Source organism: Shewanella scandinavica (assembly GCF_031932065.1).
Taxonomy (GTDB): domain Bacteria; phylum Pseudomonadota; class Gammaproteobacteria; order Enterobacterales; family Shewanellaceae; genus Shewanella; species Shewanella baltica.
This window is the reverse complement of sequence record NZ_JAUOES010000014.1, coordinates 1-57,671: the sequence shown is the minus strand read 5'-3', so window position 1 is coordinate 57,671 and position 57,671 is coordinate 1. Positions and strand designations below refer to the sequence as shown.

Genomic DNA, 57,671 nt, shown 5'->3' with positions numbered 1-57,671 from the left:
TCAAAGGTAAGTTAAAGGTCTTTTTGATTTCTTCAAAAATCTTCAAACCTTCTTCCATACCTGGGCCACGGTAAGAGTTGATTGAAGAGCGATTCGCCTTATCAAAGGACGCCTTAAACACATAAGGAATACCCAGTTTTTGGGTCACTTCGGCGTAGGTTTCAGCAATCGACATAGCAAGATCGCGAGACTCAAGCACGTTCATGCCACCAAACAACACGAAAGGTTTATCGTTAGCAATCTCGATTGAACCTAGGTTTATGATTTTATTACTCATCGCAACTTCTCTCTAAAATGCTGGAACCTTTCCCAGCGATGAACTGAATATAGGGCTAAGGCCGTTATGCCGCAACTGCTTGTAAAAGCTGGCCACAGAGCCACGCCATGTAAGTCCCTAACGCATAACCAAATACGGCTAACAGCACGCCAACAGGCGCTAAAGCGGGGTGGAATGCCGCAGCAACGACAGGGGCAGATGCTGCACCGCCGACGTTCGCTTGGCTACCCACGGCCATGTAAAACAGCGGAGCTTTGATCAACTTAGCCACCAATAACATAAAGCCGGCGTGCACTAACATCCAAATAATGCCCACTAAAAAGTACAGAGGCGTGTCGAGCACTTTACTCACATCCATGTGCAGACCAATCGTCGCCACTAAGATGTAAAGGAAGGCCGACGCCACTTTCGATGCCCCCGCCGCCTCTAAATGGCGCACTGGGCTGAAGGACATAGCCAAACCAATGGTTGTGACTATCACCACTAACCAGAAAAACTTAGAGGTTAAGCTGTAATCTTCGGTCCAAGGGTAGTTCGCTTCAAAAAATGGCCCAAGGAAATCGGCGGCCATATGGGCGATACCTGTGATACCAAAGCCAACGGCGACAATCAGCATAAGATCGCGCAGATTAGGAATGCGTGCATTTTCAGCGTGATACTTTTCAACTTTATCTTTTAACGCTTCAATTGCTGAGGTATCGGCACCCGTTCTCGCATCAATCTCTTTCGCCTTTGAGGCCATAAATAACAATACGGCCATCCAGATATTGGCGACAATCACATCGACTGTCACCATCACAGAGAAAATATTGCCACCTACCGCATAGATTTCTTTCATCGCCGCTTGGTTTGCGCCGCCGCCAATCCAGCTTCCGGCTAAGGTCGTCATGCCGCGCCAAACCGCATCAGGACCATCAACTCCAATTAAAGAGGGCTCGATGATCGACACTAACAGCAAGGCAATCGGGCCACCGATAACAATACCGACAGTGCCGGTTAAAAACATGATTAAGGCTTTCGGCCCTAAACTTAAAATAGCTTTTAAATCAACGCTTAAAATTAATAAGACTAAACACGCTGGCAGTAAATAACGTGACGCCACAAAATACAGTTGTGAAGTATTACCGTCGATCACCCCAAAGGTATTCAATAAAGAGGGCAAGAAATAACACAATAAAAGGGCGGGAATGAAACGATAAAACTTCTGCCAAAAAGGATGACTACTGCTACTGGTATAAAATACAAAACCTAGAATTGTCGCGAGTATCCCTAACGCCGTGGCATCGTTCGTCACTAAAGCCGTGCTTGTCATGCTAATTTCTCCCTGTTAATACAGTTATTATTTTATTTTTATTAGAGACTTAACCTTTAAGTCCCTGGGTCAAACTTCCATCTGCCCAGTGTTATTATTTTTGCTGATTGGATTGAACCGTTGATAAATAAGAAGAGCCCCGAAAGGCTCTGCTTTAATGGTAAATCTCGGCATGCTCGTTTAATTCTTTGAGCTGCATCTTCACGATTTCGATCACGGGATCGTGGGGGCTGTTATCGACAAAATGCTGCAAATCAGCAGCTGCCACATTGATACAACCCAGCTGCTGCGCGATAAAAGCTCGCTCTCGATTGAGGTGCACATCATCGCTATGCCATTGCAACAGCAGACTGCAACATTCCATCGCCGCCTCAAATTGATGCGACACAATACAACCGGCTTTTAGCTCATGCAGCATACGCGTCAGCAGTTTTTTCACCGTTGCAGGTTTTAAATAACTCGCCTTAAGCTCGGCCGCATTGCCTAACTCGCCGCGCACTAACACATGCAACTGGTGACGGCTGAGCTCCTTGCCCGTCAAAGGGTCCAGATAACTCACTTCGCCGGCAATCTTGCAACGCAGCACAGTATTACCAGGTAGTAATATCGGTTCAAGCTCAAGATCTAACTGCTTCGCCAGTAACATCAAGACAGTTGCCAGCGTAGTGCTATTGCCTTGGCGGCTAATTAAGCAAGTGCCTAAATCCGCCGCCTCAGTACTGAAGTAATTATCGCGGACACAAAAGCCTAAATCATCGTAAAACCAATGCAACAGCGCATTAAAACGCTGTTGTTGGTCAACCAAGTAATGACTTAATACGGCTCCCGCCATTTCAAACCAAGCCCATTTAGCAGCTTCTAGTTTAGAAAATCCAAGGTGCGCACCTACATCCAATGCCGACTCGGGCAATGAAATGCCATCTTGCAGAGTGTAGTTACCCATTAACCCAATAATACCGCTTGTTTAAAATGAGCCAATTTAGCAGCATAAACCAACCAGCCTATCGCCCCTAAGTAAGCAAACACTTTGAACAACTTGTTTCTGTTCGCCTTTATGGCAATGGCGCCTAGGACAATGTAAGCAACTACAGCACCGATTTTTTCGGTCATCCAAGGATCGACAAAAGGAAATTGCTGGATCATAAAACACAGGGTTAAGCCCGACAGCAGTAAGAAAGTGTCGATAACATGGGGCGCTATCTTGAGCAGTTTCTTCTCCATCAAAGCCGATTGGCGCAGATGCAGAACAAAGCGCACGGTAAGCAGCAACACGCTTAACGCGATAAAGGTAAAATGCAGATGTTTAACCGCAGGATATAGACTGTAAAAAGTTTCCATTACGATACTTATGGCCAGTGACAAAGGCGCTAGTTTACCCTAATCCGTGACGGCATACCAATGCCTATCAGCCTGATAGTCAGAGCTAACAACATAAAAAATCAAACGAGAATAGACGATGAATTTAAGCTTAATTAACGATGAATCAACCGAGTTCGCCGATGCCATAAAACAAAAAATCATCGAGTTTAACCAAGCCCAATGGCAAGGGCTTAGCCGTAAAAATCTCGGCCTCAAATTACAAGATACCGAAGGTAAACTGTTAGCGGGGATAAGCGGCAAAACCTTCGGCAATTGGTTGTTAATTGAGTATCTGTGGGTCGATGGTACCCTAAGACACCAAAAAATCGGCACGCGCTTGCTATTAGAAGCAGAAAGCCAAGCAAAAGCGCGCGGCTGCCAATTTGCCCTGCTCGATACCTTAGATTTTCAAGCTAAGCCCTTCTATGAGCGCCACGGCTATCGCGTACAATGGATACAACAAGCCTACCCAGAAACCGGCAGTAAATTCTTTATGGTAAAAGCGTTGTGATGTTTGAGGTTGGCGATTTTAACCTTACATCTGCTTAAACTGACTCTTTAGAAAACAAAAACGCCATTGGCAATAACCAATGGCGTTCGATAAATCGGTATAACAGGGTAAATACCTTCACTTAAAGCAACGCGTTATTCTGCCCATTTACCCATAGTGCATCTGTCATTGCTGCCAAAGTCTCGCACTGTGGCGACATTTTCATAGCCCAGTTCAATAAGTTTAGCCCTGAGTTTTACCGCCTGTTCAAAACCATGTTCCAGCAGAATATAGCCATTAGGCTTTAAGTAATCTCGGGCAGTGTTGGCAATATAGTAAAGATCGGCAAAGCCTTCCTCGGCGGCGGTTAACGCACTTTGGGGCTCGAAACGCACATCACCTTGGTGCAAATGTTCGTCTGCTTCATCAATATAAGGTGGGTTTGAGACGATTAAATCAAAGTCACGCGACTTTACCGCGCTAAACCAATCGCTTTGAAGAATGTCGACCTGCGGCAGCTTTAAATTCTCACGGTTCGCGATAGCCAAAGCCACGGCATCATCGACTTTATCGACCGCCGTGATTTGCCATGACTCACGCTCAGACGCTAACGCCAACGCAATAGCCCCAGTGCCAGTACCTAAGTCGAGCACTTTGGCATAGGTTGAAAGCGGCAGGTTCAAAGCGGTTTCGACCAGAATTTCCGTGTCAGGACGCGGGATCAAAGTCGTGTCGTTAACGATAAAAGGCAGCGACCAAAATTCACGCTCACCAACAATATGTGCCACAGGCACGCCCTTTTGACGTTTCTGTACCATTTGCTGGAAACGTTTCCACTGCTCAACCGTCAGGGATTTTTCAGGCCAAGTATACAAATAGCTGCGGCTTTTATTGAGGCAATATAACAGCAAAACCTCTGCATCCAGATGAGCGGATTCAGAGGTTGATGCTAACTGCACATAAGCCCATTGCAGGGCTTCGGCTATGCTAGATTGATCTGACAAAACTACCCCTGCTCGTCAGCCAGTGCGGCTAACTGGTCAGCTTGATGCTCTTGCATCAGAGGCAATAAAATAGCATCGAGATCGCCTTCCATCACTTCGTTCAAGCGATATAAAGTCAAGTTGATGCGGTGTTCGCTCACGCGGCCTTGCGGGAAGTTGTAAGTACGTACACGTTCGGAGCGATCACCACTGGCAACCAGACTACGACGGGTCGATTCTTCGGCGCTACGGCGTTTTTCGTCTTCAACAGCTTGAATACGTGCGGCCAGAACACTCATGGCTTGGGCACGGTTCTTATGTTGCGAACGTTGATCTTGGCATTCCACCACTATCCCTGTTGGAATGTGGGTAATACGAATGGCAGAATCAGTTTTGTTAACGTGCTGACCACCCGCACCCGATGAACGGAAAGTATCAACTTTCAGATCGGCAGGATTGATTGAAATCGCTTCCGCTTCAGGCACTTCATGCAGTACAACCACAGTCACCGCTGAAGTATGCACACGACCTTGGGATTCGGTTTCTGGCACACGTTGTACGCGGTGACCGCCGGATTCAAACTTAAGTTTGCCGTATACGCCTTCACCGCTCACCTTCATGATCACTTCTTTAAAGCCACCATGTTCGCCTTCGTTACAGCTCATGATTTCGATCTGCCAGCGATTCGCTTCAGCATAACGGCTGTACATACGGAACAAATCGCCCGCGAAAATCGCGGCTTCATCACCGCCTGCACCTGCGCGGATCTCAACGAAGGCGTTTTTATCGTCGTCGGGATCTTTTGGCAGTAAAAGAATTTGCAGTTCATCTTCAAGATGCTCGAGTTTGGCCTTAGCGGCTTTCATCTCTTCCTGCGCCATTTCGCGCATTTCTGCATCGTCTTCTTCCAGCATTTCTTTGGCAGAATCGAGATCAGCCTGCGCTTGCTGATAGGCTTTAAAGCCAGCAACAACGTCTTCTAACTGGGCATATTCTTTCGATAACGCACGAAACCTGTCTTGATCAGAAATGACGCTAGCATCACCCAGCAAAGCCATGACTTCTTCATTGCGCTCGAGCAAGCCTTCCAGCTTGCGGATAACGGATTCCTTCATTTAACTCGCTAACCTTAGTTTTTATCTAATCCAAGCGCTGATCTTAACTGACCGAGAGTATTCAAATCGCCCTGACGACTCGCTGCCGTGAGGGCCTGTGTCGGTGCGTGGATAAGTTTATTAGTCAGGCGATTGGCTAGTTCAATCAATACCTGCTCAGTGTCTGAGCCCTGGGCTAATTTATTCAGGGCGCGTTCCACTAACTCATCTTTTACCGCCATGCTCTGGCTGCGATACTCGCGAATACTGTCGACCGACTCTAAAGAACGGATCCAATCCATAAATAGGAAAGATTGTTCTTCAGTAATTACTTCAGCTTGCTCGGCGGCTTCTTTTCGAGAAGCCATATTCTGTTCAATAATGCTATGCAGGTCGTCCACTGTATACAGAAACGCGTCATCCAAATCGGCGACTTCCGGCTCAATATCCCGGGGAACTGCTATATCAACCAATAACATAGGTTGATGGCGACGCTGCTTTAGCGCTTTTTCGACCATGCCTTTACCTAAGATAGGCAGAGGGCTGGCGGTAGAGGATATCACGATATCGGCTTTTGGGAGATAATCTGGTATCTGTGCCAGTGTAATTGCTGTTGCGCCAAACTCCTCGCACATGCCTTGAGCACGTTCTAACGTCCGGTTTGCCACCACCATTGAAGCCACGCCGTTGTCTTTAAGATGCTTCGCAACCAGCTCTATGGTTTCACCTGCGCCAATCAATAGCACTTTCGTGGTCGATATGGATGAGAAAATATGTTTCGCCATGCTAACAGCCGCAAATGCCACAGAAACTGCGGCAGCGCCAATTTCAGTGTCGGTGCGAACTTTCTTGGCAACTGAAAAAGTATTCTGAAAGAGTCTATCTATGGTTAGCGCAACCGTTCCAGCCTCTTTGGCCTTAACAAACGCTTGCTTAACTTGACCGAGAATTTGCGGCTCACCCAAGATCAACGAATCGAGCCCAGAAGCCACACGCATCAAATGCCTGACGGCATCTTGACCATGATAATTATAGAGACAAGGGGCGACGTCCTTATGATCAAGGCCGTGATATTCTTCAAGCCACGCAATAATGTCGGCCTCATCGCCGTTGTTGCAATACAACTCAGTGCGATTACAGGTCGAGACAATAACGGCTTCACCTGAGCGTGTACGACTGGCCAGACTCTTCATAGCGTCATGAATTTTGTCCGGAGAGAAGGCAACTTTCTCACGCAGGTCTACCGTGGCTGTTTTATGGTTAATACCGATTGCTACAAGGCTCATCTGACTCTTTCTAGATTCTTGGCGACTCTCTTAATAAGGGCATTCTACTGAATTGGCCCAACTAAAAACAGAATACGCTTAACAAAACCGAATAAAGGTCTAACTTCTTACCTAAATTTTCTATCAATAATAGGTAAGGCAAAATTTGTCCCAAGGGAGCAAATCTAAGTGACCGCCGATGGAAATTTTACGTTTGGCATTGGTATTCTTTCCAAGCCCTCGTATCATAAGGACTTTGGTATATCAGTCATAGATGAATAATTTGAAGCGCCTCACAAAAACCATTTTCTCTTGTTTTACCTTAAGCGCCCTACTCTTGCTGGCGGGGTGTGAAACCTTGCCGCCGATGACTGACCTAAGCCCAATCACAGTCACCGATGCGCGCCAAGCAACAGCTTGGGAATTGCAGGGTAAACTGGCGATAAAAACCCCTGACGATAAGCTCAGCGCGAATATCTACTGGCGCCACAGTGAAGATCGCGATGAGCTGACACTCACCACTATGCTGGGTACGACTGTGTTGACGCTTAACTCAACCCCGAACTCGGCCCATTTGCATATCGATGGCAAAGACTTTCGCGATGATAACGCCCAGCGTTTACTCGAGCGCGTCAGCGGTTGGTCCATCCCCTTGGCCGATTTACCTTTGTGGATCACAGGCCAAATTGGCCCCAACGATGAGATCGTCGAACGCGATAGCCAAGGTAAACCTAAACAGCTCACCAATACTCAAACCCCGCCACCTTGGCAGGTCGCATTTTTAAGTTGGCAATCCCAGAGCGGCGCCAACGTGCCCCATCAATTAAAGCTTGAACGTGGCGATTTACAACTCAAACTACAGCTGAATCAATGGCAAGCTCTTGGCAAGCCCGCGATCTTAGTCGGAGAACAACCTTAACATGCCCGCTGCAATTTCCCGCAATTGGCCTGCGCCAGCCAAGCTCAACTTGTTTTTACACATTAATGGCCGCCGCGCCGACGGTTACCACGAACTGCAAACCTTGTTTCAGTTTATCGATTGCTGCGACATGCTCGATTTTAAGGTCACTGAAACCCCTGAACTGATTTTGCACTCCAATATGTCGGGCGTTGTCGCTGACAGCGATAACTTAATTCTGCGAGCCGCAAAATCATTACAGCAAACCACGGGCTTTAACGGTGGCGCTGAGATCTGGCTGGATAAACGGCTGCCCATGGGCGGCGGTTTAGGCGGCGGCTCGTCCGATGCTGCGACCACATTAGTGGCATTGAACAAGTTATGGCATACCCAATTATCGACCGAAGAATTGGCTAAAATCGGCCTTAAATTGGGTGCCGATATTCCTGTTTTTATTCATGGTTTCGCCGCTTTTGCCGAAGGTGTGGGTGAACGCTTGCAAGCAGTAAATCCGAGTGAGCCTTGGTACTTAGTCATAGCACCCGATGCCCATGTTTCCACCGCCGACGTATTCCAAGATCCACTTTTACCGCGTGATACCCCGAAACTGGCCATAGATACCTTAATGAGCCAACCTTGGGCAAATGATTGTCAAAAACTAGTCGTTTCTAAATACCCTCAAGTTGCCAAGGCATTAGGCTGGCTGCTAGAATATGCGCCGTCGAGAATGACAGGAACAGGCGCATGCGTGTTCGGGGAATTCACACAACAGCAACAAGCTCTCGCAGCCTTGGCGAAATTACCGTCTGAAATGCAAGGATTTGTTGCACAAGGGATGAATCTTTCGCCGCTCATCACGCGACTCAGTCACCCTTAAACTACTTTCTTCTAGGGTAACCACTTAACGATAACGCCTCGGGTTCCTCCCGTCCCTATATCGTCGTTACTCTAGCCACTAAAATATAAAGCAAACGCCTGAGGTTCATACAGTGCCCGACATCAAGCTCTTTGCTGGGAACGCCACCCCCAGTCTCGCTAAAAAGATAGCCGATCGTCTATTTTGCAAACTCGGAGACGCAGTGGTTGGTCGTTTCAGCGATGGTGAAATCAGTGTCCAAATTAACGAAAATGTACGTGGGGCCGATGTGTTCATCATCCAATCCACTTGCGCGCCGACAAACGACAACCTGATGGAACTCATCGTGATGGTTGACGCGCTGCGCCGTGCATCTGCTGGCCGTATAACAGCCGTTATTCCTTACTTTGGTTATGCTCGTCAAGACCGTCGCGTTCGTAGCGCCCGTGTACCTATTACTGCAAAAGTCGTTGCCGATTTCCTGTCTAGCGTGGGTGTTGACCGCGTTCTGACCTGTGACCTGCACGCTGAGCAAATCCAAGGTTTCTTCGACGTTCCTGTTGATAACGTATTCGGTAGCCCAGTGCTGCTAGAAGATATGTTAGCGAAGAACTTAGATAATCCAGTCGTTGTTTCTCCAGACATCGGTGGTGTTGTTCGCGCTCGCGCAGTAGCAAAACTGTTGGATGATTCTGATTTAGCGATCATTGATAAACGTCGCCCACAAGCAAACGTTGCTCAAGTTATGCACATCATTGGTGATGTTCAAGGTCGTGACTGCATTATCGTTGACGATATGATCGACACAGGCGGCACTCTGTGTAAAGCGGCTGAAGCCTTAAAAGAACATGGTGCGAACCGCGTATTTGCTTACGCAACTCACCCAGTGTTCTCTGGCAAAGCGGCTGAAAATATCGCTAACTCAGTGATTGATGAAGTGATTGTGACTGACACTGTTCCTTTAAGCCCAGAAATGTTGAAAGTGGCTAAAGTGACTCAGTTAACTATGTCTGCGGTACTGGCTGAGGCAATTCGTCGCGTAAGCAACGAAGAGTCTATTTCTGCCATGTTCCGTCACTAATAGTTACGTCGCTAATAGTTCAGTCACTAACAGTTCCGTTACTGAACGTTCTGACTAATCTGAGTGGTTCCTATGTACAGTGTGCTGTTTTAACGAATCACTAAGCTTGCAGAGCTAATCACTCAGACATAAAAACGCACTCCTCGGAGTGCGTTTTTGTTAGTGTATTTTCTAAGCTAGCTTCTGCTCATTAGATTAGAGTTGGCTTTTAAATATTAAATTTTAAAATTACTGACCGCACGGAATAAGAATTCAGCCTGCGCTTTCAGCTCATCCGATGCCGACGCATTGGCATCTGCCGCATGGGAGGATTCTTCGGCGATATCGCGGATCACCACCACGTTCTTATTCACTTCGGCCGCCACCATGCTTTGTTCTTCAATCGCCGCAGCAATTTGAGTACTCATATCCATGATATTACGCACATCTGTATTGATAAGCTTAAGTAAGGCACCAGCACTTGCCGCTTGCTCCGCGCTCTCAACACCTTGTTTTTGGCTCGATTCCATCAATTGTACAATCGAGCGAGTCCGCGTCTGTAAGGTCTGAATAATGTTCGCAATCTCTTGGGTTGACGATTGTGTCCGCATCGCTAAGTTACGCACTTCATCGGCAACCACTGCAAAACCACGGCCCTGTTCACCTGCACGTGCAGCTTCAATCGCGGCATTCAAGGCTAAAAGGTTAGTTTGCTCAGCAATGCCGCGGATCACATCTAACACGCTACCGATAGTCTCACTGTCACGCTCCAATTCACCGATGACCGCAGCAGAGCTATTGAGCTGCTCAGCAAGCGACTGAATTTTATGAATAGTTTGCTCAACTTCTAATTGACCGCTTTGCGCATTATCATGCGTCTTACCCGCTTTTAACGCCGCTAACTCAGTAGTTTTAGCAATTTCGTCAATGGTTGCGCCCATTTCTGTTATCGCCGTTGCAACCATATCGGTCTCATTGAGCTGTTGGCCCACGCCTTCAGAGGCAAGCATGGCATTTTCAGATACGCGCTTACAGGAAGTGTTAATCGTCGCGACCGACTCTATCACTTGCTCAATCAATTGCTGGAAGCTAGTCACCATACTATTGAAATGCTGCGCAATTTCGCCAAGTTCGTCTTGCGTTGATGCATCGCATCTCAAGGTCAGATCTTTACTCACTTCGATACGAGAAATGATCTGCGTGATACGCTCAACCGGTGCAATAATACTGCGGATAATCAAATAGGTAATGATAGATAACAGCAATGCGATAAAGATAAACACCGCAATACCGACATTAACGCTGCTGCTCTCAGCATCATCAATTGCCTTAAGCGCTAAGTTATGTAGGTCATTCGCGCTACTTTCAATTCGTAGGTTAGCAGCGACAAGACGCGCCATAGTGCCATCTTTTTCGGTCAAACCGAGTTGCTGCTCTTTACTGGTTAAGCTGTTGAAATCCTTTTGATATTGAGAAATGAGTTCTTCAATTTTCCTTTGAGTATCAAGATCCAAACTCGAAGCTCGCAGCTTTTCCTTAAACTTACCAATATTGGCATCAAAGGTTTCAACATAACTTAACTCACGACGCAGCATAAAATCCTTTTCGTTACGTCTTAGTTGTAGCATAGCCACTTCGAGTTCAAGTTGATCATATTCCTTCAGCAGCGTTTCAACATTATGCACCGCCGTGCGCAATGTGCCGTACAAACCTGTTTTAGGCGTTAAGCCAATTTCCTGCTGTAGTTGCACCACTTCAGAAAAAGCAGCTTGATACTGATTTAAATTACTGTCAAAACTTTCAAGCGATGCCGTCGACACACCGTAATCTTTAAACACTTTCTCTAAATCGGGGACAATACCGTCGATGGCCATGTGGCTTTGTTTATGTAATTCAACATATTTTAAATCCTTGCGAGCGAAGAAATCCTTTTCGTTTTTACGCAGCATCAATACATCGCGCTCTAACTCAAGCACACTTTGAGCGGCATGCGAGAGCTCCGACTTAACCGAATTTGAATGGAGTTGTAATCCAAACATGGCAACTAATGCCGAAATAGACACAGCTGCGCTGAGTAACAACTTTGAGCGGATTAGCATAGAAAGTCCCCGAATAAATAACCTATCTTAAAAAGATAGCTGCAAATTAAGCCTTTAACAGCGCCAGTGTAGCAATACATGAAAAGTTCATATCAAATACTCTGATAGCTTGTTGATTAAAAGCTCACATATCGAAAGCACCTCATTATTTCTAGCTTAGTTCATCAAGATACTGTCGGCATATTTTACAAAGTAATGCGTGTTAACCTTGGTAACGATACCGTTTAAACGCCGATAAAAACATTACAATACCAATTGGTATAAAATGAATAACTTCATAAACTTAACTGTAAATTTCGCGCGAATTCTACTACAGATTACAAAAATGTTACGCTGAATAATGAATCTTAATAAAATATATTTTTTACGACTCCAAACCTTTTGCGGCATTCAGTGCGTCAAAACTACAACACTTAATAATTATGGCAGGGAATGACAGTGACAGCAGGGATACTCCCACTCAATAGCGCGATGTCTGACTTTGAACTGGCCACCTTAGCCAGCCAAGGAAACAGAACCGCCTTTAAACTGCTGTATCAAAGCCATCACCAACGTATCTATGCCCTATCACTGCGCCTTTGTGGTCATAAAACCATGGCGGAAGAAATTACCCAAGAGTGTTTTATTTTAGTGTGGCAGAAGTTGCCGCAATTTCGAGGTGAGAGTCAGTTTTCCACTTGGTTACACAGTATTTGTGTCAATCAAGCCTTGAGCAGTATGCGTAAACAACAATCATTTTGGGCACGATTTATCCCGCTGGAAAATGAAACTGAACCTATGAGTTCAGATGAAAGTTATAGCGGATTAGACAAGTTGATTTTCAAACTGCCGCAGCGGGCTCGCATAGTCTTCGTACTCTGCGCCATCGAAGGTTATCAACACGATGAAATCGCTGACTTACTTGGCATTGCGGTCGGTACTAGCAAGACCCAATACCATAGAGCTAAGCAACTACTACAGGAGATGCTGTAATGACGTTAACGCCGCTTTCCCGTGAACAACAGCTTGAGCAACTGATCAATAGCGCCCCCAAAGAAATGTCGCCCAGCCATGATCTGTGGCAGGGCATTGAAAAGCGCATGGACAAACCGCTTATGTCGCAAACGCGCCAATCCCAGCACGGCAGACTGTGGGCAATAGCCGCCTCCTTTATCCTTCTGGTGGCATTGGGGTATACCCAGTTACCCTCTTTCAATCCATTAACCACGCAGCAGACAGAGCTTGCTCAGCACTCAGCTATGCCAGCGCAACCAGGGGATGCGGCCTTACAATTATTACTCACTCAAATTGCAGCATCGCACCAAGTGCAAGTGGATAACCTAGAGCAAACAACGAATGCACTAGCTTGGCAGACCAGCAGCTTTAGCGCGCCCGTTGAGCAAGGTTTGGCTGAACTAAGACGGGCGGCAACTCAGATTTACCAAGCTTTACAAGCAAATCCAACCGATAAACAACTTTGGCAACTCTGGCTTTGGGTGCAGCAGCGTGAGCTCGACCTATTACAACAGGGCCAAAAATTACCCATTAAAAACTCGACACAAGGAAACACCCTATGAGTAACCTCAATCTCACTAAAACCAGTCTATTAGTTTCGACACTCTATTTAGGTTTAATGGGCAATGTGTTCGCAGCGCAAAGCGTTGATAAACAGCTCAGTATTGGCAGCGACACCCAATTGCAGATCAAAGTCCAGCGCGGCGATGTGACGATTCAAACCTGGGATAAGAGTGAAGTCAGTGTCACAGGCACACTCGATGAATTGAGTGAAGGTTTTGTGTTCGAGCAACAGGGAAACAGTCTGAATATCGAAGACAAGATGCCTCGCCACTATAATGGCAATAATGACAAGGGCTCGCAGCTCACCATTAAAGTACCAAAAACAGTAAAACTCAATGCAGACACTATTTCAGCGAATCTGCAAGTTGCCGAAGCCCAAGGTGAACTCGATTTAAATACCGTCAGTGGCGATATCAAAGCTAACAACCTCAGTGGTAAACCTGAGTTAAATACCGTCTCTGGCGATATCACAACCAAAGCACTTGATGGGAAAATCAAATTAGAAACCGTATCCGGCACGATTCAAGACACTGACAGCAAAGGGGAAATGAACTATCGCCTCGTTAGTGGCGACTTAAATAGCCAAACTCAGGCAGAAAAAGTCACGGTGGAACAAGTTTCTGGCGAAGTGAATGCTAACTTTAGCCTCGCAAAGGAAATCGTACTCAGAACCGTCAGCGGTGACTCAAAAGTATCACTGGCGAAAAACTTCAACAGAGCCAATTTAGAAAGTGTGAGCGGCGATATCATAGTGACGTTTGCCGATATGCCAGATGCCAGCTTTGACTTAGACGGCGGACCAGGTGGCAAGATCAAAAACACCTTAACCCAAGATGAGCCTAAAAAGCAGAAATACGTGCCACGCGCCGAGTTGTCATTTCAAACAGGCTCTGGCGCAGCAAACGTGAAGATGAATACCATCAGCGGTAATCTGATTTTAAAGAAACAGTAATAATAAAAGCTAGTTAGCACAAATAAAAAATGCCGCCACAAATCAAACTCGGGCGGCATTTTTTATATTAAACTCGTTAGACTGAAGCTATCTCTTCAGCCGTCAAATATCGCCATTCACCCAGCGCTAAGGCGGGATCTAATTCAATTTGGCCTACACTTTCACGGTGCAATCCTTGCACGTGGTTGCCCACCGCAGCAAACATACGCTTCACTTGATGGTACTTACCTTCAGTGATGGTGAGTCGCACTAATTGCGGCTCAATAATCTCCAGCAATGCAGGCTTAGTTAAGCCATCTTCACCGCGCAATTCAACACCAGCGGCAAACACTGCAATCAAGCCAGCATCCACAGGTTCGGCGAGTTGCACTAAATAGCGTTTACCGCATTCTTTCTTCGGTGAGGTGATTTTATGCGACCACTGGCCGTCGGTCGTGATCAGCACTAGCCCTGTGGTATCGGCATCTAAACGACCAGCAATGTGCAAGGTTTCAGGCTTGGGCACATCCACTAAGCTCAATACCGATGGATAGGTTTCATCAATCGTTGAACAAATCGTATCGACCGGTTTGTTGAGCATTAAATAACGTACACCCACTAAGGCGATAGGCTCGCCCTCGAGACAAACACGCATACCTTCAGCCACTTTAAAGCCCGAGTCTTTGACGACTATGCCATCGCAAGTGATATCACCGCGATGCAGGGCTTTTTTCGCTAATGAGCGAGTCAGTGGGGTACTCTCACAGATAAATTTGTCTAAACGCACGTTAATACTCAACTTCAATAAAGAAAACTGCCATATTATGAGGCCGACCACTTCAAAGGGCAAAGAATTGCTGCTCAGCACGCGATGTGTTTCTATCTAAGCCCTTACGTATTGACAACAGTCACCCTAGGGAAAGATAACATGATTGAATTCCAAAAGATGATCACAGGCCAAGAATATGACTGCCTTGCCAGCGAACTATTAAGTTTACGCGCTCAGCAGCAACGGCTAAATCGACAATTAAATCAAATAATTGACCAAGAAAATACAGAATATAGCCAACTCTGTCAGCAGCTCATTCCCCATAAATCTCCAGCCGCAACAATATCTACGCCGATTTTTATCAGTTATGGCGTCAATCTATCCATTGCCGATAAAGTGTTTATCAATGTGAATGTCACCTTGCAGGATAATGCACCTATTTCTATTGGCGAGCAGACTATGGTCGGCCCCAATGCACAATTTTATACCTCGAGTCACCCACTCGATGCCGAGCTGCGTTGCTCAGGTTTAGAAACCGCTAAAGCAATTAAGGTCGGTAAACGGGTATGGATTGGTGGCGGCGCTATCATAATGCCAGGCGTCACTATTGGTGATGACGCCATCATAGGCGCAGGTGCTGTAGTCACAAAAAATGTGGCCGCCAAAACTGTGGTCGCTGGTAACCCCGCGAAGCCGATCAGGCAGCTAATTTGATTGTGTGTAAAAAATGCGAAAGCTAAGTACTCGCTTACCTGAAAAGGCTTGCATACGGTAACTTCGCCGCTAATGGGCTTAAGACTGTAACTGGTAACCTTTAGTTACATATGACTCAAGATAAAACCGCGATAAAAACTGTAATGACCTTGTTTAGATTCCTAGTAAGGCATTAACATAGTTCATTGCGCCTGAAGCAATCCCATTTTGCAAAAAAATAACAGCCCCAATAATGGGCACAATAATAAACTCGAAGGAAACGACATGAGAAAAGTACTCATTGGGGGACTGTGTGCCTCACTTATCGCAGGCCTGACTGCCTGTAATGACAAGCCAGCCGAAGTTAAAGCACCTGAAACCGCTAAAACAGCCACCGCAGTTGCTGTGACTCAGGTACTGGGCTCTGGTATTGAATTCGCTAATTTTGATAAAGCGGTTCGCCCACAGGACGATTTCTACAAATATGTTAACGGCACTTGGCTGAAAAGCACTGAGATCCCAGCCGATCGTACTAGCATTGGCGCTTTCTACGATTTACGTGAAAAATCACGTGACGATGTAAAAGCCATTATCGAAGAAGTGGCAGCAACGCCAAATCTCGCCGTTGGTACAGACGAGCAAAAAGTGGCCGATTTATATCGATCATTTATGGATACTGACACACTCAACAAACTGGGCGTGACACCAATCCAAGGTGAGTTCGATGCCATTAACGCCTTAAAAGATAAGAATGAATTAGTGAAGTACTTCGCCCACAGCCAAATCGCTGGCGCGGGTACGCCTATGGCATTTTATATCGATATCGATGCGAAAAACTCTAGCCGTTACGCGACTCATCTCTATCAATATGGCCTAAGCCTGCCAGAAAAAGACTACTATTTTAACGAGTCAGAACGCTTCGTTAATATCCGTAAAGCGTATGTCGCTCACATCGAAAAGATGTTTACTCTTGCGGGTCTTGCTAATCCTAAAGCCAGCGCTGAGTCTATCCTTGCCCTAGAAACAGCGATAGCATCTAAGCATTGGGATGTGGTTGAAAACCGCGACAGCACGAAAACCTACAATCTGTATCAAGTGAAAGATCTGCCAACACTGGCACCGGATATCGATTGGACTGTCTACTTAACGGCGCTTGGCGCGGACAAGCAAACCGACATCATTATTAACCAGCCTAGCTATATCCAAGGTCTGAACGAGGTGTTAAAAACGACCGATTTAGCTACTTGGAAAACCTACATGCAATGGCAAGTGCTGACGCATGCGGCGAACTATTTGAGTGAAGCGCTGGACAACGAAAACTTCGATTTCTTCTCTAAAACCTTAAACGGTCAAGAAGAGCAAGAACCACGTTGGAAACGCGGCGTAGCCTCTGTTAACGGTATGCTGGGTGAAGTTGTCGGCAAAGTGTACGTTAAACGTCACTTTACGCCTGAAGCCAAAGACCGCATGCAAGCACTGGTGGAAAATCTCCGTGGCGCTTACGGCGACAGCATCAAAGATTTAACCTGGATGAGCGACAGCACTAAAGTGGCTGCGGCGGATAAGTTAGCAAAATTCAACCCGAAAATCGGTTATCCGAACAAGTGGGAAGATTACAGCAAGCTAAGCATCAAGGCGGACGACTTAATCGGTAACGCTATTCGTGCCAGCGAAGTTGAACATGCTAAGTCATTAGCCAAACTGGGCGCGCCAATCGACAAAGACGAATGGCACATGACCCCACAAACGGTTAATGCTTACTACAACCCAACCATGAATGAAATCGTCTTCCCTGCAGCAATTCTGCAACCACCATTCTTCAATTTGGCGGCTGATGATGCAGTCAACTACGGTGGTATTGGTGCCGTTATCGGTCACGAAATGGGCCATGGTTTCGACGACCAAGGTGCTAAGTTCGATGGCGAAGGCAACATGCGTGACTGGTGGACTGAGCAAGACTTGAAAGAGTTCTCTGCCCGCGGCCAAGCGCTGATTGCACAATACGACGGTTACTTTGTGTTTGACGATTTGCACGTCAACGGTGGTTTAACGCTAGGTGAGAACATTGGTGACTTATCAGGTGTGACTATCGCATACCGCGCCTATAAGAAATCACTCAATGGTCAAGAAGCACCGGTCATCGATGGCTTAACGGGCGATCAACGTTTCTTCATCGGTTTCACTCAAATTTGGCGCGCGAAGGCCAAAGAAGAAGCCATGCGTAACCGCGTAGCGACCGATCCACACTCACCTGCGGAATTCCGCGCTCTGGGTGCCCTGTCTAACATGCCTGAGTTCTACACCACATATGATGTGAAACCCGGTGATGCTATGTATATCGCACCAGAAAAACGTGTAAAAATTTGGTAAGCAAGATTTAAATCGCCGCTCGGCTGCATAAGCTGAGCAACAACAATGGCGCTCACTGTCACAGGTGGCGCCATTTTTTTTGGGCTAAACTCCTCAATCCTGAGTGATGAATGTGAACCCATGCGCAAGATGAACAAGTCTTAATGATTGATTCAGCTTTAATTAAGCAAAAGAAGCCTATGGTGGATGGGTGACCTGTACAACTCACCCATAAGGAAGTAGGCCGCATGACTAAGTTATTTCGTACCTTTTTTATTTTTCTACTCTTATTATCGAGCCGCGCTGGTGTAGCAAATTCTCTCGACGTCAGTGACACCAAAACAGAACGTGGTAATTACAGTGCAAGACAGGCACAAAGCCACGATCTACAAGGTCTATACGCACTCAGCAGTCAGACCTTTGATGCGCCTCGTCAAACCTCGAATGACTTATCCGTTCTACATAACCAAGCCTATGATGCTCAGGCTGAACTGGCTCAGTTGCTTACCCGAATTGCCCATCATTCACAGACGCAAGTGATTATTCCTCCGGTGAAGAGTTATCAAAGAGCTGCAGATAAAGTGGCGACAAAATTTAACGGTGATGCCAGTCAAATCACCGACCTTGCAAGGGCAAGTATCGTGACCAACAGCATTCAAGATCTGATGAAGGCTTATCAAACTTTGAACGAACAGACCCAAGTGGTAAAACAAAAGAACCGCTTTGCTGAACCTAAAGCCTCAGGCTATCGCGATCTCAACTTGCTGGTACGTTTACCCCAATCTGGCATGATTGCCGAGGTGCAATTACACTTGCAGGATATCGCCGATATCAAAAGTGGCCCAGAGCACAAGGTATATGAAAAAGTGCAAAGGATTGAGGCCAATGCCCGTAAACAGCAAAGATCACTCAGTGAGTTTGAGCTGGCACAGATTGCCCAATTACGCCAAGAATCACACAAGCTGTACCACAAAGCATGGCTTAACTATAAGCGAGTCGATGAAGCCAGTTTATTAAGAGTCTCAGTCGCTTAACCCACAACCGCTTCCACTCTTGCGCTGGTCTCCTGCAAAGGTGCCAGCGCTTTTTTTTTATATTTTACAGCGCCTGAAAAACCATATTAAAAATCAGCTGAAAAAAGCACTCTCTCGCATCGAACGTCTTTTTAAGTATATAATCCCGCGCCATAGCCCTATCAGCAGGAAACGCCATGCACGACATCATTGAGCAACTCCAAGAACGCAGTGAAACTGTTCCTGTACCACTCGAATTACCCACATTTGAGCAGCTCGTCGAAGTCGAAGAGCAAATCCTGATTTCATTACCACGGGAGCTAAAAGAATACCTGCTGTATGCCAGTGATGTGATTTACGGCACGATAGAGCCAGTAACCGCATCGGATCCTTACTCACACACTTATCTGCCTGAAGTCACTTGTTATGCTTGGTCTATCGGCATGCCAAGGGACATGATTGCCATTTGTCAGCAGGGCGATGCTTTTTACTGTATCGACCAAGATGGCCAAGTGCATTTCTGGAAAAACGGCGGCTTTACCGATATCTATTGGGAGTCGTTCTGGGAATGGGTTGAAGAAATCTGGCTAAAGATTAAATACTAATTTTACTTTTATTGCATTGAGAACACGATTATGTCTAAAAACATTGGCTTGAATGCCATCGAAATTAGCTACTTACGCCAATCATTGAGCTTAAGTGCGGCTCAAGTTGGCACGCTAACTAACCATAGCGAAGCCGATGTATTAGCCTGGGAAAGTGGCGAACAAGCAGCACCTGAGCTGGCGCAAAAGAAACTGCTTGATATTGATGACATCATTGAGATGCAAGTGCTCAACACCTGCGATGGTATCGAAGAACTATTTAAAAAAGAACCTAAGCGTCATTTAGCTTTTGTGGTGTACCCCACTCAAGCCATTTACACTCAATACAACCCCGAATTTTTAAGTTCATTGCCTTTTACTGAGCTGTACAACACGGCAGCTTGGCGCATCAAGAAAGAGTGCAAACTGGTCCTAGAAGTCGACGTCAGCTTAGTCGCACTGGACGTGGAAGCCTATAAAGCCTTCCGTGAACCGACCAAAATGAGCGAAAGCCGTGAAAGCCGTGCTAAATGGGCCGCAACTCAACTATAAGCATGCAAATCCAGAAGCTTAGTACTCGCATTAACAGTAAGGGCAGATATCACTATCTGCCCTTTTCATATTCTCATAATGATTTTCAGATAATCAGTGACTTAGAATGATTATCCCTTAGCGGCCACCACAGCATCCATCTTCTGTAAAGCCGATTGACGCGACGGCAGCGCAGACAACCTATCGCGATAAGCGGCGAGTTTAGGTGGAATGGCTTGTTCAAACAATGTGCCCCACATTAAGGTATGGGCCAATAAAATATCCGCCACCGAAACGTCATCACCGAGCAAAAAATCACTTTCAGGCAACATGGCTTCGGCCAATGCAGCCGCCTTATCAAACTCCCATACCGCACAAGGCATGATCTGCGGATGACGCTGCTCCTCCGGTAAAGCAAACTTATGCTTACCCAAAGTCCAAAGCGGCTGCTCAAGCTCAGTAATGATGAAGCTCACCCATTGATGGTGCAAACCCGATGCGTTACTCCCCGCGGCTGGCAACAACTGACCCTCGCCATACTTTTCTGCTAGATAAAGGCAAATCGCCGCTGATTCAGATAACACTAACTCAGCATCCGTTAGCACAGGCACTTTACCGCAGGGGTTTATCGCTAAAAATGCCGCGCTGCGATGCGCACCCTTAGTCATATCCACAAAGGAAAAATCCCAATCAACGCCCAACTCTTCCAACACCCAAGCAACTCGTAATGCGCGACTGCGCGGTGTGCCATATAAAGTGATCATTGCAACGTCCTTTTAGTCCGGTTAATTCGTGTCCTAACGAAGATACACTGAGTTTGAGTTAGTGCAAATCTGCCCATAAAAAACGGCGCTTAATGCGCCGTTTCGATTTCACTACACTTTGATATAAAGTACTTAGCTATAAAGCACGTAGGCTTAATATTAGAAGTTCATAGTGAGTTTAGTGTAGATGTAGCGACCCATAGGGTTATGTACTGAGGTCACGTAACCGTAGAGGTCGGTATCGCTATCACCGATAGCAAATGATGGCTCTTCGTCAAATACGTTGTTCACGCCTAGTGTCAGCTTGAACATCTCATTGAAGCGATAAGTACCTGACATGTCGACTAATATTTGAGCATCAATTGTACGAGTTTTGTCAAAATCCTCAAATTCACCGATATAACTCAAGTTTATATTGGCGGCAAAGTTATCCATAGTCCAGTTGGTTGTCGCTAACCAACGGTTCTTCGGATACTTATACTCTCCGGTATAATCGACCACTTGATGAGTATCATCTTTTTCAAAGTTATGCAGATAACTCCATTCAAGACCGAACTTAAGGTCGCCATAACTATCGAGTTCGAGGCCATAATGGGTCGATACATCCATACCCTGAACTTCTTGCGAACCTAAGTTAACAAAGCTTGAATGGAGCACATCAATAGTACCGAATGTTTGACCGGGTTGGGGGGCTAAGCGCACACACACTGTACTGTTCTGATCGTTACAATGAGCATCATAAATATCCTGCAGTAACAACTTATCGATTTTATTATCTTGAGTGATGCTGTAGATATCGAAACCAATATCGAACTTCTGGCTTGGTGCCCAGATCATGCCGACGTTCCAAGTCTCAGACTCTTCCGCTTTTAGATTAGGATTACCTGCAAATTCAGTAGTAAAATCTGATTTAACACAATCAAGGCCATCCGCATCACAACGATACTTATCTTTTAAAAAACTACTCTCATCTGATGGGCCTAAACCAATTTGTGCCAATGAAGGCGCACGGAACCCTGTTGACCATGAAGCACGCGCCGTTATCTCATCACTAATACCCCATTGGAAAGCAATCTTAGGATTAGTGGTTGAACCAAAATCACTGTAATGATCATATCGACCCGCAAGTTGCAGCTCGAAGTTATCCGTTACTGGGATAGAAAATTCAGTATACGCCGCCCATTGATCGCGATCGCCCTTCGCAGACACAGCTTCGGTACCAAAAATCAATCCACGTTGAAATTGCTCATCAGGCTCGTCGCTAATAGCTTCTTCACGGTATTCAACTCCAGCCGCCATCATGATATCGCGATCAGCAAGGGTAAATGCTTGACCTGAGATATTCGCGGCATAGGCGGTCATTGTGGACAGACCTTGGCGCACTAGACTGGTGGTAATATCATCAATGACATCTTGGGAGTTCATGGTGCCACCGAAAGGATTGTAGCGACCTGCATCGATTTCACGTTGCAAGTAATCGGTTCTGACCCAACCTTGGCTGCGATCACCCGTTTGAGTGGACTCACTGCGACCTTTTTGCACCGAAGCTTCCCAATCCCAATCTTTAACTACGCCACGCAAACCTGCGACTAAACGTAAAGTATCGGATTCAATATCCCAACGACGCGCACCCGCATCAACGGTGCGGAAACGACCGATTTCAATATCTTTCCCCCACGGGTTATTTGGATGACTACCTGGTACAGTTAAGCCTGCTTTCTCATCAAGTGGCGTCGGCGCACCGCCCGCTTCCGATGTGTTGTGCTGGGCAGCTAACTCTAGGAAGGCGGTTAAATCATCATTAAAGTGATATTCGAATTGACCAATAGCCCCCACACGTTCAGCGGCAGGCACAACAAGGTTATACGGTCCATAATCAAAGACACAAACTTCACCGTCTATATTGCGATCTGCAGGGCAAGCTGGGTCAACTGTCTGCACCCCATCAACATAAAAATACCCCGGAAAACCTCGGGAAGAACGCAAATCCTGGCCACCATAAGGTGTCTGATCTGCAGTTCCAAAACGGCCTAAATCCGTTGCAGCTAAAGTATCATTTTTAAAATAGTCGAGAATGATAGAGGCACTGCCCTTATCTGATTTCATCCCCCAAACCATGTTCGCCGTAGTTTCATTGTAACCCGTACCTGAAGCATCACCGTAGCCTAGGTTGACTTCAATGCCCTCAATGTCTTTCTTCAGGACAATGTTGACCACACCCGCTATCGCATCAGAGCCATAAATAGCCGATGCACCGTCCTTGAGTATGTCGATACGTTCGATCGCTGAAACAGGGATATTATTGATATCAACAAAAGAATTAGTAATACCTTCAGCAAAAGCACTCGCAGCAACCCGGCGGCCATTAATTAACACTAAGGTCGCATCAGGACCTAAGCCACGCAAACTGATAGACGCGCCACCGTTAGCGGTTGAATCTTGGCTATTACCACGGGTAGAAAATGCACCAGCACCGTTCGCAGGCATACGTTCGAGCAATTGCTGTAGGTTATCGAACCCCATATTAGCAATGTCGTCTTTGCTGATCGATTGGATCGGGGAAGGGCCTTCGATATCAGTACGTTTAATACGAGAACCCGTTACTTCAATACGTTCAACTTTTTCTGCGCCTTTATCGGCAGCATGGGCTACTGTTGGCGCAAATGCTAAAGCAATCGCGATGGCACAAGCACTGGGTAGAATCTGAGGTCTGTTCATACATATCCCTTGTTTTATCTATTTTATTAAAATTATATTAACCATTAGAAAACCATAAATTAACAGTACACAAGGTAATGAGTTACAAACCAAAGTCAATGGGATCATAATGAAAGTTAAACTTTTGTTACATGTTGCGACAATATGCTTTCCTTCTGCGGGAATCAAAAAGGTCTAGGCACTAGAAAATTCAACTAACGAGACAAATCGTGATGCTTGAATATCAGAATTTAAGGAAGAAACATGGAAGACAAGATCATTCATCAACCAGAGTTTGAGTCCAATCTAGGTTTGTATTGGTTGCTTTCAGGGGCCGCCTATTTCAGCCTCAGCATAGTCGGCATTCCCTTGTTATTGCTTTGGTTTCCAATCGGGCTGTGGGGAACTCGCCGCTATATTCGCAATATGAGTGCCGAGCTCACCAGTAATAAGTTGATTGTGCGCCGCGGAATATTAACTCGTACCGAAAACTCTGTACCTTTGGACAAAATTACCGATATGGCATTAATCCAAGGCCCAATTATGCGCCTATTTGGTCTGCATAAACTCACGGTAGAAACCGCAGGGCAATCGGGCGCAGGCGCCTTGATAAGCTTAGTCGGCATAGTTGATGCGCCTCAATTTAGAACCCGCGTATTAGAACAAAAAGAGCGTCTTACTCAGCGCCCACATCCAGCGAGTCCATCTGTACAACCTGATGATGCGTTATTACAAAACGTAGTCGAGATGGCAGCAAGCCTAAAACGAATTGAAGCCTTGCTCAGCCAAAAATTAAATAGATAAATTGAACAAAACGACTTTCAGTTCAATCACTTTCCCTTTAATGTTGAGCCACTCACTTAGCGTTAGCACAGCTTTAGCATGAGCGCAGCCTTAACATAAGGGCTTGTTCGATTTCCCAGATTAATTTTCAACAGGTACTTTTAATAACGACATGACAGAATCCTCGACAACCTCCCCTTCATCCTCTTGGATAACACACCTGACGCTTGGCATTAAAGCTATGGGGCCCGGTGTGCTTATGGCCGCAGCGGCGATTGGCGCATCGCATTTAGTCGCCTCGACTCGGGCGGGCGCCGAATTTGGCTGGCAATTGGCTTGGGTCATTTTAGGGGTGAATTTACTTAAGTATCCCTTCTTTGCCGCTGGCGCACGCTACACCGCCGCCACTGGGGAGAGTTTACTGCACGGTTACCTCAAACAGGGCCGAGGTTATTTGCTGCTATTTACTGGACTGAATGTGATCGCCGCCGTCGCTAGCACTGCGGGTGTTTGCATGCTCACCGCCGCTATGTTGACCCAATTTATTCCGCTTCCCATCGATTGGTTAGCCCTGCTGGTATTGCTGAGTTCATTGGCTTTGCTGATCTTAGGCCATTATCAACTACTCGATAGACTCACTAAGATCATTATGTTCGCCCTAACCCTTACTACCTTGATTGCTGTGGCCTTAGCTTGGGATCATGCTCAGCCATTAGCGAGCAATTTTGTCTCTCCCTCACCTTGGCAATGGGCCCATGTGGGATTTTTGGTCGCCATGATGGGCTGGATGCCGGCACCGATTGAAGTGAGCGCTTGGAATTCCCTCTGGTTGCTCGAAAAACAAAAAAGCCAGACGGTCACGAAAGCGCAGGCGCTGCTCGACTTTAACTTAGGCTACATTATCACCGCGATCCTCGCGATCGTGTTTCTGTCCTTGGGCGCCTTAGTGATGCACGGCAGTGGTGAGCACTTTTCCGATTCAGGCGCACAATTTGCTAATAAATTGATCAACCTTTACAGCCAAGTGATGGGCGGCGAGAGTCGTTATCTTATTGGGATTGTGGCATTTCTGTGTATTTTTAGCACCACAGTAACCGTTATCGATGGCTACAGCCGCACCTTAGATATGGGCTGGCAATTACTCACCTCAAAGGCCAGTTCAGACAAACGCCTCACAGGGATCATGCTCGCCATCAGTGCCTTTGGCTTATTGCTGATCCTCTTCTTTAAAGGCGCACTGTTGCCGCTACTCGAGTTTGTGATGATTTTGGCCTTTATGACCACAGTCATTTTTGCTTGGTTGAACTACCGCTTAATGACCAGCAAACAGCTCCCCGAAGCTGATAGGTATGGCACTAAGATGAAACTACTCTCTTGGTTTGGCCTGAGTTATCTGCTGATTTTCGCGGCACTGTTTATCTATTGGTACAACGTCATTAAAGGTTGATTGCTAAGATGTCATGACAGCTATTTATGCCAGAATCATAAATAGCATTCGCTACGCTGCGTTAAATTCCGGCTAAATTCTGCTTTTGAGGCGGTTTGGGTATATAATACCGCCTCTTAAACCAGACAGCGCAGCCGCGCCAAGAGATGACCATGATTAATAATGATATTTTGCGCCGTTTGCGCTTCGTGTTTGATTTCAACAATGCCAAAATGATTAAAATTTTTGCCAAAGCTGGAAGAGAAGTGCCGACAGAAGAGATCATTGCTCTACTGCACAAAGAAGAGGAAGAAGGTTACAAAGCCTGTAATGACACCACTTTATGTCAGTTCCTAGACGGCCTTATCATCGAAAAGCGTGGCCTACGTGAAGGTGCAGAAATCCCAGCGCCAGTATCGCGTTTAAACAATAACTTAATCTTCAAAAAGCTCAGAGTGGCCCTCGAAATGCGTGAAGAAGACATAGTTGCAGCCTTGGCTCTAGCCGAAGTGCAAATGTCAAAATCAGAACTGAGCGCGCTGTTCCGCAATCCGGATCATAAGAATTTTAAAGAGTGTGGCGATCAAATCCTGCGTAACTTTATTCGCGGCTTATCACTTAAGTATCGCGGTGAATAACGCAACACATCAGTTTTTCATATCAAACGCAGCTTAGGCTGCGTTTTTTATATCCGATTTAGCTATACCTAAAGTTGCTTAGGCATAAACAACAGCATAACAATTCCATCTGAAGTACCTCATAAATCCTGTTTAAAACAGCGGACTTTTTTACTGCTGCAAAAAAAACCACAAATACCTCGTTCCACGGACAACAAAGATCACATTTCATGATAACCTTACGTGACTTACAGCACGTATTGACCACTTAAACAATAACTCAAAAGGTTACCCATGGACGATAATAAACGCCCCCTCTATCTTCCGTTTGCAGGACCTGCCATTCTTGAAGCCCCACTGATTAACAAGGGCAGTGCATTTTCTGAAGAAGAGCGTATTTTCTTTAACCTCGAAGGCTTAGTTCCCTATGCCATTGAAACGATTGAGGAGCAGGCTTCTCGCGCCTACGATCAATTTAGAAGTTTCAATAACGACTTAGACAAGCATATTTACCTACGTAATATCCAAGACACTAACGAGACCTTATTTTATCGTCTAGTGCAAAATAATATCAGCGAGATGATGCCCATCATCTATACGCCGACGGTAGGTTTAGCTTGTGAACGTTTCTCGAAAAACTATCGCCGCAACCGTGGTTTGTTTATCTCCTATCCGAACAAAGATAGGATCGATGACATTCTCAATAACTCGACTCGTCAAAAAGTTAAAATTATCGTAGTCACTGATGGTGAACGTATTTTAGGCCTTGGCGATCAAGGTATTGGCGGCATGGGGATCCCTATCGGTAAGCTGTCACTCTACACTAGCTGTGGCGGTATCAGTCCGGCTTATACCCTGCCCATTACATTAGACGTAGGCACAGATAATCCGCAATTGTTAGAAGATCCTATGTATATGGGCTGGCGCCATCCGCGCATCGGTGGCGAAGAATACGCCGAGTTTATTGAAGCCTTTATGCAAGCTGTACATGTGCGTTGGCCAGACACTTTGATCCAATTCGAAGACTTTGCCCAAAAGAACGCCATGCCGATCTTAGAGCGTTATAAAGATCGCTATTGCTGCTTTAACGATGATATTCAAGGTACCGCTGCCGTTGCCGTCGGTTCATTGCTAGCCGCTTGTAAAGCTGCAGGTACTGAATTAAATCAACAACGTATTGCCTTCCTTGGTGCAGGTAGCGCGGGTTGCGGTATCGCCGAAGCTATCGTGGCGCAAATGGTGTCCGAAGGGATCAGCGACGAGCAAGCTCGCACGCAAGTGTGCATGGTTGACCGTTGGGGCTTATTGTTAGACAACATGCCTAACCTGTTGCCATTCCAGCAAAAATTAGCGCAGAAATGCACCAATATCCAAAACTGGAGTAATTTCAGCGACAATATTTCGTTATTGGATGTGGTTAACAACGCTAAGCCAACCGTGCTGATTGGCGTGTCTGGCGTACCGGGTCTATTCACCGAAGAAATTATTCGCGCTATGCACAGCCATTGTGCCCGCCCGATTATTTTCCCACTGTCGAACCCAACCAGCCGTGTTGAAGCGACGCCAAAGGACATTTTGCATTGGACCTCAGGTCAAGCACTCGTCGCCACGGGTAGTCCGTTCGAGCCCGTTGTGGTCGATGGTGAAACCTATGAGATTGCCCAGTGTAACAACAGCTTTATCTTCCCAGGTATTGGCTTAGGTGTTTTAGCCTCAGGTGCCCGCCACGTTTCCGATGCCATGTTAATGGCATCAAGCCGCGCACTTGCAGAATGCTCACCACTGGCGATCGACGGTAGCGGCCCATTATTGCCGAAACTTGAAGATATCCACGCTGTCAGCAAGCACATCGCTTTCGCCGTAGGTAAAGTCGCAGTTGAACAAGGTTTAACGCTGCCAATGAGCGATGAAATCTTACAACAATCAATTGAAGGCAATTTCTGGAGTCCAGAATATCGCCGCTACAAACGCACTTCGTTCTAAGCATAACGTTGCCGCGACTTAAGTCGTGGCAACGCAGCTTTAGCTAAGGGTTTGTGCCAGCAAAAAGCCCGTCACTGCAAAGTGACGGGCTTTTTAATTTTCAGACTCAGCGCTTATTTCAATAAAAACTAAGGCGCCATCACCTGTTTAAAGCTATTGAGCATAGAGCGATCGGTACGTGCTTTTTTCAATTTGCGTAGACTTTCTTTGAGCGACTCATCGGCTAAACGGGTAAAGATACCGTTATATTCTTGCTCTTGGATTTCACCATCGGTATCGGCCTGCTCAGAAATCTCTTGGGCAACACGGCTCAACTGCAACCAAGCATTTGCAATATAAAAACCATGGAATGCGGCTTGATCCATAAGATTACGCGCGCTAGCAGGCAAAGATGCCCAAGCTTGGCTAAATTTGCCCTCTCTGTCTTCCAACAGTTCAGCGCACAGGTTTTGATATGCAGCCAATAATCCATCCGGAAGTTTTGCCATTGGCAGCACTTTATTCGCAACATTGTAAGAAATCTGCTCGGCAGTTTCACGGTAAACAGCTGATAATTCACTCATAAAAAATCTCGATTAACATTCATTCAAAAAATAGACTTAAAACTGACCACTCACATATAAACCATAAACGCCGTTACCTGCTATCGGTGTGACAGTAATTCCTTCATAGGGCTGAGTAAAATACCAACCCGCTAGTGCGCCAATTGCAGCACCCGCTAACACGTCTTCTAGGTAATGTTGATCGCTCGCCACTCGGGTATAGCCAACATACGATGCCGCGACATAGGCGGGTAAACCATACTGCCAGCCATAACGTTGCTGAATAAACGTTGCCGCCATAAAGCTGTCAGAGGTATGACCCGATGGGAACGAATCGTCGCCACTACCGTCGGGTCTGTCTTTACTCACGCCATATTTTAAGCCTTCAACAATTAATCGACTCGATACTGCCGCCTGAATTAACTGCCAACTACCGTCGTAACCGTCTTCATAAAATAACGTCGCACCCATTGCCGTTGCGGGGAGCAATAAATGCAATACATCGCCCGAGGTTTCTAGATCTGAACCCGCCCAACTATTGCTGCTTATCATAAGTAGGGCAGCACAAAGTAATTTTTTCAAGGGTGATTCCTTTATAGGATGATTTCCAAGGCGAAGTTTATACCTTGATAGCCAGCTGAATGCAAAATTGCGATACATCTATATTCAAAATGAACAAACAAGTTATGCTAAGCTCATTATTAGCTATTGATTTTAATGCGAACAGGAAACCTTTTTTGCTACGTCCATTCCGATACTTATCATTTACCTTGTTGCTGTTCTTACTGCCGCTCAGCCTCGCTATGGCAGAAGAAAAGACTCAGGTTGATAAAATATTTGAAAGATTAGAAAGCGGTGAGCCCATGACCCGCGAAGCAATTGACAACGATCTTGCGTTATTGAGCAAACTGATTGCAACCGACGATGTACTCCGCAATGAAAAGCTACAGCTACTAAAATGCTGGGATCAAAGTGCCGAAACGGATACAGACATAGCACAGGCAGTTAAGAATACGAGTCAAACACTCACCCTTATTCCACCAACGGCTTCCGCGCATTTCATCACCGACCTCATGCTTTGTCATTCTTGGTTTTTGCAGTTAAATGGTGATGTAGATAGCGCAATGGAAGGCTATAACCTCAGCGTTAAGCGTGCCTATGAGCATGAGGATCTTAAACTCATTGCCGACTCACGCAGCCTTCGCGGCGCTCTGTATTCCTATATTGGCGATTTTTCTGCGGCATTAGACGATCTGATAACTGCACAAGATCTCTACGAGTCACTGAATTTAACCGGCTGGGCTAACATCAATCTTGCCGATATGGCCACCAGCTTTAGACGTTATGGCGATCCCCAAAGTGCAATCCGTTACTACAATAAACTCAAAGCACTCTATTTAAAGAACAATAACCAAGAGCAGGCAATGTATGTCACCTCAGAAATAGGTCTGGCTTTAGATGAACTGGGTGAACATCAACAAGCTATTGATCACTTCTTGCTCAGCTATCAATACTTTAAGGAACATCAGCTAGAAAAAGTGGCCGCCACTATGGCGACGGACATTGCCTTTAGCTTAATCAAACTCCATCGTCTTAATGAAGCGGAAAAATATTTAACTGAAGCCGCAGCTGTGATTAGCGAGAAAGATTATGCCGCTTATAGCTTTATGAAACTCTTTACGGCCAATATCAAGTTTCAACAAGCACGTTATAAAGAAGCGCTTACCGAACTCGAACAAGGGGAAAAAGCCTTTCGAACTCTGCAAAATGATCGGGGACTCACCCAACTATTACAGCTGAAAAGTGATGTCTATGCGGCGATGAATAATTTACCTGCGGCCTATGGCGCACTGCAGGAATTTGTCGCCCTCACCAAAAAAGTCGATGACAACTCCTTCTCTCATCAAACCACAGAATTAAAAATGAAGTTTGATACCACTAGGATTGAATCTGAAAATCAGCGCTTGATTGAAAACCAAAACCTTAAAGAACAAGAACTCGCGCTACTCGAGAAGAATAAATCATTACAACACATTATTTTATTATTGACGGGCTTTATCCTGACAATAGTGTCGATATTTGCGTATAAACAAGTGCAGAGAAATCGCCAATTACAGGTCATAGCCCTCACCGATTACCTCACCAAGCTCCCTAATCGTCGGCATATTTATGCCCAAGCCGCACAGTATTTTCAGCAAGCCTTAAAACAACAAAGCCCTTTTTCGGTGATTATCTTTGATGCGGACCACTTCAAGAAAATTAACGATAACTTCGGCCATGAGCTGGGCGATCGCGCCTTACTGACGATCGCAAGCGCAAGTCAAGCCCTAACGGGTAATAAAGATCTTATTGGCCGTATCGGTGGTGAAGAGTTTTTGATTCTCTTACCCAACACGGATGCTGAACGTGCTTGTGAACTTGCCCATCAGTTGCAAGCTCAAATTAGTCGTCTAGGCGCTGAGGATTTACCGGCTGAACTCAAATTGACCGTTAGTGCAGGTGTCGCAACCTTAGCGCCGCAGCCCAATAGTGACAACACCTATCAAGACAAAGACTTTGCCAGCCTACTGAAACGTGCCGACGACGCCCTTTATGAGGCTAAAAATGCGGGAAGAAATTGTGTTAAAGCCGCCAAAAATGAGGCTGCGAGTGAGAGTTAAACACTTTTATGCCAAAACACTTGATGCTGTAAGGGCGGTGGCAGAGCACCAAACCATGTCTGATATAAACGACTAAATTCCCCTGAGTCTTTCATTTTCTCAAGCTCTGTTTGCCAACTCGTGACCGTGACCGCCGAGGTCCCTTTAGAAAAGGCTAAGTACAGATTAATCTCAGATACGACATACACTTGGCGTATATCGGCCTCACTTGCGCCAACCTCTTCTAATATCTGCTTAACCGCAAGATCCGCTTGGCACCAGAAACGAATTCGAGAAAACAGTAACTGCTTTGCCGATTGCTGTGGAAAACTCGCCACCAGTAAGTTATCGACACCCGCTTGTTGTAACAGCTGTGCTCCAGCGGATTCTCGATAAACCCCGACAATATCTTTAGATTGCAGTTCAGCAAGTTGCTCGAGCACTATGGGATCTGCCGCCCTCGCATACAAAGCAATTTTGCTGGTTGCAATCGGGCCGATGAAATCGAAATGATCTTCACGCTCGTCATTAATAGACGTCGCAAAAAGTAAGACATTCGCCGAGGTATTAGCAATCGAATACGCCCGTGCCCAAGGTAACACATCAATTTTTTCACTCTGGCCCAGTCTCGATTGCAAGGTATTGACTAAGTCCACCGCAAAACCTTGGGGAACACCATCTTGCTCGTAACTCATGGGAGGCCAAGCTTCGGTCACCAACTTCAACTTGTCAGGCGCCGCAAAAACAAAAGCGGGCATGAGACCTAATAAGCTCATCGCAAGAAAACACGCCCTAAGGGGAAACGCACTCAGCATACGGATACCAAACGGGAAACATTAAACCTAATCATAGACTCAATCTCAGCTGCAAATAAACATATGCCCCAAAGAAAATAACCTCTCATTCATGCTCACTGAGTAAACTCGTCCGTAACAAGTGAAAACTTGCTATCATATTGCCACCTACCCAAGAGCCTCACTGCAATGAATCCATGTCGACTTTAGCCAATCAAATCCCCAACCAATCCTATGCCAGCACGCTGTCGCGGCTTGCACTACAAATAAAAACGTGGGGAAAAGCACTCGGATTTGCACAAGTTGGCATTTGCGATACAGATTTAACGGCCGAAGAAGCCAAACTCCAAGCATGGCTAGACAAAGGGTTTCATGGCGAAATGGCGTATATGGCCACCCACGGGATGATGCGCGCTCGCCCGCAAGAATTGCATCCGGGCACAGTGCGAGTGATATCCGTACGGATGGACTATTTACCACCCGAAGCAGGCTTTGCCACTAATCTCACCGATCCCAACTTAGGTTATATCTCCCGTTATGCGGGTGGCCGCGACTATCACAAGTTGATCCGCGCTCGGCTTAAAAAGCTGGGGGATCAAATCAGTGCAGAGTTAGTTGCGCTCGGTTTCGATGCCGCCGATTTCCGTCCCTTCGTCGACTCAGCGCCCGTACTCGAGCGCCCATTAGCCGAAAAAGCCGGTATCGGCTGGACAGGTAAACACTCACTCATACTCAACCATGAGGCGGGTAGTTGGTTCTTTTTAGGTGAGCTGCTGATCAATTTGCCTCTGCCTGTGGATATTCCAATCCAAGAAGGCTGTAACAGTTGCGTCGCCTGCATCACCTCCTGCCCAACAGGTGCAATCGTAGAACCTTATGTGGTCGATGGCAGACGCTGTATTTCCTATCTCACCATCGAGCTGCAAGGCGCTATTCCTGAAGAATTTAGGCCACTTATGGGCAATCGCATCTATGGCTGCGATGATTGTCAGCTCGTGTGCCCCATCAATCGCCAAGCGCCACTCACAGCCGAAACCGACTTCCATATTCGTCCCCAGTTAAAACAGCCCGACCTTCTCAGCCTTTTTGCTTGGAGCGAGGCCGAATTTCTAAAGCAAACCGAAGGCAGCGCCATTCGCCGAATTGGTCATAAACGCTGGCTACGTAATATCGCAGTCGCGCTGGGTAACGCCCCCGCAAGCCCAAGCATTATTGCCGCGCTTAACGCTCGCAATGACAACGAAGATATCGATGAGATAGTGCGTGAACATATCGAATGGGCGCTCAATGCTCAGCAATCGCGCCTTGCCGACACCGCTGTAACTGAGCAACAAAAAGCGCGCCGCAAAACCGAACGCATGGTGCGTATTATCAAAAAAGGCTTACCACGAGATGCTTAACATCTAGCAAAGTTATCAATAGCTTACTACTGATTAATTAGCCTAAACTAAGAATCGTCATTCGCTCAGTACGTCTATTGAACCTTGATATGAACCTTGATATGAACCTTGATATTAAACATGGCCAATAGACAGTGGCGTTTCCCTTATTCGCAGCGAATAAAAGACACCGGAGGCATAAACATCCGGTGTCTTTTTACTCAGTAAGCTCAATAAGCTCAGTTAAAAAAACATCACACTCAAACAGAGATATTAACCAAGGCGGCGACGCAGTTCGCGGGTAGCATCAACCATGTTTTTCAATGCAGGTTCGACTTCATCCCAAGTTCGGGTTTTTAGGCCACAATCTGGGTTGACCCATAATTGACGCACGGGGACTTTCTGCGCGGCTTTCTCGATTAAGTGCACTATGGCCTCCACACTTGGGGTGTTTGGTGAGTGGATGTCATATACACCTGGGCCAATTTCATTTGGATATTCAAAATCTTCAAAGGCGTTGAGTAACTCCATCCGCGAACGCGAAGTCTCGATTGTGATCACATCTGCATCCATGGCAGCAATCGCGGCAATCGTGTCGTTAAACTCGCTGTAACACATGTGAGTGTGGATTTGAGTCTCATCAGTCACGCCAGCAGCGCTGAGTTTAAAGGCATTCACCGCCCAATCTAAATAGGTTTGCCACTCACTTTGCTTCAATGGCAAACCTTCACGGAAAGCGGGCTCATCGATTTGAATAATGCCAATCCCCGCATTTTGTAAATCGACCACTTCATCACGAATCGCCAGCGCCAGTTGTGTCGCAATCGCATCGCGGCTGATATCTTCACGGGCGAATGACCAATGCAGAATTGTCACAGGCCCCGTCAACATGCCTTTTACGGGCTTGTCGGTAAGACTCTGGGCAAACTCAGCCCACTCGACTGTCATAGCTTTTGGACGACTCACATCGCCGTAAATCAAGGGTGGCTTAACACAACGTGAGCCATAACTTTGTACCCAGCCATTTTTACTAAAACCAACGCCAGCTAACTGCTCGCCAAAGTATTCCACCATGTCGTTACGTTCGGCTTCACCGTGCACGAGTACGTCGATACCCAGTTTTAGTTGGCGTTCGATAGTATCGCGGGTCACTTGCTGTAACTGCTCAGTATACTGAGCATCACTTATCTCGCCCTTACGCCAGCGGCTGCGTAATCCTCGAATAGCGGGTGTTTGCGGGAACGAACCTATGGTCGTAGTGGGTAACAGGGGTAAACGGTATTTTTGCTGCTGCACGCTTTGGCGTACGCTGAAATCACTGACACGCTCGTAATCCGCAGTGGTTAATGCCGCAACACGCTCAATCACTTGCTTATCCGCAGCCTGTGCTTTGGCTTGACGACGAGCGATACAAAAAGCACTGATTTTTTGTGCTTCATCCGAATTAGGCGCCAACAATAATTGGCGAATTTTGCTCAATTCCAACAGTTTCTGCTTAGCAAAGGCTAACTGTTTACGCAGCACAGGTAATAGTTTGACTTCAACATCTAAATCGACTGGGCAATGCAGTAATGAACATGATGTGCCAATCCACAGACGATCGCCTAAATCACGCGCCACTGCGCCAATACGCTCGGCAATCAAATCGATTTCTGCCGCCCACACGTTACGGCCATTAACCACGCCCACCGACAAAATTTGCTCACTGCGCAACGCATTTGCAAACACAGCCAGTTGTTCTGGGGCTGTGACTAAATCCAAGTGCAAACCAGCCACTGGCAAGGCAGATACGAGGGCTTGATGATGCACAATACCGCCATAATAACTCGCCAAAAGAACCTTGACGTTTACAGTGCTTAGCGCTTGATAAGTCTCTGCTATCGCTGCTTGCCACTGCGTGTCTAACTCTAATGCCAACACAGGCTCATCTAACTGTACCCATTCCACACCTTGGGCGGCGAAACGCGCCAAGATGTCAGCATAAGCAGTTAATAAATTAGACAATAAACTTAACTTATTGAACTCTTGACCCACAGTTTTAGCAAGGTGCAAGTAACTAACAGGGCCGAGTAGCACAGGTTTTGCTTTATAGCCTAGCGCTTGCGCTTCGCTGACTTCATCAAAAAACTGCTCGTAAGCAATCGAAAACTCTTGGTTTTGCGTCAGCTCTGGCACCAAATAATGATAATTAGTATTGAAATATTTAGTCATTTCAGAGGCTGGCGCATCTTGCCCTGTCGGCGCTCTGCCGCGGGCAACACGGAATAAGGTATCGAGATCGATAGCGCCTTCGCCGCGGTGGCGATCAGGGATGGCATTCAAGGTCGCACTCAGGGTTAATACTTGATCGTAAAAGGCAAAATCCCCCACGGGCACTTGCTCGACGCCCGCTGCGGTTTGCCACTGCCAATGGGTACGGCGCAGTTCACTCGCTACTTCACATAATTCGGCTTGAGTACTCTCACCACGCCAGTATTTTTCTAAGGCAAATTTCAATTCACGTCGACGCCCGATACGGGGAAACCCAAGACTATTTAATTGCATACCCTATCTTCCTTTATTTGAGATAAGCCAAATTCGGCACTTGCACCCACCAGATTGTGTTCTCTTGGCACTTTTCAGTATTTCCGCCTTGATAAATAACAATGGGCGTCTGGACGTCTAGAAGTTTATTGTGTTAGTCTCTATTCCAGCAACCGAATTGATTTCAAGCACAACATGAGCGAATTTCACCTGGAGTGAACATGATCGAACTAAGACATCTGCGAACCTTAATGGCCCTGAAGGAAAGTGGCAGTTTGGCGGGCGCAGCCAAAAAACGTTTTGTCACTCAATCCGCACTCTCCCACCAAATTAAGGAGTTGGAGCAAAGGATTAACTCACCTATTTTTGTGCGTAAAAGCAAACCGCTGTCATTCACCCAAGAAGGTGCGCGTCTGCTTCATCTCGCGGAAGAAATTTTGCCTAAGGTGCTAGAAACCGAGACAGATCTTAAGAATGGCCTTGAAACCGAAACCAATCAGTTACGTGTCGGCATTGAGTGTCACAGCTGTTTTCGCTGGTTAATGCCTGTGATGGAGCAATTTAGACAAGAACATCCCCAAGCCGAGTTAGACTTGTCGAGCCGTCACTTGTTTGACTCGCTCAATGCCCTAGAAATGGGCGAACTGGATATAGTGCTGACCTCAGATCCTGTGCCTGGGCATTCACTCGCTTATCAGCATTTGTTTGATTTTGAAGTAAAGTTAGTGGTTGCTAAGGATCATCCTTTAGCGAAAGAAGCCTATGTCACCCCTAAGCAATTAGCACACTTGCCTATTATCAGTTATCCCGTACCACTGACGCGTTTAGACATCTATCGCCACTTTTTAGAACCCGCAGGCATAGAAGCGGGCGAGCAGAAAACCTGTGATTTAACCATGATGTTACTGCAACGCATCGCCTGTAAAGACGGTATAGCCGCGCTGCCAAATTGGTCGATAAATGAAGGGCATGGCCTAAGCCTTACCACAGTGAAGCTCGGGCAAGAAGGCTTGAAACGCCCTTTGTTTGGCGCCTATCGCCGCCATAGCGCCAACTCAGCCTTGATCCAAAATTGGTTACAACTGGTGGCGAGTGAAGGTTTATCTCGCCAGCAGAAGACAAATTAATGCGGGTGAAATCTAATAAAGAAGCCTGCGAATGCAGGCTTTTTTTATTGAATTAAATAGTTATTTTATTCGTTCAAACCGTTATTTGTCGCATCTAAATATTACAGCGGATTCATCAATAGACCACGCATAGACAATACGCGGCGCAGGATTAAACCAGGGGAATTCGAATTACGGGTCTGACGCAAATTATGGGCAATCATAAACTCTTGACGCAAGTCCTGATCGAGATCTAACGCTTCGAATGATTCTATCGTCAATGTCTGCTGTTGATTATCAATCAATGACTTAATTACGCTTAAAGGGAATGATTGTTCGGCATTAGCATTTAAATACGCAAAGGCCGTGAGCGCGATAATTTGGCCGAACACACTGAACAGGGCCAAGGTTTGCACTTCATCAGCATCAACCTCGACGCCTTCCATATCCGCTAAACTGTCCACCGCATCCGTTGCAATATCTTCAGTCAACTTCCAATAACCTTGGACCAACTTTTTATAGGGCTGTGGCAGCTCATCGAGACGCTCTTGCAGATAAAACGTAAAGGCATAGCGATAGATATTCACTTGACCTAAGCGGACTAAAGCTTCTTTCAAGGAGCGAGTCTTAGGGTTAATCACCCCTGATGCCTGTGCGGAATTGCTGCGCATTAGCATGTGCGCCGCCAATGCGGGGTCACTCGAGATGATGTCGATCACGTTACGAATGTCGCCTTCAGCAAGGATCGCTTTTTTGAGTGGAATTAAAATCCCTCGGCGGCCAATCACTTGCTCTTCATTCGCTATAATAGCTCTAACTTGAGTAAAAACCTGTTGCTCAAGATCAGTCATAAGACACTTTGCACCTGTTTATTAACAATAAGATGATTCGGTTACTCTTCACATCATACCCAAAATTTAAAGAATTTCAGTACTAAGTCGCACAATAGCCTAACGAAAAGAATAAAAAATGACTACCTTATATGTAACATCAAATGGTGAAGCAAATAAGGTGCTGGAGGTGGAGATATAATCCCATGTTTTAAAACAATTTTAACATTTCCATTCTTCAAGTCGTCACGAGCCTGTCCGTCTAATAATTTATCTCTATTTCTACAACGAGGGTAAGCGACACCCATTCGCATTTCATTGCAATATGCCTCTCACTTACAATGACCAATTCAACATCAGTGTTGAAGCATAGCATTCCCGCTACATAGTCGACTTTTAGCTCATTACTACTCATCACTCTAGTGCCACAGTTTTCAGCAACAATTGTTCTGTAATGAGCATCATTTAGTATCATGGTCATGAGAATCTTGCCAATATAAGATGACTCAATCAAAGGATACAATTGAGCCTCAAACTGATATCAAAGTGGAAATGTCTTTATTTGGAATTGGCAAACAAACAATCCATTTGAAAAGAAAAATCAACTTAAGTATCATGGCCCAAACGTAGAGTTTTTTGCTCAAAGCACTGAAATAGTAAGCTGTTTTGACTGTTTCAGATAAAATATCGGAGAGAAACGTGAGATACAGTAAATTTACCATTGCTTTGTTGTGCTTGTGTGCAAGTAACTCGTACGCCTTAGAGTTGATAACTGCAACTGAAAACCAATCAGTAAACCAAATCGAACAAAAGTTTGATATTGATAACTTGTTAATATCTATTAATGACCGCTTATCTAATCATAAGAAAAGTGAATATGATTATGAATCACTATTAACAAACATCAAAAACGAGAAAGAGCATTATAACAAGGCAATATTGGCATTACCCAATACCATTTTAACAGAAAGTGACCCGAGTAATTACTTCAAAGAAATCGAAACCTTAGTAAAGAACATTGATTCACTTGAAAAGAAATCGGTCGAATACGAAATTAAAAACAAAGAAAACTATCAAGATATATTAAAACAGTACGAAATTGTTAATAGTCAACGAACTCAAAGAGGCGCACAACTTTTTGCATTAAAAAAAGAAATAGTTAATCGTATTGTTGCTGAGTTATCCAGTGCTGATAGTGTTAAGTCAATTGACCTAGAAAGCTCTATGACTTGTTCTAAATTTCAATCTATAAATGATTGTTTAAAAGATACCGAAAAGTATACAGTTAAAAATACGATTAATTCAGATCCATTCCTTAGCGATAAAAGTGTACTACTATCATACAAGGTTATTGATGCTAGTATGAATATGAATGGAGAACTGCATTATAGAGTTAACATGACGTTTAAGCCGTCATATAACAACAAAATAGAATCATTACTCAATGAAAAACTGGGCCTTAAGTCCACAGTGATTACCCTAACGAGCAACGTTGATGCAGACTGGTATGTCGATGGTGCAAAGGTTGGTACAGGTAAGAAAATTTATCCCGAAGTTACCTTAGGTAAGCATGGTATTGTCGCATCATACAAAACCATGAAAAAATCAACCATTGAAACAGTAGAAACCAATGCTATTTTTAACTATAAATTTGGCAAGATAGAAGACAAACCCGCTACTGACAATGAAGAGATTAAAAGTATAGCGAATAAGTCAGCTGCAGAGGAGACCAAGTCTAAACAGACTAAGCCAAAATTAACTATGTATGCAAACAAAGAAGACAACACATCGAAAGAAGTTAATAATAAAAATGAGATATCTGCCGATAATAATGATAAAAATAGCTATGAATATTATCTTGGTATTAAACCGCTAAATAAAGAAGAACAAGATAAACAATTTAAGAATAGATAATAGCAAAAGCAGCCTTTATATTCATTTAAAGGCTGCAAAATAGCTTATGTAGTCAGATATTAAAAACGATAACCAAGGGTTAAACGAATATCACGGCCTCGACCAGAGTAATAACTATCACCCCAAAGGCCACCGTAATAACCTGCACTGACATAATCTTTATCGAATAGGTTATCGATACGCAGACTGGCAAGCCAAGCATCACGATTGTAGTTCAAGGCTAAATTACCAAGCACGTAACTAGATAACTTATCGCCTTCGTTACCGTTATTGCCTTCAATAAAACGATCACCCGTGTAGATAGCTTCGGCAAACACCTGGAAATGCTCAGCAAAATCCATGCTGACATAACCGCGCCCTGTGTGTTTTGCCACCCAAGACAGCTCTTTGCCATCATTGATACCGTCAGTAAATTCAGCATCGATATAGTTATACTCTAGCCCGAGCTGCAGCGCTTTAGTCACCTGCCAATCCCAATCGGCACTCGCGCCATAACGACGAGAAGCGTCGGCATTAACGTTAGCGCCTTGAAAATCTCCATTTGGAGGTGTCTCAGCGCTAGGATCAAACACGATTTCATCTTCCAAATCGAGACGATATAGGCTTACTCGTAGAGTTTGGCTCGCAAGAGTCCAATCCCAACCCGCTTCGTAGGAGCGGCCCGTCTGCGGCTTTAAGCCAAACACATCTTTAGGGGTATAAGCTTGCTCATCCACTTTCGCAAAACGGAAGTTTTCATCTCCACGTAGATAGAATCTGTGCTCCATACTAGGACGGTAGTTTAGGCCAAACTCAAATGCTGTCGCATCTTCATCTAAATCGATACCACTAGGATAAACTTTGCGATCGACTAACTCGTCGGTCACCCGCGCATATCGCCCACCCACAACATAACTTAGGGTATGGCTTAATGGCACAGTGGCTTGTAAGTAAGCACTTTGTGTTTGCTGCACATTACTGCGCGCCATAGTGTCAAAATCAGCCTTACCACGGCTGATGTCTAAACCTGTGACTAGGTTTAGCTCACCTTGACGGGTACTGTAGTTCGCTAACGCTTTAGGACTAAACATCAACAGTGAGCGCGTGTTATGGCTGTTCGCCCCCCAATTAAAAGAAGACACTAAGGTATCGCTATAATCTAAATCCGCTGCCAGCGCCCAGTTTTGATTGAGCTGATGCTGGTAACCCGTGCGCGCCGCAGTGGTCATCTCATGGACATATTCGCTGCTCTTGAAAGATTGGCGTGGGTCTTTATTGAACTGTTCTTCTGTCAATGAGCCCGGATTTTCACGATCGTTGTCGTAGTAGCTAGTTTCAACAAAGAAGGAGTCTGTGGCCGTTTTATATTGAATGCGACCTAAAATCGACCCTGTTTCATTGGCATTATGCTTGCGGTAGTTGTCACCTTGGTTATAGCTACCAGTGAAAAAGTAACGCCAATCCTTGTTGATCGCGCCAGACACATCACCACGACCTTCATAGGTATCAAAGCTGCCGCCGGATAACTGTACGCTACCGCCGGTATTTTCAGGGGATTTAGTGACAATATTGATCACGCCGCCTACCGCTTGGTCACCATAAAGCACACCCGCACTACCCGATAAAATTTCGATGCGCTCGACTTGGTTAAGCGGAATGGCATTAAGACTAGGGGCTGCGATATCGATATTATTGAGGCGACGACCATCAAGTAAAATCAGCGTGTTATTCGCAGCAGTGCTGGCACTAAAGCCACGCATCGCAAAACTAGTACCGATGTTATTATCTGAAATTTGAATACCACTTTGACCGCGTAAAACTTCAGTCACACTAGTGGCACCGCTCATTTCAATCGCCGCAGCGTCAATCACATTCACATTCGCGGCAATATTTAACGGGGTATTGTCAGAGCGGCCGATCACGACAAGATGCTCGTCGACTTTCGCTGTGCTGCTAGCGTCAGCCGCCATAGCGGGCGCGATAACGGAAAAACTGCAAAGGCTACCGATCAGCAGCGCGATTTTGGTTGGATTTGTTCCCATTTTACCTTTAACTCCTGCAAGGAAAACGGGGCATTAGCGCCACGATACTGTTCATTCAGTAAAAGATACTGACAGTGACTATCGCATTTTGAGATCTGCCCACCGAAATCTCAAAAACACCTTTAGGGCCGGTCTCCGGACTTAGGCTATGTTAATCCGTAAAAATAGAATTAACGCGAGACTGACCTTTAACATTCTGACTATCGGGTTCTGTCTTGAACACACCAATCAAACGCGGTCTTCTCTCACCTTTTACCGTTGCGGGGGCAGTGCCAGAATTTCACTGGCTTCCCGATTATCTCGCGGCTTTCGCACGCAAGCACCTCAGAAGGTTGACTAAAAATTTGATTCATAGGGTACAGCCATCAATAAAACAGCGATACTCCCTTAAGGCTCAGCACATTATAGAGCCTGAGCGCGCGCATTATAGACGTCTATACGGATGAAAGTCCATCAAACTCAAGCGAACGTCTACAGCCTACTTCAAGGAGAATGGGACTAAAGTGGAGATAAAATCTTGGCTATTATCTGCCTGCAGTGGTGGTTTATCGGCAGAAAAAACGGCACCTCGCATCGACTTATGCAACAGATACAAATCTTTATTGCCACTGACAACCGTATAATAGCCAATTTCCCCTTGAGGAGTTGAAGCATAGGCTTTGGGATTCAGTGGCGTCACACCGTGTAAATTGGGCATGGCTGTACAGCCTAGAATCGCATGAAATCCAGCGTGCCCATCGACTTCAGTGTCACCTAACTTCTGGTACACCACCTCGCCATCACAGGTCGATTTATAGGTCTGGGCCATCGCATCTAAAAAACGCTCAGGGCTAATACTCTCGGCCATATCCTTAAAACCCTGCACGCAAAATAGGGCACTCCACTGGGCTAATGCTTCCTGCTCAGGCACATATTCTGCCATAAACATGCCTGCTTGCTCCTCATGATAAGCCTGTTTCCAGCCCGCAGGCAGATTGAACCCTAATTGCTGACCAAATACGGGCAATACATGGGTATGAGCAACGCCGCTTTCGCTCCGGGGCATATCTAATGTGGCTTGAACAGGCTCTGAGCCAATTAAGCTGCAGAGTAACAACACTCTGGCACCTTGAAATAATCCAATAGGTGAACACAATGCTAATTTCATACTTATCATCCTTGTATCGCACTTATAACTAATACTAATTAATACGACATCATGAAATTGAACAGAAAACACCCAGCATTCTAGCGAAGAACCCAGATTGAAAACAGTCAAAAGCTTAGATTAACTGCCACTTTGAAAGAAATAATCACTGTCACGGCTTGAATAACAGAGAAATACTCCGTTTATCTGCGCCGTGATGGTAAAAAAGGTTAGTGCTATTCGCTAAACAACCACATTTTTACTTCAGGTTTAGGCCTTTCCTGACTCAGAATCGCCTGCCGTTGCTCTGGCGTTTCGCATTGGATAACAGGGGTAAAATCCAGCGGCTTAATCACCAACGAATCGGCAGGCGGTAGCGGAGATTTGGCGAACATCTCGTTATTCATCGACCAAGAGACCCATTCCCCCTTTTCACTGATCCCGACATAACCCTCACCCGCCCTCGCTAACCAAGTTAATCGCGGGATGCGTTCTATGAGCTTCTCGACATTTTCTAGGTTAGCCCTATAGCCTACTGGCACGACTTTGCCGTCAGGACGGGTGAATACAAATGATGCTGAACCTATGGTGATCTTGCTTCCCTCCTGCCAATACCGATTGAGAATGTCTTGGGCATAGTGAAAACCATATAGATAGGCGTAGTCACTATCATCGACAAGGATTTGCGGTACGGCATTGTCACGCAGCAACAAAAATCCCGTGCCAACACTGACAATACTGTTCACGCCTTTAATATCCGTTTGTTTGAGCCAATCGATACCACAGTTCGTTTCATTGCCCCAAAAGTGCGCCTCACCCGTTGGACTTAAGATTGCAAAAGCACAGCTATTTGACGTAATACTCGCGACATCCAGTAGCGCACTGCGAATAGAATAAACATCACTACTCTGCCCCCAAGTTACGACGCTGCCATCCTTTTTTAGAGCTGCATAAGTTCCTTGGGTATATTCAACACTCACAACATCCATTAACTGTGGCAGCAGCTTTTTCATATTGGTTGACCGTTCAACTTGCCCCCAAATCACAGTGCTTCCGTCTTTTTTAAGAGCAGTAAAACTTCGTCCTTCAGCAAAAATATCCACGACATCAAACAGTTTATCCTGCACATGTTGGCTATTGCCGCCTTCGGGCCCATAACCCCAAGTGTGCACTTTTCCACTAGCATCGAGTGCGGCTACCGCCTCACGGTTAGCATAGAGTTTAGTGATGTTTGTCATACGGCTTTGAAGGGCTTTGTCGAGGCTCAGTTTCCCTGCACGTCCCCAGTACACCACAGTGCCATCTTCACGCAGGGCGGCAAAACCTTCCTTTACAGGCACGACTTGTTTAACGTGTTTAAGCTCCGCAGCAACTTCGCGGCTATCGCCGCCGCTAAAACTATTTCCCCAAGTGATCACATCGCCATTTGGGGTGATGGCAGCCACTGCCATATCATTTGCTACAACGGTATTTACCGCGGGTAAATCACAGGGAATATGACGATACTGCGGACTCGGTTTTTCCTTAAATTGGATGAGTTTACCGTTATCAAACTGCAGCAATGACTCGTTATTACTTTCCACTATGGCCATAGGTTGAGGCTCGCTACAGCCAGAGATCTGCATGGCAACCATGCCCGCGAGTAAAGCCTTAGGCCAAGTGATTCGATGAGTGAGCATTACTTATTTCCTTGTATTTGCTTGGAGATGTCATTCAATGTTGTGCAGCAGACAGAGCGAAGATGAAATAACCTAACATCGCCTAATGTCAAAAATGGGCAGAATTCTAGCAGCTTGTTGATAAAAAGACGAAAATGCTCACAGTTTACTCTGCAAGTGCCCTCCACAGGCTAGCGCCTAACTTATGGCATGCTATTCTAAGCATCCAGTACCGCTGTTTAAAGGAGTAACAGTATGACTCGTCACATCATTCTTGATTGCGATCCCGGCCATGACGATGCTATCGCGCTGATCTTAGCCTTAGCTCACCCAGACCTCGTTCCCCTTGCCGTCACGACTAGCGCTGGCAATCAAACCCCAGATAAAACCCTCAACAACGCCCTGCGGATCTTAACCCTGTTAAACCGAGGTGATATCCCAGTCGCAGGCGGTGCCACTAAACCGCTAACACGTGAACTGATTATCGCCGACAATGTTCACGGCGAGACTGGCCTCGATGGCCCAGCATTACCCGAACCGAGCTTCAGTCCACAAGCCATAACAGCCGTTGAACTGATGGCGCAGCAAATCCGCCAAAGCACTCAGCCAGTGACTTTAGTGCCTACTGGGCCGCTGACTAACATCGCCCTTTTACTGGCGAGTCACAGCGAGCTACACCCTAAAATCGAGCGTATTGTGCTAATGGGCGGCGCAGCCGGTGTCGGCAATTGGACGCCTGCCGCCGAGTTTAATATTTTTGTCGATCCCGAAGCCGCCGATATTGTCTTTAAGTCAGGCATTCCCATCACTATGTGCGGGCTCGATGTGACCCATCAAGCGCAAATCATGGATGCAGACATAGAACGGATTCGCGCCATCCCAAATCCAATTGCTCAGTGCGTCGCCGAGTTATTGGATTTCTTTATGATTTACCACAGAGATCCTAAATGGGGCTTTATTGGTGCACCTCTGCACGACCCCTGCACTATCGCTTGGTTGCTCAAACCTGAACTGTTTGAAGCACAAGATTGTTGGGTCGGGATTGAAACCCAAAGCGAGCTGACCTTAGGCATGACAGTGGTTGATCGCTATCAACTCACTGGCAAACCCGCCAATGCGACTGTGCTGTTTGGGCTCGACAGACTCGGTTTTGTCGATTTACTGGTAGACAGTTTACGTGTCTATGATCCAACTTATCTCAATCGCAGATGAAAATAACAGTGAGTTTTCTATGAGCCAGATACTCGTTATCGGCAGTGCGAATGCCGACCATGTGATGAAATTTGAGTACCTGCCCGCAGCAGGGCAAACCTTGATGAGCCGAGACTATCGACTCGAACAGGGAGGTAAAGGAGCCAACCAAGCGGTCGCCTGCGCGCGTTTAGCTAAATCAGGCACCCGCACTGACTTTATCTGCCACCTCGGCCAAGACAGTATCGGCGATGATATGCGTCAAAGCTGGATCAAAGATGGCATCAGTACAGAAGGTATTAGCCAGATAGCGGAGCAGAGTACAGGCACAGCGATGATTTTTATCGGTGACAACGGTGAAAACACCATAGGTGTTGCTGCGGGAGCCAACGCCACTCTTTCACCCGATGACTTAGAAAATCACTATGCTCTGTTTTCCCGTGCTCAATTCCTTTTAATTCAACTAGAAACGCCTGCTGCCACAGTGGCAAAGGCATTACAAATGGCAAAAACCTTTGGCGTGACTACGGTATTAAATCCCGCCCCAGCGACCGCCCTTGGCCACGATGTACTCAAATGGGTTGATGTGATTACGCCTAATGAGACTGAAGCAGAAGCTTTAACTGGCGTTGAAATTAACCATCTCGATGATGCTCAAATGGCTGCGCAGCTTCTGCACCAGCAAGGTGTAGGAATTGTAGTGATTACTTTAGGCAGTCGCGGCGCATATATCAGCAGCCCAGGTTTTACCGGGCTAGTGCCCGCACTTGAAGTGCAAGCCATAGACACAGTCGCTGCAGGGGATACCTTCAACGGCGCCTTAGTCGTCGGCTTGAGTGAAGGCATGTCAATTGCTGCCGCCGTGGGATTTGCCAATGCGGCCAGTGCCATTACAGTGACTCGCCAAGGCGCACAACGTGCTATTCCCTATCGACAGGAGCTTTCGTACTAAAAAAGCAAGCGACTTTGAGTTAGACGCCCTGAGTCCGCCTATCTAAATTATCACTTATAAATCATAGCTATAAATCAAATTCATTAATGATAATCCGCGAGTATTTAGTTGGTTCCAGCTCAGTACTCGCTCGTCTATGTTTACCGCTAGCGATTTTGCCGTTACAGAATTTTGCAGTCACAGAGAATGCAGTACTCAAACGAAAGTTGCATATACATAATTTACACGCTGATTTCATTCCCATTTAATGAAGATTGCTTATTCTGGTAGGCGCATGTCCGAGTCAAAAGGACTCGGCTACCCTTGTTCAACTAAGGAAGTACCAGATGAAAGCAAAAAGCACAGCTTTACGTAACGTGACCAGCACTAGCCTAATCGGCCTAGGATTATTATTCGCTAGCCAAGCGAGTGCCAACGAATGTGAACTGAAAATTGCCGCCACTGATGCAATGCAATTTGACACTAAAGAGCTGTCAGTACCTGCAAGCTGTAAAGAAGTGACCTTAACCTTAACCCACACAGGCACTTTGCCAAAAGCAGCTATGGGCCATAACTGGGTACTAACTAAGGCAGCCGATATGTCAGCCGTCGCAACTGAAGGTATGAGTGCCGGTCCTGATGCAGCCTATGTTAAAGCGGGTGATACTCGCGTTATCGCTCACACGCCATTAGTGGGCGGCGGCGAATCAACATCTATTACTTTTAGCACTGCTGGCATGAGCGCTACCGAAGCTTACCAATTCTTCTGCAGCTTCCCAGGTCACTGGGCGATTATGCAAGGTAGTTTCAAGCTAAAAGCTTAAGGTGAATGGCTTAGCCTAAAGTTAAGTGATAAAAACACAAAAGCGGATCTTAGGATCCGCTTTTACATTCCAGCCATTGCATTTAGCCGCAATAATTCATCAGGGCCTTGGTTGGATAACTAATGGCGCAAAGCTCGTCATCGCATTACCGTTAGCCCCGTTCAAGTTAGGATATTCAACCCCTTCCTGTAAAGTGTAATACACGTCGACAAAGTCATCGTCATTGGTGAACCAAGCATCCGGCATCACACTTAAAATACCATTGGTGATTTGCGGGATCAGCGCATAACCCTGAGCTTCAGGATCGGGGATCGACTTTAAGATCTGCTCCGCCGCTTCCAACAACTTAGTGGCCAACACTTTATAGTTAGTACCATCGTCATGCTCCATTAGGATCATGTCCGCAGCCGCCCAACGATAACGCTCCCAATGGATGATGATTTGATTCGGATAATAGGTCGTATCCGCATAATCTAAATAGGGCATTTCGACGATATCGAGCACAGGCTCTTCACGGCTCGGGTCAATCCCTGTCACTATGCCGTAAATCTCGGCACGACCAGAAATCCACGGCTCATGGTCATCCTTCAAGGATATTTGTTTGATCACTGTGGTTGAAATAGGCTTGTCTGCCACCGCCTGTGTTTGCGCACGGCTCAGTAGCACGCCATCTTTTTTCGCCGATTGTGCTTCGGCAAATGTCGCCCGCATCACCTCTAAGCCAGCCACAAAAGCTTTTTTACTATCGATACCGACCACAAAAACCGGCTGCTGCGGTAGGTTATACACGTCTAATTGATGCACTTGTCCATGAATATCAAAGGCTTCAATATAATCCCACTGACGCTCGTCACCATCGGGCTCATAGGTAAATAAAGGCGACTCACCTTGCTGCCATGGGGTTAACATGGTTTCATCCGCCAGACGCACTTGCACCAGAGAATCTGCTTTGGCACTTAAGCCCTTCACTCGGCGAATCGACGCATCGGCTTTGGTGATCACATTATCATTGAGCCTATGCTGAGACAGAATGTCATCGGCATTCACTGCCAACTGATACTGGTTTATTTCAGTCTGTAAGATAGGCGCAAGCTGCGCATATTGATGGCTTAAATCTAACGCCAATGCCCGCTTAGTATTAGTTAACTGAGCTTGTGCATCCAAAGTCGAATCCTTTAGCGACGCTTGTAGCAAGCGTAACGCCTCTCCATCTAAGGCTTGGCCATAACTCATGGTTGCCGAAGCCGACAAACACAGCAATAAACTGGATTGAAGTAGTTTCATAGGTGTTCCCTTACCTTAATAAAATTAAACGTGTGTTCGAATTCTCTACATATGAGCACAGACCCGAATCCAAGTAAACCAAATGATAATAATTATCGTTATTTATTAATGGTATAGAATACGCAATAGTGCTGAAACTCTCTAAAAACAAGACAGTTATCTAAAAATAGAATAATAACGATAACGACCCTTAATCGGCCAAAACGTGCGGAATAAACAGGAAGAAACAACAAATGGGTTTACAAGCTAAAGTAGCTCGAGCGACAAAAACACAAAAGGCGGATCCTAAGATCCGCCTTTTGTTATTTATAGCCAGAGTGACGTTTCAGAACGCGTCATGCGCGCCCTAACAGTCACACCAGCTTGATAAGACAATACTAAACGAGTGAGTGTTACTCTTCGTCGAAATCATCTTCATCAAGATCTTCGGCATCGGTTGCCGCTTCAGCCGCTAATGCTGCCGCTAATTTTGCTTTAGCTTGTTTCTCTGAGCGACGTTTGTTGCGCTCAGTTAACGTGCCTAAAAACACTTGTAATTCTGTTAAGCCCCAAGCTTGCGCTTCGGCTTCGGTCGCAAAACCATCATGGCTCTTAGACACAACTGTTTTAGTTGATGTCATGCGACGAGTGATTTCAGTTTTCCAACCTTTGTCGCCCTGTGTCACGCGAAAATCGTATTTTTTGCCCTTGCTCATTCTGCTCTATTTCCTAAATGATGCTTGTCACGTTTGTCTTATCAAGCGAACCAAACGCTCATCATAAAACAAAAGGAGCGCAGTGTACTTGATTTCGGCCCAGAAAGATCGCCCAGATGAAAATATTCATGCCAGTTTCATCGACTCGCCCAGTGGAGTCAATTCTCAAGTCTAAAACAACACTGCGCATATATCCCGCTCATCCTCTATTGATGGCTGTTTATCGCGAGCTAGCGCAAAAAAACATGCCTAAGATAATCGTCATGCAAACGGTATATATTCTTGTTTATGTCATAAAAATAGGCTTTTTTAGTCACATTAACACTTTAGAGTTTCTGATTAATATTAATACTTTACATCATTACTCATAGGTAAATCTGATGAAACTACGCCCTATTTCGTCGCTCTCACTCGGCCTGTTAATTGCCACCAGCGCTTTATTAGCTGGTTGCAATAGTGACGATAACAACACAGAAGTCACGCCACCTGCCAGCAAACCTGTTCCAGCTCAAGTGGGAGAAAGACCTTTATTCCTCGTGCGTCAAATGCAAGACAGCGCACTTAAAACCCGCTTAGAGCAATGCACCACTGACAATTTTTATCGCAACGAGTTTTCCATCGGTCACCGTGGCGCTGCGATGCAATTTCCTGAGCATACAAAGGAATCCTACCAAGCGGCTATCGATTCGGGCGCTGGCATAGTTGAATGTGATGTCACCTTCACCGCCGATAAAGCCTTAGTGTGCCGCCACTCACAGTGCGATCTTGCCAGCACGACCAACATTTTAGCCGTGCCTGAACTGGCTAATAAATGTTCGAGCCCATTCACTCCAGCCGATGCAGCCAATGGCGTCAGCGCATCGGCGACCTGTTGCACCAGCGATATCACCCTCGCCGAATTTAAAACCCTCAAGGGTAAAATGGAAGGCAGCAATCCTAAAGCGACCACTGCGGCCGAATTCATCAATGGCACTCCAAGCTGGCGCACCGATCTCTACGCTGGCAATGGCACCTTGATGACCCATGCTGAAAGTATTGAAATGTTTAAAAAAGCTGGCGTGAAGATGACGCCAGAGCTCAAAGCCGCCAGCGTATCTATGCCATTCGATGGTTTTACCCAGCAGGATTACGCGCAAAAAATGTTAGATGAATACACGGCGGCTGGCGTCGATGCTTCGCAAGTATTCCCTCAATCATTTATCTTAGATGACATCAAATATTGGGTCGCCAACGCACCTGAGTTTGCGAAACAAGCCGTATTTCTCGATGACAGATACGATTATAACAGCGCTTTCGATCCGCAAAACTCTGCCACTTGGTCACCATCAATGGCAGATTTGAAGACCCAAGGCGTCGAAATTATCGCACCGCCACTCTGGGTTTTAGTCGCCTTAGATGCGGACAAAAAGATCACCCCTTCGGAATACGCTAAGGCCGCCAAAGGCGCTGGGCTTAAGATCATCACTTGGTCGCTGGAACGTTCTGGTTTATTAAAAAATGGCGGCGGCTTTTATTATCAAAGCATTACCGAAGCCATAGATAACGAAGGCGATACCTTTGAATTACTCGATGTGTTAGCTAAAGATGTCGGTGTGATTGGGGTGTTCTCCGACTGGCCCGCCACTGTGACTTACTATGCTAACTGTATGGATTTATAAGTCGTCGATATAGAAAACAAAAAATGCGTTAACGATTGCTCGTTAACGCATTTTTTATTGCGAAAATAGTCTATATTTCGCCGCGAGCAAGCTATTTAAACAGGTGCTGGATATTCTTTAAATCGCCCTTACCTTCGGCAATTTCTTCCGGTGTTAAACCTGTGACTTCATGCGGGAAAACTAACCAGTCTTCAGAGGCATGGATGTAATAGTCAGGTTTTAAGGGCACGGCGGTATTTTTTGGCTTGTAATAAGGGCAAGCGATACGGATATCGGTTGGAATATTCAGGCGCATCAACTGACCGAGTTTTTCTTTTAATGCATGGATACTACGGCCAGAGTCAAACACGTCATCCACAATCAATAAACCGTCGCTAGCGTTCGCATTTTCAACGATGTAATGCAGGCCGTGAACTTTGATTTCTTTGCTTTGCTTGTCGGTACCAATCCCATAATAGGAAGAAGTACGCACGGCAATGTGATCGGTTTCTACTTGTTTAAAGTCGAAAAATTCCTGTACCGCGATCCCGATTGGAGCGCCACCACGCCAAATACCCACGATAAACTGCGGACGAAAGCCACTCTCATACACTTGCGAAGCTAATAAAAATGAATCTTCCAGCAATTGCTGCGCGGTAACAAAATACTTTTCTGACATGACACAGTCCCCATCACATTGATTTTATTCTTAGGTCGTTAAAGCAAAAGCTTATGACCCCTGTAAGGTCTGTTCGGCGGGTAAAGGTTCCCAAAACACTAAAACAGCTTTGCCTTAGCAAGTGTAGGCAGCCGCCGAATTTTGGGAGCGAATTTTATACCAAAAAAATGCGATGTGCTGCAGTAATAGTAAGAACTTGCGTGACAACAGACATTTATTTTGCCTTTTTAGGCAAAAAGCAACAAAAAGGCCACTCTAAGGTGGCCTAAAAACAGCGAATAAATACCTGCGTTAAACGATAGGCGTAATCACATGCTCGCCCACTTTTGCCTTGGCGCTATAACCACGTGCCGTTGCCGCTTGGAAATCCTTCGATAGAATGGTATCCACATAATGCCAGTCGCTGCGCACCTCATCAGCGGTGAAAGTGAGCGTCATAAAGCCGCGATCTCTTAAGTTAGCGTACTTAAGATCTGGCACTAACTCGACGATCGCCGCCTCAGTCGCAGGGATCTGCTCAGCGGGCAGATTCAAATAGTACTCAAGACCTGGTGAAGACACTGAGCTGGTCGCAAACTCCACCCCAACGGTATCGCCATTCACATCTTTAAGCTCGTTAGCCCAGGCATTATGGGTATCGCCCGCGATCACGACTAGGTTGAGGTTTTTCGATTTAGCCGTACCTAAAATCACCTCACGCTCATAGGCATAACCGTCCCAAGCATCTAAGTTGTATGGAATGGCAGGTAATTGCAGCAGTGCGATAACTTCTGGGGTTAATAAGGCTTGATTAGCCTGAAGATATTGCAACTCTTGGGCGGTCAGCGTGGGATCATTTGCCGCCGCACGCGCCGCTAGCTTAGCTAACGCACCTAACATGGCATATTGGGGAATGCTCATCTGCTGAGTCGCAATCGCCGCCGGCAATGACATCTTGCCCATCAAAATCTGTTGCCCTAACACCTGCCACTTGCCCGTTGCTTGCAGCAGAGTGCCCTGCAGCCATAACAATTGCGTCAGACCCAGCATAGTGCGAGTGGTCGAAGTCACATCGGCAAGGAAACGCTCGCCCGCAAACGAACCCGTTGTCGGATCCATATAGTCGGCATAATCGAGCTGTTTATCACGGGCCAATACACGGGTATCGAGCATGTGCAGGTCGACAAGATTGCCGTAACTGAAGCTGCGGTAAATCTCTTCATGGTTCCCTTCGCGCCATGGACGAATAGGCAACCATTCGAAATAAGCTTGCAGTGCCGCTTCTTTGCGGACGGCAAAATCGCCTTCGCCTTCATTATGATTCTCGGCGCCATCACGCCAAGTATCGTTGGCCACTTCGTGGTCATCCCATACTGTGATAAAAGGCACTTTCGCGTGTAACTTTTGCAGACTCGCATCGGTATGATACTGGCCATAACGGGTGCGATAATCGCCCAATGTCAGCAACTCAGTGGCCGGTAATACTTCACGGCCAAGCTCTGCAGCATGCTCACTGGCATAACCGCCACGGGCATATTCATAGATGTAATCGCCTAAATGCACCACGGCATCTAAGTCATCCTGCGCCGCCGCTAATTCATAGACGTTAAAGTATCCAGCTGGAAAGTTCGCACAGGACATCACCGCCAATTTGACAGAACTCACATCGCCCTCAGGCAGAGTACGGGTTTTACCCACGGCTGAGGTTTTGTCACCTGTCATAAAGCGGTAAAAATAGTTTTGGCCAGCACGTAAGCCGCGGGCATCAATCTTAACCGTGTAGTCACGACTTGAATTAGTGACCATCTCACCCGTGGTCACTAATTGACTAAAGGCAGCATCGCTTGCCACTTGCCAGCTCACTTTTACATCGCCCTCAGACTCAGGCGTGACACGGGTCCAAAGGATCACAGCGTCAATAGCAGGATCGCCACTGGCAATCCCATGTAAAAATTGCGCGGGTACAGAATTATCATCATTACTATCACTACAGCCCATCAAGCCGTAAGAGATCACAGCAACGCCAACACCTTTGGCCGACATAGCCAAAAAGTCACGACGAGTTACGGTACGATTCATTATTATTATTCCTTGTTAGAAAAGGCTTCACTGGTATGAGGTCTAATGAGACCCCGATTGTGAGACATCACTGTTACACATTTGTGACATCTTTGTCAGCCTTTTATGATTTCTATCAATTCAAACACTTATACTGAATGGCGTACTTTATTTATGCAGGGCTGGCGCAGCGAACAAGTAAGCTGCTAACATCGGTGCAGGCTAACGCAGCGTGTTAAATGCACGCCTAAGAATGGCAAGAAAAGGAATTTAACAATGAAAGTCAGCGATATTATGAGTGATCAAGTCATCTGCATCAGCGATGGCGCCAGCTTGAAAGATGCCCACCATCTGATGCAAACCCGTGGCGTACGCCACTTACCTGTGATTTCTGAAATTGATGGCACCCTCGTTGGCGTACTCACCCATAAAAAGATGATCGCCAGCGTGATGACTATGTTGAACAAGTACGGCCAAGGCGCGCTCGAGCGCAAAGAACGATACACGCCGATCACAACTGTGATGGACCAAGACTATCAGCATCTTACCGCCGACGAGCCCTTAACTGTGGTGGTGGAATATTTTATCGAAAACAAACTCGGCTGCTTGCCCGTTGTCGATGTTGATAAAAAGGTACTCGGTATCGTCACCTCATCGGACTTTATTAAGCTGTGTCGTACCCTGCTGCAACAGCAAAGTTAAGCTTATCGAGCAAAAAGCGCGGCCAATATTTGCTGCGCTTCCAATTCATCTCACCAAAACTACACTGCAGTCGCAGGCGGTATTCGAGTAAAACGCTGCCAGCGGCACGAGCGCCAGCGATACACCATAATCAGGCCGCGGATCCATTCATCTGCCGCAACGGCAAGCCATGCTGCAAGCACGCCGTAACCTAAATGCAATCCAAAGAACCATGCCAATAGCACGCCAATGCCCCACATGCTAAAGAGGCCAACCCGCACAGGGAACGCCACATCACCCGCGCCTTTTAATGCCGAAATAATCACCAGATTAAACACCCGCCCCGTTTCGAGCGCGATTGAACCTGCAAGCAATAACGCCGTCAGTTGAATGACTTCTTCGTTCTCACTTAGCCAGCCAACAATAGTGAATCGCTGCCAGTAGAATACTAAGACGATACCAAGGGAAACCATAAAGCCCACTAGACAGTAACGCTGCACCCGAGTGGTGATTTCATCGAACCATTGTTTGCCGACATAGTATCCGGTCTGAATTTGCGTCGCCTGCCCGAGCGCCACCGCAAAACAATAAATAAACCGGCTGATGTTTAGCCCATAGGTATAAGCCGTGAGCGATAACGTCCCCATCTGACTGATAAAATAGATAATGGTCATCTGAGCTACATTGTAAGACAGCATCTCGCCAGCATTGAGCAAGCCGATACGCATCACGCTCCAATAAGTGCTGCGCGGTAAAAGCTTAAGTCGTTGCAGCGGCAACGGGATCTTTTTATAGCGGATCACCATCAGCATGATCACAGCGCCGATGATCTGGCTGGTGACGGTGGAAATTGCCACCCCTGTTACCCCATAAACAGGCAAGCCAAAGGGAGAATACAGGGCAATATAATTACCAATGACGTTCATCAAGCCTGTGCTTGAGGTGACGAGCATGGCCGAGCGGGTAAAGCCGTAACTCCTTAAAATCGCAGCAAAAGCGATGTTCATGACCAAGCCTATACTCAAGCTGCCGCAAATCACTAAGTAGTCATATCCAAAGCCTGCCACATCGTGTTCAAGCGCAAACAGGCCGATAATCCCCTTAGCGCCGAAGAACATAGAGGCGCCCATGATCAAGGCGAGTCCTAAGCTCAATGCAACACTTGCCACCCCGATATTAACCGCCTGTTGCGACTGGCCTGCGCCATTATTCTGGCTAATCAAGATGCTCGCACCTGTGCTCACCATCATGGACATGACCATCATGAAGAACATCAGCTGAGTCGTGAGTCCCACTGCCGCTACCGCGTTATCGGAATAATGGCTGAGCATAAAAATGTCGCTAATCCCAAGCAGTGATTGCAGCAAGGTCTCGACAAAAATCGGCCAAGTGAGGGCGACTATGCTCATGCGTTGTTGCAATGTTTTGGGTGCTTTAGCCACGGAGAATTCCTGCAAATAGAGTACGGATAACGATGTGAGCGCTGGCTCAATGTGTCGCTCAAACGGCATCTTGGCAACCTATATTTTAGCCAAGATACTGAAAGCAACTTTCACAAATAGACATCAAAGTGCTATCGAACGCACAATCAGGCGGAAATCTAAGCGCATCCAGCCTAAGGGTCAATTGAATTGGTAATTTTCTTACAAGTCGCCATACAACTCAATCTGTATTAATGAAAATATGCCGACTGCAACCGTATTCATTACTACGTTAATGGCAGAGCTAAAAACAGGACTCATCACTGCGGCTACCATTTCAATTAAACTGCCGATAAACTCAGCCCATTGCAGAACTGCTAAGCGCACAGAAAAATGAGGGAAGATTAAATGAGCCAACTCTATTTAGAAGAGGGGATTAAACAATTGGTTAGCGAGTTTATCGCAGCGGGTTGCCCATCGGTGCGAGAGCAAACCATTGAGCAACGTAGGCAAGGTTATATCGCCAGCACGGTACTCGCAGGTGAAGCGGAAGACGTGTTCGAGGTGCGCGCAGTTTCCATCGATGGCGCAGACTTGACCCTGTTCAAACCTTCGGCGGCAAACGATTTACCCGTTGTCATTTACTACCATGGCGGCTGTTTTGTCAGTGGCGGCGTTGAAACCCACAATCAACAACTGCGTAAACTCGCCAATGATGCTGGCGTACTGGTGATTGCCGTTCGCTATCGCCTCGCCCCAGAACATGTTTACCCCGCCGCCCACGACGATGCCTGCCATGCCGCCGAAGTTATTTATCAGCATTGCCAACAATGGGGTGGCGATAAGGACAAGATTACCCTGATGGGCGACAGCGCTGGCGGCCATTTAGCCCTAGTCACTTGCCTACGTTTAAAAGCCAAAGGGCAATGGTTGCCACAAAAACAAGTGCTTATCTATCCAATGCTCGATGCCACTGCTAAAAGCCAAAGCTATAGCGACAATGGCGAGAAATATATTATTACCCGCGATACCTTACTCACTGGATTTGATCTGTATTTAGATTGGCACCCCAGAACCGATGCCGAAGCCAGTCCGCTGCGAAGCGCTAACTTAGCGGGACTGCCCGAAACCCATATCATCACAGCTGAATTTGATCCGCTCGTCGATGAAGGAGAACAGCTATTTAGGCATCTATTAGAGGCTGGCGTGAATGCCCACTGCCGCCGCTATCTTGGGGTCATCCATGGCTTCTTCCAACTCTCGGGAGTGAGCCGCTCCGCACGGGATGCCATGGTGCAAGTGAGCAATATAGTGAAGACAGCCTAACGTCATCCTTGATGATTAATTCCTTCATAAAAAAGGCTTTCTA

General features: G+C 46.2%; 50 protein-coding genes and 1 riboswitch (1 of these 51 running past the window's edge). Of the genes, 26 read left to right on the top strand and 24 right to left on the bottom strand.

Features of this window, described 5'->3' with window-relative positions:
- The 4 genes from kdsA to Q4Q50_RS13375 form a co-directional block, all read right to left on the bottom strand.
- Nucleotides 1-277, bottom strand: the 5' end (the start) of a protein-coding gene (gene kdsA / locus Q4Q50_RS13390) for a 3-deoxy-8-phosphooctulonate synthase (RefSeq protein WP_071938555.1). Its footprint begins 572 nt before the window's first position; 277 of the gene's 849 nt are visible here — the first part of the coding sequence; it begins with the start codon at nucleotides 275-277; its stop codon lies off the left edge, out of view.
- A gap of 64 nt (nucleotides 278-341) precedes the next feature.
- Entirely contained in the window at nucleotides 342-1,589 is a 1,248-nt protein-coding gene (locus tag Q4Q50_RS13385) for a DUF819 family protein (RefSeq protein ID WP_012090149.1), read from the bottom strand.
- A gap of 154 nt (nucleotides 1,590-1,743) precedes the next feature.
- A complete protein-coding gene (locus Q4Q50_RS13380; protein ID WP_311899700.1) occupies nucleotides 1,744-2,532 on the bottom strand; it encodes a SirB1 family protein in 789 nt (262 codons plus the stop codon).
- Nucleotides 2,532-2,927, bottom strand: coding sequence for a SirB2 family protein (locus tag Q4Q50_RS13375; protein ID WP_006080263.1), 396 nt, complete (start codon nucleotides 2,925-2,927; stop codon nucleotides 2,532-2,534). The genes Q4Q50_RS13380 and Q4Q50_RS13375 overlap by 1 nt, the downstream gene beginning before the upstream one ends.
- A gap of 118 nt (nucleotides 2,928-3,045) precedes the next feature.
- On the opposite strand from Q4Q50_RS13375, the gene Q4Q50_RS13370 reads away from it, so the two are divergent.
- Nucleotides 3,046-3,459: a GNAT family N-acetyltransferase gene (locus Q4Q50_RS13370; RefSeq protein ID WP_311899699.1), complete on the top strand. Its 414-nt coding sequence runs from the start codon at nucleotides 3,046-3,048 to the stop codon at nucleotides 3,457-3,459.
- Between the two features lie 134 nt (nucleotides 3,460-3,593).
- Here Q4Q50_RS13370 and prmC read toward each other — a convergent pair whose 3' ends face one another.
- The 3 genes from prmC to hemA are packed head-to-tail and all read right to left on the bottom strand — an operon-like array spanning nucleotide 3,594 to nucleotide 6,801.
- Nucleotides 3,594-4,442 (bottom strand): peptide chain release factor N(5)-glutamine methyltransferase, encoded by an 849-nt coding sequence (prmC, locus tag Q4Q50_RS13365; RefSeq protein WP_107403806.1) that lies wholly within the window; start codon nucleotides 4,440-4,442, stop codon nucleotides 3,594-3,596.
- 2 nt (nucleotides 4,443-4,444) lie between these two features.
- Nucleotides 4,445-5,536, bottom strand: a complete 1,092-nt coding sequence (gene prfA / locus Q4Q50_RS13360) for a peptide chain release factor 1 (RefSeq protein WP_012090152.1) — start codon at nucleotides 5,534-5,536, stop codon at nucleotides 4,445-4,447.
- Nucleotides 5,537-5,550: 14 nt separating this feature from the next.
- A complete protein-coding gene (gene hemA / locus Q4Q50_RS13355; protein ID WP_006084077.1) occupies nucleotides 5,551-6,801 on the bottom strand; it encodes a glutamyl-tRNA reductase in 1,251 nt (416 codons plus the stop codon).
- A gap of 253 nt (nucleotides 6,802-7,054) precedes the next feature.
- Between hemA and lolB the strand changes: the two genes are divergently transcribed.
- The 3 genes from lolB (at nucleotide 7,055) to Q4Q50_RS13340 (ending at nucleotide 9,615) form a co-directional block, all read left to right on the top strand.
- A complete protein-coding gene (lolB, locus tag Q4Q50_RS13350) occupies nucleotides 7,055-7,699 on the top strand; it encodes a lipoprotein insertase outer membrane protein LolB (protein WP_311899697.1) in 645 nt (214 codons plus the stop codon).
- A gap of 1 nt (nucleotide 7,700) precedes the next feature.
- On the top strand, nucleotides 7,701-8,555 hold the full coding sequence (gene ispE / locus Q4Q50_RS13345) for a 4-(cytidine 5'-diphospho)-2-C-methyl-D-erythritol kinase (protein WP_006080256.1): 855 nt from the start codon (nucleotides 7,701-7,703) through the stop codon (nucleotides 8,553-8,555).
- Nucleotides 8,556-8,667: 112 nt separating this feature from the next.
- On the top strand, nucleotides 8,668-9,615 hold the full coding sequence (locus Q4Q50_RS13340) for a ribose-phosphate pyrophosphokinase (protein WP_006080255.1): 948 nt from the start codon (nucleotides 8,668-8,670) through the stop codon (nucleotides 9,613-9,615).
- 215 nt (nucleotides 9,616-9,830) lie between these two features.
- Here Q4Q50_RS13340 and Q4Q50_RS13335 read toward each other — a convergent pair whose 3' ends face one another.
- On the bottom strand, nucleotides 9,831-11,693 hold the full coding sequence (locus Q4Q50_RS13335; RefSeq protein ID WP_311899695.1) for a methyl-accepting chemotaxis protein: 1,863 nt from the start codon (nucleotides 11,691-11,693) through the stop codon (nucleotides 9,831-9,833).
- A 438-nt stretch (nucleotides 11,694-12,131) separates the two neighbouring features.
- Here Q4Q50_RS13335 and Q4Q50_RS13330 point away from each other — a divergent pair, with 438 nt between their 5' ends.
- From Q4Q50_RS13330 to Q4Q50_RS13320, 3 genes are read left to right on the top strand one after another with little or no spacing between them, the layout of a single operon-like run.
- Entirely contained in the window at nucleotides 12,132-12,665 is a 534-nt protein-coding gene (locus Q4Q50_RS13330; RefSeq protein ID WP_311899757.1) for an RNA polymerase sigma factor, read from the top strand.
- A complete protein-coding gene (locus Q4Q50_RS13325) occupies nucleotides 12,665-13,249 on the top strand; it encodes an anti-sigma factor (RefSeq protein ID WP_311899694.1) in 585 nt (194 codons plus the stop codon). The genes Q4Q50_RS13330 and Q4Q50_RS13325 overlap by 1 nt, the downstream gene beginning before the upstream one ends.
- Nucleotides 13,246-14,202 carry a DUF4097 family beta strand repeat-containing protein gene (locus tag Q4Q50_RS13320; protein WP_300479191.1) on the top strand — a complete coding sequence of 319 codons (957 nt, stop codon included), beginning with the start codon at nucleotides 13,246-13,248 and terminating at the stop codon, nucleotides 14,200-14,202. Before Q4Q50_RS13325 ends, Q4Q50_RS13320 begins: the two co-directional genes overlap by 4 nt.
- A gap of 76 nt (nucleotides 14,203-14,278) precedes the next feature.
- Here Q4Q50_RS13320 and rsuA read toward each other — a convergent pair whose 3' ends face one another.
- Entirely contained in the window at nucleotides 14,279-15,031 is a 753-nt protein-coding gene (rsuA, locus tag Q4Q50_RS13315) for a 16S rRNA pseudouridine(516) synthase RsuA (protein WP_311899756.1), read from the bottom strand.
- Nucleotides 15,032-15,109: 78 nt separating this feature from the next.
- On the opposite strand from rsuA, the gene Q4Q50_RS13310 reads away from it, so the two are divergent.
- The 5 genes from Q4Q50_RS13310 to Q4Q50_RS13290 all read left to right on the top strand — a co-directional run bounded on the left by Q4Q50_RS13310 (nucleotide 15,110) and on the right by Q4Q50_RS13290 (nucleotide 20,141).
- Nucleotides 15,110-15,664, top strand: coding sequence for a sugar O-acetyltransferase (locus tag Q4Q50_RS13310; RefSeq protein ID WP_311899692.1), 555 nt, complete (start codon nucleotides 15,110-15,112; stop codon nucleotides 15,662-15,664).
- Between the two features lie 264 nt (nucleotides 15,665-15,928).
- Complete coding sequence (locus tag Q4Q50_RS13305) at nucleotides 15,929-18,013, top strand: M13 family metallopeptidase (RefSeq protein WP_311899691.1); 2,085 nt, start codon at nucleotides 15,929-15,931, stop codon at nucleotides 18,011-18,013.
- A 227-nt stretch (nucleotides 18,014-18,240) separates the two neighbouring features.
- Entirely contained in the window at nucleotides 18,241-19,026 is a 786-nt protein-coding gene (locus Q4Q50_RS13300) for a RelA/SpoT domain-containing protein (RefSeq protein WP_311899690.1), read from the top strand.
- 176 nt (nucleotides 19,027-19,202) lie between these two features.
- Nucleotides 19,203-19,610: an SMI1/KNR4 family protein gene (locus Q4Q50_RS13295; protein ID WP_011845817.1), complete on the top strand. Its 408-nt coding sequence runs from the start codon at nucleotides 19,203-19,205 to the stop codon at nucleotides 19,608-19,610.
- 30 nt (nucleotides 19,611-19,640) lie between these two features.
- On the top strand, nucleotides 19,641-20,141 hold the full coding sequence (locus Q4Q50_RS13290; RefSeq protein ID WP_259541398.1) for a DUF4447 family protein: 501 nt from the start codon (nucleotides 19,641-19,643) through the stop codon (nucleotides 20,139-20,141).
- 110 nt (nucleotides 20,142-20,251) lie between these two features.
- Here Q4Q50_RS13290 and Q4Q50_RS13285 read toward each other — a convergent pair whose 3' ends face one another.
- Together Q4Q50_RS13285 and Q4Q50_RS13280 are read right to left on the bottom strand one after the other, a co-directional pair.
- Nucleotides 20,252-20,884: a glutathione S-transferase family protein gene (locus Q4Q50_RS13285; protein WP_311890976.1), complete on the bottom strand. Its 633-nt coding sequence runs from the start codon at nucleotides 20,882-20,884 to the stop codon at nucleotides 20,252-20,254.
- A 159-nt stretch (nucleotides 20,885-21,043) separates the two neighbouring features.
- Entirely contained in the window at nucleotides 21,044-23,602 is a 2,559-nt protein-coding gene (locus tag Q4Q50_RS13280; protein WP_311899689.1) for a TonB-dependent receptor, read from the bottom strand.
- A gap of 243 nt (nucleotides 23,603-23,845) precedes the next feature.
- Here Q4Q50_RS13280 and Q4Q50_RS13275 point away from each other — a divergent pair, with 243 nt between their 5' ends.
- The 4 genes from Q4Q50_RS13275 (at nucleotide 23,846) to Q4Q50_RS13260 (ending at nucleotide 28,390) form a co-directional block, all read left to right on the top strand.
- Complete coding sequence (locus Q4Q50_RS13275; protein ID WP_311899688.1) at nucleotides 23,846-24,385, top strand: PH domain-containing protein; 540 nt, start codon at nucleotides 23,846-23,848, stop codon at nucleotides 24,383-24,385.
- A gap of 151 nt (nucleotides 24,386-24,536) precedes the next feature.
- A complete protein-coding gene (locus tag Q4Q50_RS13270; protein ID WP_311899687.1) occupies nucleotides 24,537-25,811 on the top strand; it encodes an Nramp family divalent metal transporter in 1,275 nt (424 codons plus the stop codon).
- 152 nt (nucleotides 25,812-25,963) lie between these two features.
- Nucleotides 25,964-26,428: a YehS family protein gene (locus tag Q4Q50_RS13265; RefSeq protein ID WP_006080239.1), complete on the top strand. Its 465-nt coding sequence runs from the start codon at nucleotides 25,964-25,966 to the stop codon at nucleotides 26,426-26,428.
- A 273-nt stretch (nucleotides 26,429-26,701) separates the two neighbouring features.
- Nucleotides 26,702-28,390: an NAD-dependent malic enzyme gene (locus Q4Q50_RS13260; RefSeq protein ID WP_006084095.1), complete on the top strand. Its 1,689-nt coding sequence runs from the start codon at nucleotides 26,702-26,704 to the stop codon at nucleotides 28,388-28,390.
- A gap of 128 nt (nucleotides 28,391-28,518) precedes the next feature.
- Here Q4Q50_RS13260 and Q4Q50_RS13255 read toward each other — a convergent pair whose 3' ends face one another.
- Entirely contained in the window at nucleotides 28,519-28,953 is a 435-nt protein-coding gene (locus tag Q4Q50_RS13255; protein ID WP_311899686.1) for a DUF3069 domain-containing protein, read from the bottom strand.
- Nucleotides 28,954-28,989: 36 nt separating this feature from the next.
- A complete protein-coding gene (locus Q4Q50_RS13250) occupies nucleotides 28,990-29,514 on the bottom strand; it encodes a phosphatase PAP2 family protein (RefSeq protein ID WP_106651592.1) in 525 nt (174 codons plus the stop codon).
- A gap of 155 nt (nucleotides 29,515-29,669) precedes the next feature.
- Between Q4Q50_RS13250 and Q4Q50_RS13245 the strand changes: the two genes are divergently transcribed.
- Entirely contained in the window at nucleotides 29,670-31,592 is a 1,923-nt protein-coding gene (locus Q4Q50_RS13245) for a GGDEF domain-containing protein (RefSeq protein ID WP_311899685.1), read from the top strand.
- Here Q4Q50_RS13245 and Q4Q50_RS13240 read toward each other — a convergent pair.
- A complete protein-coding gene (locus tag Q4Q50_RS13240) occupies nucleotides 31,589-32,386 on the bottom strand; it encodes a substrate-binding periplasmic protein (protein WP_259563352.1) in 798 nt (265 codons plus the stop codon). The genes Q4Q50_RS13245 and Q4Q50_RS13240 overlap by 4 nt on opposite strands.
- Nucleotides 32,387-32,562: 176 nt before the next feature.
- On the opposite strand from Q4Q50_RS13240, the gene queG reads away from it, so the two are divergent.
- Complete coding sequence (gene queG / locus Q4Q50_RS13235; protein WP_311899684.1) at nucleotides 32,563-33,765, top strand: tRNA epoxyqueuosine(34) reductase QueG; 1,203 nt, start codon at nucleotides 32,563-32,565, stop codon at nucleotides 33,763-33,765.
- A 252-nt stretch (nucleotides 33,766-34,017) separates the two neighbouring features.
- On the opposite strand, the gene metE is transcribed toward queG, so the two are convergent.
- Nucleotides 34,018-36,288, bottom strand: a complete 2,271-nt coding sequence (metE, locus tag Q4Q50_RS13230; RefSeq protein ID WP_311899682.1) for a 5-methyltetrahydropteroyltriglutamate--homocysteine S-methyltransferase — start codon at nucleotides 36,286-36,288, stop codon at nucleotides 34,018-34,020.
- 200 nt (nucleotides 36,289-36,488) lie between these two features.
- On the opposite strand from metE, the gene Q4Q50_RS13225 reads away from it, so the two are divergent.
- Complete coding sequence (locus Q4Q50_RS13225; RefSeq protein WP_311899680.1) at nucleotides 36,489-37,394, top strand: LysR family transcriptional regulator; 906 nt, start codon at nucleotides 36,489-36,491, stop codon at nucleotides 37,392-37,394.
- 101 nt (nucleotides 37,395-37,495) lie between these two features.
- On the opposite strand, the gene Q4Q50_RS13220 is transcribed toward Q4Q50_RS13225, so the two are convergent.
- Nucleotides 37,496-38,224: an HDOD domain-containing protein gene (locus Q4Q50_RS13220; protein ID WP_063883536.1), complete on the bottom strand. Its 729-nt coding sequence runs from the start codon at nucleotides 38,222-38,224 to the stop codon at nucleotides 37,496-37,498.
- A 678-nt stretch (nucleotides 38,225-38,902) separates the two neighbouring features.
- On the opposite strand from Q4Q50_RS13220, the gene Q4Q50_RS13215 reads away from it, so the two are divergent.
- Entirely contained in the window at nucleotides 38,903-40,117 is a 1,215-nt protein-coding gene (locus Q4Q50_RS13215) for a hypothetical protein (protein WP_311899679.1), read from the top strand.
- 59 nt (nucleotides 40,118-40,176) lie between these two features.
- Here the strand turns inward: Q4Q50_RS13215 and Q4Q50_RS13210 are convergent, their stop codons facing one another.
- The 3 genes from Q4Q50_RS13210 to Q4Q50_RS13200 form a co-directional block, all read right to left on the bottom strand.
- On the bottom strand, nucleotides 40,177-42,138 hold the full coding sequence (locus Q4Q50_RS13210) for a TonB-dependent receptor (RefSeq protein ID WP_311899678.1): 1,962 nt from the start codon (nucleotides 42,136-42,138) through the stop codon (nucleotides 40,177-40,179).
- 109 nt (nucleotides 42,139-42,247) lie between these two features.
- A riboswitch (cobalamin riboswitch) is annotated at nucleotides 42,248-42,480 on the bottom strand.
- A 136-nt stretch (nucleotides 42,481-42,616) separates the two neighbouring features.
- Nucleotides 42,617-43,285: a hypothetical protein gene (locus Q4Q50_RS13205; protein ID WP_311899676.1), complete on the bottom strand. Its 669-nt coding sequence runs from the start codon at nucleotides 43,283-43,285 to the stop codon at nucleotides 42,617-42,619.
- A 215-nt stretch (nucleotides 43,286-43,500) separates the two neighbouring features.
- A complete protein-coding gene (locus Q4Q50_RS13200) occupies nucleotides 43,501-44,943 on the bottom strand; it encodes an RCC1 domain-containing protein (RefSeq protein WP_311899675.1) in 1,443 nt (480 codons plus the stop codon).
- A gap of 234 nt (nucleotides 44,944-45,177) precedes the next feature.
- On the opposite strand from Q4Q50_RS13200, the gene rihA reads away from it, so the two are divergent.
- The 3 genes from rihA (at nucleotide 45,178) to azu (ending at nucleotide 47,868) form a co-directional block, all read left to right on the top strand.
- A complete protein-coding gene (gene rihA / locus Q4Q50_RS13195) occupies nucleotides 45,178-46,134 on the top strand; it encodes a pyrimidine-specific ribonucleoside hydrolase RihA (protein ID WP_226058184.1) in 957 nt (318 codons plus the stop codon).
- Between the two features lie 19 nt (nucleotides 46,135-46,153).
- Nucleotides 46,154-47,065 (top strand): ribokinase, encoded by a 912-nt coding sequence (gene rbsK, locus Q4Q50_RS13190; protein WP_311890202.1) that lies wholly within the window; start codon nucleotides 46,154-46,156, stop codon nucleotides 47,063-47,065.
- A gap of 326 nt (nucleotides 47,066-47,391) precedes the next feature.
- Nucleotides 47,392-47,868 (top strand): azurin, encoded by a 477-nt coding sequence (gene azu / locus Q4Q50_RS13185; protein ID WP_106651603.1) that lies wholly within the window; start codon nucleotides 47,392-47,394, stop codon nucleotides 47,866-47,868.
- Between the two features lie 99 nt (nucleotides 47,869-47,967).
- Here azu and Q4Q50_RS13180 read toward each other — a convergent pair whose 3' ends face one another.
- Both Q4Q50_RS13180 and Q4Q50_RS13175 read right to left on the bottom strand, forming a co-directional pair.
- Entirely contained in the window at nucleotides 47,968-49,152 is a 1,185-nt protein-coding gene (locus Q4Q50_RS13180; RefSeq protein WP_311899673.1) for a DUF3103 domain-containing protein, read from the bottom strand.
- A gap of 392 nt (nucleotides 49,153-49,544) precedes the next feature.
- A complete protein-coding gene (locus Q4Q50_RS13175) occupies nucleotides 49,545-49,847 on the bottom strand; it encodes a DUF3622 domain-containing protein (RefSeq protein WP_006080221.1) in 303 nt (100 codons plus the stop codon).
- Nucleotides 49,848-50,227: 380 nt separating this feature from the next.
- Here Q4Q50_RS13175 and Q4Q50_RS13170 point away from each other — a divergent pair, with 380 nt between their 5' ends.
- The gene (locus Q4Q50_RS13170) at nucleotides 50,228-51,505 is read left to right on the top strand and encodes a glycerophosphodiester phosphodiesterase family protein (protein WP_311899671.1); all 1,278 of its coding nucleotides are present in this window, start codon (nucleotides 50,228-50,230) and stop codon (nucleotides 51,503-51,505) included.
- A 91-nt stretch (nucleotides 51,506-51,596) separates the two neighbouring features.
- Here the strand turns inward: Q4Q50_RS13170 and Q4Q50_RS13165 are convergent, their stop codons facing one another.
- Both Q4Q50_RS13165 and Q4Q50_RS13160 read right to left on the bottom strand, forming a co-directional pair.
- Nucleotides 51,597-52,163, bottom strand: coding sequence for a phosphoribosyltransferase (locus Q4Q50_RS13165; protein ID WP_259507802.1), 567 nt, complete (start codon nucleotides 52,161-52,163; stop codon nucleotides 51,597-51,599).
- 291 nt (nucleotides 52,164-52,454) lie between these two features.
- On the bottom strand, nucleotides 52,455-54,221 hold the full coding sequence (locus tag Q4Q50_RS13160; protein ID WP_006084112.1) for an alkaline phosphatase D family protein: 1,767 nt from the start codon (nucleotides 54,219-54,221) through the stop codon (nucleotides 52,455-52,457).
- A gap of 255 nt (nucleotides 54,222-54,476) precedes the next feature.
- Here Q4Q50_RS13160 and Q4Q50_RS13155 point away from each other — a divergent pair, with 255 nt between their 5' ends.
- The gene (locus Q4Q50_RS13155) at nucleotides 54,477-54,902 is read left to right on the top strand and encodes a CBS domain-containing protein (RefSeq protein WP_311899668.1); all 426 of its coding nucleotides are present in this window, start codon (nucleotides 54,477-54,479) and stop codon (nucleotides 54,900-54,902) included.
- 59 nt (nucleotides 54,903-54,961) lie between these two features.
- Here the strand turns inward: Q4Q50_RS13155 and Q4Q50_RS13150 are convergent, their stop codons facing one another.
- Complete coding sequence (locus tag Q4Q50_RS13150; protein ID WP_311899755.1) at nucleotides 54,962-56,323, bottom strand: MATE family efflux transporter; 1,362 nt, start codon at nucleotides 56,321-56,323, stop codon at nucleotides 54,962-54,964.
- Nucleotides 56,324-56,710: 387 nt separating this feature from the next.
- Here Q4Q50_RS13150 and Q4Q50_RS13145 point away from each other — a divergent pair, with 387 nt between their 5' ends.
- Nucleotides 56,711-57,628 (top strand): alpha/beta hydrolase, encoded by a 918-nt coding sequence (locus tag Q4Q50_RS13145; RefSeq protein ID WP_311899666.1) that lies wholly within the window; start codon nucleotides 56,711-56,713, stop codon nucleotides 57,626-57,628.
- The last annotated feature ends 43 nt before the right edge of the window (nucleotides 57,629-57,671 follow it).

Excerpts from the sequence above, each read along its gene's own strand:
- Q4Q50_RS13385 (WP_012090149.1), bottom strand. The coding sequence starts at position 1,589 with ATGACAAGCACGGCTTTAGTGACGAACGATGCCACGGCGTTAGGGATA.
- Q4Q50_RS13380 (WP_311899700.1), bottom strand. The coding sequence starts at position 2,532 with ATGGGTAACTACACTCTGCAAGATGGCATTTCATTGCCCGAGTCGGCA.
- Q4Q50_RS13375 (WP_006080263.1), bottom strand. The coding sequence starts at position 2,927 with ATGGAAACTTTTTACAGTCTATATCCTGCGGTTAAACATCTGCATTTT.
- Q4Q50_RS13370 (WP_311899699.1), top strand. The coding sequence starts at position 3,046 with ATGAATTTAAGCTTAATTAACGATGAATCAACCGAGTTCGCCGATGCC.
- prfA (WP_012090152.1), bottom strand. The coding sequence starts at position 5,536 with ATGAAGGAATCCGTTATCCGCAAGCTGGAAGGCTTGCTCGAGCGCAAT.
- hemA (WP_006084077.1), bottom strand. The coding sequence starts at position 6,801 with ATGAGCCTTGTAGCAATCGGTATTAACCATAAAACAGCCACGGTAGAC.
- lolB (WP_311899697.1), top strand. The coding sequence starts at position 7,055 with ATGAATAATTTGAAGCGCCTCACAAAAACCATTTTCTCTTGTTTTACC.
- ispE (WP_006080256.1), top strand. The coding sequence starts at position 7,701 with ATGCCCGCTGCAATTTCCCGCAATTGGCCTGCGCCAGCCAAGCTCAAC.
- Q4Q50_RS13335 (WP_311899695.1), bottom strand. The coding sequence starts at position 11,693 with ATGCTAATCCGCTCAAAGTTGTTACTCAGCGCAGCTGTGTCTATTTCG.
- Q4Q50_RS13325 (WP_311899694.1), top strand. The coding sequence starts at position 12,665 with ATGACGTTAACGCCGCTTTCCCGTGAACAACAGCTTGAGCAACTGATC.
- Q4Q50_RS13320 (WP_300479191.1), top strand. The coding sequence starts at position 13,246 with ATGAGTAACCTCAATCTCACTAAAACCAGTCTATTAGTTTCGACACTC.
- Q4Q50_RS13310 (WP_311899692.1), top strand. The coding sequence starts at position 15,110 with ATGATTGAATTCCAAAAGATGATCACAGGCCAAGAATATGACTGCCTT.
- Q4Q50_RS13305 (WP_311899691.1), top strand. The coding sequence starts at position 15,929 with ATGAGAAAAGTACTCATTGGGGGACTGTGTGCCTCACTTATCGCAGGC.
- Q4Q50_RS13300 (WP_311899690.1), top strand. The coding sequence starts at position 18,241 with ATGACTAAGTTATTTCGTACCTTTTTTATTTTTCTACTCTTATTATCG.
- Q4Q50_RS13295 (WP_011845817.1), top strand. The coding sequence starts at position 19,203 with ATGCACGACATCATTGAGCAACTCCAAGAACGCAGTGAAACTGTTCCT.
- Q4Q50_RS13290 (WP_259541398.1), top strand. The coding sequence starts at position 19,641 with ATGTCTAAAAACATTGGCTTGAATGCCATCGAAATTAGCTACTTACGC.
- Q4Q50_RS13285 (WP_311890976.1), bottom strand. The coding sequence starts at position 20,884 with ATGATCACTTTATATGGCACACCGCGCAGTCGCGCATTACGAGTTGCT.
- Q4Q50_RS13280 (WP_311899689.1), bottom strand. The coding sequence starts at position 23,602 with ATGAACAGACCTCAGATTCTACCCAGTGCTTGTGCCATCGCGATTGCT.
- Q4Q50_RS13275 (WP_311899688.1), top strand. The coding sequence starts at position 23,846 with ATGGAAGACAAGATCATTCATCAACCAGAGTTTGAGTCCAATCTAGGT.
- Q4Q50_RS13270 (WP_311899687.1), top strand. The coding sequence starts at position 24,537 with ATGACAGAATCCTCGACAACCTCCCCTTCATCCTCTTGGATAACACAC.
- Q4Q50_RS13265 (WP_006080239.1), top strand. The coding sequence starts at position 25,964 with ATGATTAATAATGATATTTTGCGCCGTTTGCGCTTCGTGTTTGATTTC.
- Q4Q50_RS13260 (WP_006084095.1), top strand. The coding sequence starts at position 26,702 with ATGGACGATAATAAACGCCCCCTCTATCTTCCGTTTGCAGGACCTGCC.
- Q4Q50_RS13255 (WP_311899686.1), bottom strand. The coding sequence starts at position 28,953 with ATGAGTGAATTATCAGCTGTTTACCGTGAAACTGCCGAGCAGATTTCT.
- Q4Q50_RS13240 (WP_259563352.1), bottom strand. The coding sequence starts at position 32,386 with ATGCTGAGTGCGTTTCCCCTTAGGGCGTGTTTTCTTGCGATGAGCTTA.
- queG (WP_311899684.1), top strand. The coding sequence starts at position 32,563 with ATGTCGACTTTAGCCAATCAAATCCCCAACCAATCCTATGCCAGCACG.
- metE (WP_311899682.1), bottom strand. The coding sequence starts at position 36,288 with ATGCAATTAAATAGTCTTGGGTTTCCCCGTATCGGGCGTCGACGTGAA.
- Q4Q50_RS13225 (WP_311899680.1), top strand. The coding sequence starts at position 36,489 with ATGATCGAACTAAGACATCTGCGAACCTTAATGGCCCTGAAGGAAAGT.
- Q4Q50_RS13220 (WP_063883536.1), bottom strand. The coding sequence starts at position 38,224 with ATGACTGATCTTGAGCAACAGGTTTTTACTCAAGTTAGAGCTATTATA.
- Q4Q50_RS13210 (WP_311899678.1), bottom strand. The coding sequence starts at position 42,138 with ATGGGAACAAATCCAACCAAAATCGCGCTGCTGATCGGTAGCCTTTGC.
- Q4Q50_RS13205 (WP_311899676.1), bottom strand. The coding sequence starts at position 43,285 with ATGAAATTAGCATTGTGTTCACCTATTGGATTATTTCAAGGTGCCAGA.
- Q4Q50_RS13200 (WP_311899675.1), bottom strand. The coding sequence starts at position 44,943 with ATGCTCACTCATCGAATCACTTGGCCTAAGGCTTTACTCGCGGGCATG.
- rihA (WP_226058184.1), top strand. The coding sequence starts at position 45,178 with ATGACTCGTCACATCATTCTTGATTGCGATCCCGGCCATGACGATGCT.
- rbsK (WP_311890202.1), top strand. The coding sequence starts at position 46,154 with ATGAGCCAGATACTCGTTATCGGCAGTGCGAATGCCGACCATGTGATG.
- azu (WP_106651603.1), top strand. The coding sequence starts at position 47,392 with ATGAAAGCAAAAAGCACAGCTTTACGTAACGTGACCAGCACTAGCCTA.
- Q4Q50_RS13180 (WP_311899673.1), bottom strand. The coding sequence starts at position 49,152 with ATGAAACTACTTCAATCCAGTTTATTGCTGTGTTTGTCGGCTTCGGCA.
- Q4Q50_RS13175 (WP_006080221.1), bottom strand. The coding sequence starts at position 49,847 with ATGAGCAAGGGCAAAAAATACGATTTTCGCGTGACACAGGGCGACAAA.
- Q4Q50_RS13170 (WP_311899671.1), top strand. The coding sequence starts at position 50,228 with ATGAAACTACGCCCTATTTCGTCGCTCTCACTCGGCCTGTTAATTGCC.
- Q4Q50_RS13165 (WP_259507802.1), bottom strand. The coding sequence starts at position 52,163 with ATGTCAGAAAAGTATTTTGTTACCGCGCAGCAATTGCTGGAAGATTCA.
- Q4Q50_RS13160 (WP_006084112.1), bottom strand. The coding sequence starts at position 54,221 with ATGAATCGTACCGTAACTCGTCGTGACTTTTTGGCTATGTCGGCCAAA.
- Q4Q50_RS13155 (WP_311899668.1), top strand. The coding sequence starts at position 54,477 with ATGAAAGTCAGCGATATTATGAGTGATCAAGTCATCTGCATCAGCGAT.
- Q4Q50_RS13145 (WP_311899666.1), top strand. The coding sequence starts at position 56,711 with ATGAGCCAACTCTATTTAGAAGAGGGGATTAAACAATTGGTTAGCGAG.